This window comes from Pseudomonas sp. DWP3-1-3b3 (genome assembly GCF_049896305.1).
GTDB lineage: Bacteria > Pseudomonadota > Gammaproteobacteria > Pseudomonadales > Pseudomonadaceae > Aquipseudomonas > Aquipseudomonas azotoformans_A.
The window spans coordinates 1-55,823 of sequence record NZ_JAFCUA010000017.1; the positions used below are offsets into that span (position 1 = coordinate 1).

General features: G+C 62.6%; 50 protein-coding genes (1 of these 50 running past the window's edge). 26 read left to right on the plus strand and 24 right to left on the minus strand.

What is annotated here, in order from left to right; genetic code table 11:
• The first annotated feature begins 206 nt into the window (after positions 1-206).
• The 4 genes from ACP7BX_RS29535 to ACP7BX_RS29550 all read left to right on the plus strand — a co-directional run bounded on the left by ACP7BX_RS29535 (position 207) and on the right by ACP7BX_RS29550 (position 4,339).
• The gene (locus ACP7BX_RS29535) at positions 207-797 is read left to right on the plus strand and encodes an antibiotic biosynthesis monooxygenase (protein ID WP_426132136.1); all 591 of its coding nucleotides are present in this window, start codon (positions 207-209) and stop codon (positions 795-797) included.
• Positions 794-2,632 carry an amidohydrolase gene (locus ACP7BX_RS29540; protein WP_033897152.1) on the plus strand — a complete coding sequence of 613 codons (1,839 nt, stop codon included), beginning with the start codon at positions 794-796 and terminating at the stop codon, positions 2,630-2,632. Before ACP7BX_RS29535 ends, ACP7BX_RS29540 begins: the two co-directional genes overlap by 4 nt.
• A gap of 28 nt (positions 2,633-2,660) precedes the next feature.
• Positions 2,661-3,275, plus strand: coding sequence for an isochorismate family cysteine hydrolase YcaC (gene ycaC / locus ACP7BX_RS29545; protein ID WP_016980087.1), 615 nt, complete (start codon positions 2,661-2,663; stop codon positions 3,273-3,275).
• A 182-nt stretch (positions 3,276-3,457) separates the two neighbouring features.
• Positions 3,458-4,339 carry a LysR family transcriptional regulator gene (locus ACP7BX_RS29550; RefSeq protein WP_033897153.1) on the plus strand — a complete coding sequence of 294 codons (882 nt, stop codon included), beginning with the start codon at positions 3,458-3,460 and terminating at the stop codon, positions 4,337-4,339.
• Here the strand turns inward: ACP7BX_RS29550 and ACP7BX_RS29555 are convergent.
• Together ACP7BX_RS29555 and ACP7BX_RS29560 are read right to left on the minus strand one after the other, a co-directional pair.
• A complete protein-coding gene (locus tag ACP7BX_RS29555) occupies positions 4,326-5,363 on the minus strand; it encodes an AraC family transcriptional regulator ligand-binding domain-containing protein (RefSeq protein ID WP_426132137.1) in 1,038 nt (345 codons plus the stop codon). The two genes, ACP7BX_RS29550 and ACP7BX_RS29555, sit on opposite strands and share 14 nt — an antisense overlap.
• A 1-nt stretch (position 5,364) precedes the next feature.
• Positions 5,365-6,279 carry a GGDEF domain-containing protein gene (locus ACP7BX_RS29560; RefSeq protein ID WP_426132138.1) on the minus strand — a complete coding sequence of 305 codons (915 nt, stop codon included), beginning with the start codon at positions 6,277-6,279 and terminating at the stop codon, positions 5,365-5,367.
• Positions 6,280-6,668: 389 nt separating this feature from the next.
• Between ACP7BX_RS29560 and ACP7BX_RS29565 the strand changes: the two genes are divergently transcribed.
• Genes ACP7BX_RS29565 through ACP7BX_RS29585 form a run of 5 tightly spaced genes read left to right on the plus strand, consistent with a single transcriptional unit; the run spans position 6,669 to position 13,038 of the window.
• Positions 6,669-9,182, plus strand: a complete 2,514-nt coding sequence (locus ACP7BX_RS29565) for a TonB-dependent receptor (protein WP_426132139.1) — start codon at positions 6,669-6,671, stop codon at positions 9,180-9,182.
• A 24-nt stretch (positions 9,183-9,206) separates the two neighbouring features.
• Positions 9,207-11,072, plus strand: coding sequence for a phytase (locus ACP7BX_RS29570; protein ID WP_426132140.1), 1,866 nt, complete (start codon positions 9,207-9,209; stop codon positions 11,070-11,072).
• Between the two features lie 47 nt (positions 11,073-11,119).
• On the plus strand, positions 11,120-11,812 hold the full coding sequence (gene tolQ / locus ACP7BX_RS29575) for a protein TolQ (RefSeq protein WP_426132141.1): 693 nt from the start codon (positions 11,120-11,122) through the stop codon (positions 11,810-11,812).
• A gap of 15 nt (positions 11,813-11,827) precedes the next feature.
• On the plus strand, positions 11,828-12,274 hold the full coding sequence (gene tolR, locus ACP7BX_RS29580) for a protein TolR (protein ID WP_016980081.1): 447 nt from the start codon (positions 11,828-11,830) through the stop codon (positions 12,272-12,274).
• Positions 12,271-13,038, plus strand: a complete 768-nt coding sequence (locus ACP7BX_RS29585; RefSeq protein WP_426132142.1) for an energy transducer TonB — start codon at positions 12,271-12,273, stop codon at positions 13,036-13,038. The genes tolR and ACP7BX_RS29585 overlap by 4 nt, the downstream gene beginning before the upstream one ends.
• A gap of 7 nt (positions 13,039-13,045) precedes the next feature.
• Here the strand turns inward: ACP7BX_RS29585 and ACP7BX_RS29590 are convergent, their stop codons facing one another.
• The 11 genes from ACP7BX_RS29590 to ACP7BX_RS29640 all read right to left on the minus strand — a co-directional run bounded on the left by ACP7BX_RS29590 (position 13,046) and on the right by ACP7BX_RS29640 (position 26,018).
• Complete coding sequence (locus ACP7BX_RS29590) at positions 13,046-13,987, minus strand: D-isomer specific 2-hydroxyacid dehydrogenase family protein (protein ID WP_177111438.1); 942 nt, start codon at positions 13,985-13,987, stop codon at positions 13,046-13,048.
• On the minus strand, positions 13,984-15,153 hold the full coding sequence (locus ACP7BX_RS29595) for an acyl-CoA dehydrogenase family protein (RefSeq protein WP_426132143.1): 1,170 nt from the start codon (positions 15,151-15,153) through the stop codon (positions 13,984-13,986). The genes ACP7BX_RS29590 and ACP7BX_RS29595 overlap by 4 nt, the downstream gene beginning before the upstream one ends.
• Positions 15,154-15,278: 125 nt before the next feature.
• A complete protein-coding gene (locus ACP7BX_RS29600) occupies positions 15,279-15,962 on the minus strand; it encodes a peroxiredoxin-like family protein (RefSeq protein ID WP_426131956.1) in 684 nt (227 codons plus the stop codon).
• Positions 15,959-17,308 carry an LLM class flavin-dependent oxidoreductase gene (locus ACP7BX_RS29605; RefSeq protein ID WP_426131954.1) on the minus strand — a complete coding sequence of 450 codons (1,350 nt, stop codon included), beginning with the start codon at positions 17,306-17,308 and terminating at the stop codon, positions 15,959-15,961. Before ACP7BX_RS29605 ends, ACP7BX_RS29600 begins: the two co-directional genes overlap by 4 nt.
• Before the next feature lie 13 nt (positions 17,309-17,321).
• Complete coding sequence (locus ACP7BX_RS29610) at positions 17,322-18,296, minus strand: ABC transporter substrate-binding protein (protein ID WP_033897165.1); 975 nt, start codon at positions 18,294-18,296, stop codon at positions 17,322-17,324.
• 156 nt (positions 18,297-18,452) lie between these two features.
• Entirely contained in the window at positions 18,453-18,818 is a 366-nt protein-coding gene (locus ACP7BX_RS29615) for a ferredoxin family protein (protein WP_314535328.1), read from the minus strand.
• Positions 18,815-20,341, minus strand: coding sequence for an FAD-binding protein (locus ACP7BX_RS29620; protein WP_426131951.1), 1,527 nt, complete (start codon positions 20,339-20,341; stop codon positions 18,815-18,817). The genes ACP7BX_RS29615 and ACP7BX_RS29620 overlap by 4 nt, the downstream gene beginning before the upstream one ends.
• 10 nt (positions 20,342-20,351) lie before the next feature.
• Complete coding sequence (locus ACP7BX_RS29625) at positions 20,352-22,805, minus strand: TonB-dependent receptor plug domain-containing protein (RefSeq protein ID WP_426131949.1); 2,454 nt, start codon at positions 22,803-22,805, stop codon at positions 20,352-20,354.
• 96 nt (positions 22,806-22,901) lie between these two features.
• The gene (locus ACP7BX_RS29630) at positions 22,902-23,732 is read right to left on the minus strand and encodes a TauD/TfdA dioxygenase family protein (RefSeq protein WP_033897169.1); all 831 of its coding nucleotides are present in this window, start codon (positions 23,730-23,732) and stop codon (positions 22,902-22,904) included.
• 94 nt (positions 23,733-23,826) lie between these two features.
• The gene (locus ACP7BX_RS29635) at positions 23,827-25,410 is read right to left on the minus strand and encodes a rhodanese-related sulfurtransferase (RefSeq protein ID WP_426131947.1); all 1,584 of its coding nucleotides are present in this window, start codon (positions 25,408-25,410) and stop codon (positions 23,827-23,829) included.
• Complete coding sequence (locus ACP7BX_RS29640; RefSeq protein ID WP_033897171.1) at positions 25,407-26,018, minus strand: cysteine dioxygenase; 612 nt, start codon at positions 26,016-26,018, stop codon at positions 25,407-25,409. Before ACP7BX_RS29640 ends, ACP7BX_RS29635 begins: the two co-directional genes overlap by 4 nt.
• Before the next feature lie 212 nt (positions 26,019-26,230).
• Between ACP7BX_RS29640 and ACP7BX_RS29645 the strand changes: the two genes are divergently transcribed.
• Both ACP7BX_RS29645 and ACP7BX_RS29650 read left to right on the plus strand, forming a co-directional pair.
• A complete protein-coding gene (locus ACP7BX_RS29645; RefSeq protein ID WP_016980074.1) occupies positions 26,231-27,136 on the plus strand; it encodes a LysR family transcriptional regulator in 906 nt (301 codons plus the stop codon).
• 107 nt (positions 27,137-27,243) lie between these two features.
• Positions 27,244-28,038, plus strand: coding sequence for a class II aldolase/adducin family protein (locus ACP7BX_RS29650; RefSeq protein ID WP_038846144.1), 795 nt, complete (start codon positions 27,244-27,246; stop codon positions 28,036-28,038).
• 40 nt (positions 28,039-28,078) lie between these two features.
• Here the strand turns inward: ACP7BX_RS29650 and ACP7BX_RS29655 are convergent, their stop codons facing one another.
• Positions 28,079-29,161 (minus strand): LLM class flavin-dependent oxidoreductase, encoded by a 1,083-nt coding sequence (locus ACP7BX_RS29655; RefSeq protein WP_426131944.1) that lies wholly within the window; start codon positions 29,159-29,161, stop codon positions 28,079-28,081.
• 274 nt (positions 29,162-29,435) lie between these two features.
• On the opposite strand from ACP7BX_RS29655, the gene ACP7BX_RS29660 reads away from it, so the two are divergent.
• The 3 genes from ACP7BX_RS29660 (at position 29,436) to ACP7BX_RS29670 (ending at position 31,714) form a co-directional block, all read left to right on the plus strand.
• The gene (locus tag ACP7BX_RS29660; protein WP_033897174.1) at positions 29,436-30,257 is read left to right on the plus strand and encodes an ABC transporter permease; all 822 of its coding nucleotides are present in this window, start codon (positions 29,436-29,438) and stop codon (positions 30,255-30,257) included.
• Position 30,258: 1 nt separating this feature from the next.
• The gene (locus ACP7BX_RS29665) at positions 30,259-31,017 is read left to right on the plus strand and encodes an ABC transporter ATP-binding protein (RefSeq protein ID WP_033897175.1); all 759 of its coding nucleotides are present in this window, start codon (positions 30,259-30,261) and stop codon (positions 31,015-31,017) included.
• A 76-nt stretch (positions 31,018-31,093) separates the two neighbouring features.
• Positions 31,094-31,714, plus strand: coding sequence for a hypothetical protein (locus ACP7BX_RS29670; protein WP_426131941.1), 621 nt, complete (start codon positions 31,094-31,096; stop codon positions 31,712-31,714).
• Between the two features lie 45 nt (positions 31,715-31,759).
• Here the strand turns inward: ACP7BX_RS29670 and ACP7BX_RS29675 are convergent, their stop codons facing one another.
• Positions 31,760-32,194 (minus strand): GFA family protein, encoded by a 435-nt coding sequence (locus ACP7BX_RS29675; protein WP_426131939.1) that lies wholly within the window; start codon positions 32,192-32,194, stop codon positions 31,760-31,762.
• 120 nt (positions 32,195-32,314) lie between these two features.
• On the opposite strand from ACP7BX_RS29675, the gene ACP7BX_RS29680 reads away from it, so the two are divergent.
• The gene (locus tag ACP7BX_RS29680) at positions 32,315-33,226 is read left to right on the plus strand and encodes a LysR family transcriptional regulator (RefSeq protein WP_426131937.1); all 912 of its coding nucleotides are present in this window, start codon (positions 32,315-32,317) and stop codon (positions 33,224-33,226) included.
• A 1-nt stretch (position 33,227) separates the two neighbouring features.
• Here the strand turns inward: ACP7BX_RS29680 and ACP7BX_RS29685 are convergent, their stop codons facing one another.
• Entirely contained in the window at positions 33,228-34,091 is an 864-nt protein-coding gene (locus ACP7BX_RS29685; protein ID WP_426131935.1) for a LysR family transcriptional regulator, read from the minus strand.
• A gap of 101 nt (positions 34,092-34,192) precedes the next feature.
• On the opposite strand from ACP7BX_RS29685, the gene ACP7BX_RS29690 reads away from it, so the two are divergent.
• Positions 34,193-35,197, plus strand: coding sequence for a quinone oxidoreductase family protein (locus ACP7BX_RS29690; RefSeq protein WP_426131934.1), 1,005 nt, complete (start codon positions 34,193-34,195; stop codon positions 35,195-35,197).
• Positions 35,198-35,258: 61 nt separating this feature from the next.
• On the opposite strand, the gene ACP7BX_RS29695 is transcribed toward ACP7BX_RS29690, so the two are convergent.
• The gene (locus ACP7BX_RS29695) at positions 35,259-35,567 is read right to left on the minus strand and encodes a hypothetical protein (RefSeq protein WP_426131932.1); all 309 of its coding nucleotides are present in this window, start codon (positions 35,565-35,567) and stop codon (positions 35,259-35,261) included.
• 145 nt (positions 35,568-35,712) lie between these two features.
• Entirely contained in the window at positions 35,713-36,435 is a 723-nt protein-coding gene (locus ACP7BX_RS29700) for a pirin family protein (RefSeq protein ID WP_426131930.1), read from the minus strand.
• Positions 36,436-36,615: 180 nt separating this feature from the next.
• On the opposite strand from ACP7BX_RS29700, the gene ACP7BX_RS29705 reads away from it, so the two are divergent.
• Positions 36,616-37,566, plus strand: coding sequence for a GlxA family transcriptional regulator (locus tag ACP7BX_RS29705; RefSeq protein ID WP_426131928.1), 951 nt, complete (start codon positions 36,616-36,618; stop codon positions 37,564-37,566).
• A 148-nt stretch (positions 37,567-37,714) separates the two neighbouring features.
• Positions 37,715-39,184 carry a winged helix-turn-helix domain-containing protein gene (locus ACP7BX_RS29710; RefSeq protein WP_426131926.1) on the plus strand — a complete coding sequence of 490 codons (1,470 nt, stop codon included), beginning with the start codon at positions 37,715-37,717 and terminating at the stop codon, positions 39,182-39,184.
• Here the strand turns inward: ACP7BX_RS29710 and ACP7BX_RS29715 are convergent.
• Together ACP7BX_RS29715 and ACP7BX_RS29720 are read right to left on the minus strand one after the other, a co-directional pair.
• Positions 39,131-41,893, minus strand: coding sequence for an ATP-binding protein (locus tag ACP7BX_RS29715; protein WP_426131924.1), 2,763 nt, complete (start codon positions 41,891-41,893; stop codon positions 39,131-39,133). The two genes, ACP7BX_RS29710 and ACP7BX_RS29715, sit on opposite strands and share 54 nt — an antisense overlap.
• Before the next feature lie 58 nt (positions 41,894-41,951).
• Positions 41,952-42,350: a helix-turn-helix domain-containing protein gene (locus ACP7BX_RS29720; protein ID WP_426131922.1), complete on the minus strand. Its 399-nt coding sequence runs from the start codon at positions 42,348-42,350 to the stop codon at positions 41,952-41,954.
• Positions 42,351-42,554: 204 nt separating this feature from the next.
• On the opposite strand from ACP7BX_RS29720, the gene ACP7BX_RS29725 reads away from it, so the two are divergent.
• On the plus strand, positions 42,555-43,466 hold the full coding sequence (locus ACP7BX_RS29725) for a LysR family transcriptional regulator (protein ID WP_033898183.1): 912 nt from the start codon (positions 42,555-42,557) through the stop codon (positions 43,464-43,466).
• 468 nt (positions 43,467-43,934) lie between these two features.
• Complete coding sequence (locus ACP7BX_RS29730; RefSeq protein WP_033898184.1) at positions 43,935-44,372, plus strand: carboxymuconolactone decarboxylase family protein; 438 nt, start codon at positions 43,935-43,937, stop codon at positions 44,370-44,372.
• A 3-nt stretch (positions 44,373-44,375) separates the two neighbouring features.
• On the opposite strand, the gene ACP7BX_RS29735 is transcribed toward ACP7BX_RS29730, so the two are convergent.
• Positions 44,376-46,523 carry a TonB-dependent siderophore receptor gene (locus tag ACP7BX_RS29735; RefSeq protein ID WP_426131919.1) on the minus strand — a complete coding sequence of 716 codons (2,148 nt, stop codon included), beginning with the start codon at positions 46,521-46,523 and terminating at the stop codon, positions 44,376-44,378.
• An 88-nt stretch (positions 46,524-46,611) separates the two neighbouring features.
• Positions 46,612-47,499, minus strand: a complete 888-nt coding sequence (locus tag ACP7BX_RS29740; protein ID WP_426131918.1) for a helix-turn-helix domain-containing protein — start codon at positions 47,497-47,499, stop codon at positions 46,612-46,614.
• A gap of 140 nt (positions 47,500-47,639) precedes the next feature.
• Between ACP7BX_RS29740 and ACP7BX_RS29745 the strand changes: the two genes are divergently transcribed.
• The 3 genes from ACP7BX_RS29745 to ACP7BX_RS29755 are packed head-to-tail and all read left to right on the plus strand — an operon-like array spanning position 47,640 to position 51,403.
• On the plus strand, positions 47,640-48,998 hold the full coding sequence (locus ACP7BX_RS29745) for a glutamine synthetase family protein (protein ID WP_038843459.1): 1,359 nt from the start codon (positions 47,640-47,642) through the stop codon (positions 48,996-48,998).
• Between the two features lie 24 nt (positions 48,999-49,022).
• Positions 49,023-50,111 (plus strand): polyamine ABC transporter substrate-binding protein, encoded by a 1,089-nt coding sequence (locus ACP7BX_RS29750; RefSeq protein ID WP_314535378.1) that lies wholly within the window; start codon positions 49,023-49,025, stop codon positions 50,109-50,111.
• Entirely contained in the window at positions 50,108-51,403 is a 1,296-nt protein-coding gene (locus tag ACP7BX_RS29755; protein ID WP_426131916.1) for an NAD(P)/FAD-dependent oxidoreductase, read from the plus strand. The genes ACP7BX_RS29750 and ACP7BX_RS29755 overlap by 4 nt, the downstream gene beginning before the upstream one ends.
• Here the strand turns inward: ACP7BX_RS29755 and ACP7BX_RS29760 are convergent, their stop codons facing one another.
• The gene (locus tag ACP7BX_RS29760) at positions 51,404-52,297 is read right to left on the minus strand and encodes a LysR substrate-binding domain-containing protein (protein ID WP_033898193.1); all 894 of its coding nucleotides are present in this window, start codon (positions 52,295-52,297) and stop codon (positions 51,404-51,406) included.
• Positions 52,298-52,410: 113 nt separating this feature from the next.
• Between ACP7BX_RS29760 and ACP7BX_RS29765 the strand changes: the two genes are divergently transcribed.
• Genes ACP7BX_RS29765 through ACP7BX_RS29775 form a run of 3 tightly spaced genes read left to right on the plus strand, consistent with a single transcriptional unit; the run spans position 52,411 to position 54,676 of the window.
• Positions 52,411-53,415, plus strand: coding sequence for an aldo/keto reductase (locus ACP7BX_RS29765; RefSeq protein ID WP_426131914.1), 1,005 nt, complete (start codon positions 52,411-52,413; stop codon positions 53,413-53,415).
• A gap of 17 nt (positions 53,416-53,432) precedes the next feature.
• Positions 53,433-54,230 carry an SDR family NAD(P)-dependent oxidoreductase gene (locus ACP7BX_RS29770; protein WP_016975578.1) on the plus strand — a complete coding sequence of 266 codons (798 nt, stop codon included), beginning with the start codon at positions 53,433-53,435 and terminating at the stop codon, positions 54,228-54,230.
• 29 nt (positions 54,231-54,259) lie between these two features.
• Complete coding sequence (locus ACP7BX_RS29775; RefSeq protein ID WP_177053784.1) at positions 54,260-54,676, plus strand: SRPBCC family protein; 417 nt, start codon at positions 54,260-54,262, stop codon at positions 54,674-54,676.
• Positions 54,677-54,734: 58 nt separating this feature from the next.
• Here ACP7BX_RS29775 and ACP7BX_RS29780 read toward each other — a convergent pair whose 3' ends face one another.
• On the minus strand, positions 54,735-55,823 hold the 3' portion of the coding sequence (locus tag ACP7BX_RS29780; protein ID WP_038843468.1) for a sensor histidine kinase. 303 nt of this gene lie beyond the right edge of the window; only the last 1,089 of its 1,392 coding nucleotides appear in the window; its start codon lies off the right edge, out of view; it ends in the stop codon at positions 54,735-54,737.

Consider the following 55,823-nt stretch of genomic DNA (forward strand, 5'->3'; position numbering starts at 1 on the left):
AGTGTTGGGGCAAGAGCCTTTTGGTTACTTTTGGGCTCTTTTCAAAAGTGACCCGCCGTAAGGGCGGAACCAATACCAGCCGTTACCCAAATAACGGATATGTACTCAACCCAACCCAACCCCAAACAGCACGTACATCCAATTTTCCCCACCCCAACCCCCGCAAACTCCCTCATCGCTGAAATATCAAGGCAGAGGGACACCCCATGGACCCAGCAACAAAGCCAGCCCCCGACGAAGTCGTCACCCTGGTAGTCAAACACCTCATCAAACCAGGCCGAGAAGCCGACTACGAAGCCTGGCTACGCCGCATCGTACGCATCGCCGGCGACCGCCCAGGCCACCTCGGTGTCGACGTGGTGCGCGGCAAGCAAGGCAACCTTGCGCTGTTCACCTGCGTATTACGCTACCGCTCCACCGACGACCTCGAAACCTGGCTCGACTCCCCCGAACGCAAAACCCTGATCGCCGAAGCCACCCCCATGCTCGCCGACGGCGACAACACCGAAATCGGTGCGGTCAACGAATTCTGGTTCAACCCCATAACCGAAAACGCCGCCAAGCCGCCACGCTGGAAGCAGGCCGTGGTCACCCTGTTCGTGATCCTGCCGCTGACCCTGCTGGTGCCGATCATCTGGGGCCCGGTGCTGCGCCTGCACCCGTTCCTCTCCAATTACGTGGTCGCCACCTTCCTGATCACCCTGACCATCGTTCTGCTGGTGGTCTACCTGCTGATGCCGGCCGCCACCCGCCTGTTCGCCCCCTGGCTTGAAGCCTCTGCAAAGGAAACCCTATGAACGCCGATCTGATTCTGTTCAATGGCCAGTTCCACACCGTGGACCGTGAAAACCCCCGTGCCACCGCCGTTGCCATTCACCAGGGGCGCTTTGTCGCCGTGGGCACCGACGGCGAGGCCATGGCCCTGCGCGGCAGTGGCACCCAGGTTATCGACCTCAAGGGCCGCACCGTCATCCCCGGTCTCAACGACTCGCACTTGCACCTGATCCGTGGTGGGCTGAACTACAACCTCGAACTGCGTTGGGAAGGCGTGCCGTCCCTGGCCGATGCCTTGCGCATGCTCAAGGACCAGGCGGACCGTACGCCGACGCCGCAATGGGTCCGCGTGGTCGGTGGCTGGAACGAATTCCAGTTCGCCGAAAAGCGCATGCCCACCCTGGAAGAGCTCAACCAGGCCGCACCGGACACCCCGGTGTTCGTGCTGCACCTGTACGACCGCGCCTTGCTCAACCGCGCCGCCCTGCGCGTGGCCGGCTACACCAAGGACACGCCGAACCCGCCGGGCGGCGAGATTGTGCGGGACAGCAACGGCAATCCCACCGGCATGCTGGTGGCGCGTCCCAACGCGATGATCCTGTATTCGACCCTGGCCAAAGGCCCCAAACTGCCCCTGGAATATCAGGTCAATTCCACCCGCCAGTTCATGCGTGAACTCAATCGCCTGGGCCTGACCAGCGCCATCGATGCCGGCGGTGGTTTCCAGAATTACCCCGATGACTACGCGGTGATCGAGCAGTTGGCCAAGGACGAACAGTTGACGGTGCGCATCGCCTACAACCTGTTCACCCAGAAGCCCAAGGAAGAACTCAGCGACTTCAAGAACTGGACCGGCAGCGTCACCCTGCACCAGGGCGATGACTACCTGCGCCACAACGGCGCGGGCGAGATGCTGGTGTTCTCGGCGGCGGATTTCGAGGACTTTCTGGAGCCGCGTCCGGACCTGCCGTTGACCATGGAGCAGGAACTCGAGCCGGTGGTGCGCCACCTGGTGGAGCAGCGCTGGCCGTTCCGTTTGCACGCGACCTATGACGAGTCCATCTCGCGCATGCTCGACGTGTTCGAGAAGGTCAACCGCGACATTCCGTTCAATGGCTTGCCGTGGTTCTTCGACCACGCTGAAACCATCACGCCGAAAAATATCGAGCGGGTGCGTGCCCTCGGCGGTGGCATTGCGATCCAGGACCGCATGGCGTTCCAGGGTGAGTACTTCGTCGAGCGTTACGGCGCCAAGGCGGCCGAAGCCACGCCGCCGATCAAGCGCATGCTTGCCGAAGGCGTGCCGGTCGGCGCGGGCACCGATGCGACGCGGGTGTCGAGCTACAACCCGTGGACTTCGCTGTACTGGATGGTCAGCGGTCGCACCGTTGGCGGCCTGGAGCTGCACGCCGAAGGCCTGCCGCGCCTCACTGCGTTGGAACTGTTCACCCATGGCAGCGCCTGGTTTTCGTCCGAGCAGGGCAAGAAGGGCCAGATCAAGGTCGGCCAGCTGGCGGACGTGGCCGCGCTGTCGGCGGACTTCTTCAGTGTCGATGAAGAAGCCATCAAGTGGATCGAATCGGTACTCACCGTGGTCGGCGGCAAGGTGGTCTACGGCGCCGGTGACTTCGAAGATTTCGCACCGCCCCGCGTGCCGGTGCTGCCGGACTGGTCGCCGGTGGTCAAGGTGCCGGGTCATTGGCGCCCGAGTTCGCCGTTGCAGGCTCAAGTTCACCAATGCAGCGGCCCGTGTGGCGTGCATGCCCACGGCCACGAAAAAGCGCGGCTCTCCAGCGTGCCGGTCAGCGACTTCCAGGGATTCTGGGGTGCGTTTGGCTGTTCGTGCTTTGCTTTCTGATTTCCCATCCCCCGTAAGGAGTTGAACCATGGCTAGCCCTCGTTTGAACAAAGATGACGCCGTTGTACTGTTGGTCGACCACCAGACTGGCCTGATCTCCCTGGTACAGGATTTCTCACCCAACGAATTCAAGAACAACGTCCTGGCCCTCGCCGATGTGGCGAAGTTCTTCAACCTGCCGACCATCCTCACCACCAGCTTCGAAAGCGGTCCCAACGGCCCACTGGTGCCCGAGCTCAAAGAGCTGTTCCCGGACGCGCCGTACATCGCCCGCCCTGGCCAGATCAACGCCTGGGACAACGAAGATTTCGTCAAGGCCGTCAAGGCCACCGGCCGCAAGCAGATCATCATCGCCGGTGTGGTGACCGATGTGTGCGTGGCGTTCCCGACGCTCTGCGCGCTGGAAGAGGGCTTTGAAGTGTTCGTGGTCACCGATGCCTCGGGCACCTTCAACGAAACCGTGCAACAAGCGGCCTGGGCACGCATGACCGCTGCCGGTGCGCAACTGGTGAACTGGTTCGCGGTTGCCTGCGAATTGCAGCGCGACTGGCGCAACGACATGGAAGGCCTGGCCAACCTGCTGTCGCCGCGTATTCCCAACTACCGCAACCTGATGAACAGCTACTCGGCGTTTACCAAGTAACCCACCCGAAAAACACCGCAAAACCCTGTGGGAGCCGGGCTTGCCCGCGATGGCGGTGTGTCAGTCGACAGAAATGTTGGCTGGTACACCGCTATCGCAGACAAGCCAGCTCCCACATTTTGCTTTGTGGTGTTGCGACTAACCGGTTATACAACCGCATAAATGTCCACCGAGAAGCGACAATGAACCCCTTCGAAGACATGCGCCTGTTCTGCCAGGTCATGGAGTCCGGCAGTTTCACTGCCGCCGCCGAACAGTTGGGCCTGTCCAAGCAGTTCGTCAGCCGCCGCCTGATCCAGCTGGAAGACCGCCTCGGCGTGCGTCTGCTCAATCGCTCCACACGCCGCCTGGATGTCACCCCACTCGGCCAGAGTTACTACGAGTCCGCCTTGCGCCTGCTCGGTGAAGTCGAGCAAGTGGAGCAGGGCATCGCCGGGCAGAACAGCGAGCCCCGTGGCACCCTCCGCCTCAGCGCGCCGTTGTCGTTTGCCATGGCCCACCTGGGCTGCCTGTTGCCGCTGTTTCTGCAGCGCCATCCCCAGGTGTCGGTGGAGGTCGATTTGAGCGACCGCCCCGTGGACCTGATCGGCGAAGGCTACGACCTGGTGCTGCGCATCGGCACCCTGGAAGATTCCACCTTGATTGCCCGCCGTATCGCCAGCATCCCACGGGTGTATTGCGCGAGCCCCGACTACCTGGCCCTGCGCGGTACGCCGCAGAAACCGGAAGACCTTGCCGACCACGACTGCCTGCCCTACGGCCATGGCCGCCAGGTGCAATGGCGTTTTAAGGGTAAGGTGCAGGCGCTGAATGTGAGCGGGCGTATGCGCGTGAACAACGGCGACTTGCTGCGCGACACCGCCATCGCCGGCTTGGGTGTGACCTACCTGCCGACCTTTATCGTCGGCGATGCCTTGAAGGATGGCCGCCTGGTCACCGTCCTCGACGAGTTCGCCCCCGAAGCGCTGACATTGTCGGCGGTGTACCCGCAACACCGGCAAAGCTCGCGGCCGGTGCAGGCGCTGGTGGAGTTCCTGCGTGAACGCCTGGCTAGCGGCTGTTGAACAGCTGGCGGATCAGGTTGGGCGTGCTGCCGGTCCAGCGCTTGAATGAGCGGCGAAAGTTCGCAGCGTCGTTGAAGTTAAGGTACGCCGCCACTTCGTCATTGCTGTAGCCCTTGACCTGATACAGGCGCAGCGCCACTTGCTTGCGCACACGGTCGACCTGCTGCTGAAAACCGGTGTCGTGCTTGTGCAGCTTGCGCTTGAGGGTCGCGGGGCTCATGGCGAAAGCGTGCGCGGCTTGTTCCAGGCTCGGGGGTTGACGCACCTGCTCGCGCAGATAGTCGTAGAGACAATCCAGAAAACTGCCGGTGAAACCCAGCTGTTCGATCTGCTCGCGCGCTTGTTGGCGCGCCACCTGGCCGGCGGTGGCCGAGGCGCCCGGCCAGGCACGGGTGAGGTATTGGCGGGGGATGCTCAGCATGTCCAGCGGTCGCTCGAAACGCGTGTCTTCCCCCAAGTTCACCCAGTATTGCTCGACATAGCGCGGCTCAGCATGACTGAAGCTGGCCGTCCATGGCAGGCGCTCGCCACTGAGCCATTGGCTCATGGCAACCAGTGAGGTCATGCTGGCTTCCAGCATGAAGCGCCAGTGTTCACCGGCACCGCAACTGTCCAGCCAGTACAGGTAGGCGTGGTGCTCATCCAGTTCCAGTTGCAGGGTGACCAGCGGGCTGAGCAGCACCTGTTGCTGGATCAGGATGTCGAGTGCCTGGTGCAGGTTCTGTGCATGGCCCAACGCGTGACTGGCGGCGCCGTAATAGCCGGGCAACAGGCGTTGGCCAAACAGGAAGCTGCTGTCGTCGGCGTCGAGCAGTTTTCGGCTGTTGCCGATCAAACCGAGGAACTGCTGCGGGCTCAGCCGCGCCGTGCCGGCCAGGATGTCTTCGTGGAACAAGCCGGTGCCGCGCAGCAGGCGGTGGCTGTCGATGTCCCGGGACAGAGCCAGGTCGATCAGCGTGGCCGGTTGGTAGTGCCCAGGAATGAAGCGACTGTCCGCTTCATACCAGCTGGTTTTGACGGCCATCTCAGGCACTTTTCGCCAGGGGATGCTTGGCCCTGGCCAAGGCCAGGTTGAGGCGTTTGAGCAGGTCGTGGGGCGGCTCGTCCAGGGCCATGACCACGGCGGTGGTCGCCGCCAGTTGCAGGCGCTCACCGTGCAGTCGGGTCTTGTGGGCCAGGCCGCGTACGGCCTGCTGCAACTCCAGCGCCAGCTCCTTGGCCTGGCGCTCGCCGGTGTTGGGCAACAGCACCACGAACCGGTCACCGGCCAGGCGGCACAGCAGGTCCTGGCGGCGCAGGTTGAGCAGCAGCAAATGGCTGAGCGCCTGCAACACCGCATCGCCTTCGGCATGCCCGTAGGCCTGGTTGATGGCGGCGAAGTTGTCCAGGTCCAGGGCCAGCAGCGACAGCGGTTGTTGCTGCGCGTGGCTGTCGTGCAGGCTGTCGGCCAACTGGCGCTTGAGGTAGTCGGCACCGGCCAGCGGCGTGAGTTTGTCGAACAGCCGATGTTCGCGGAACAACCGCTCGCGCTTTTCCATCTGCGCGCTGATCGCCAGTTGTTCGCGGTGCCAGTGGTAGATGCCGATGGTCAGCAGGATCATGCCCACCGGCATCGGCCCGGACTCCAGCCAGTGATCCCAGGTGATGCTGTCGGGCAGGCGGATGAACTCATCGAGGCTGTCGATCCACCAGGAGAAAAATATGCACGACAGGCCCAGCGCCAGGTAGTTGGTGACGCGCCCGGCAGGGCGGCTTTTCAGCACCAGGCCCAGCCACACCAACGCCAACAGCGCAGAGCCGCCTTCGCCGAAGATATCCAGCCACACCCATTCGCTGAAGCTCTTAAGCTCGCCACAGGCCAAGTGCAGGATCAGCCCGAGGTTGGCGGCGACCAGCAACAGGGAGAGTTTCCAGCGGTGGGGTTTGAGCACGGAAAACATGGCCGCGAGTCCTTGGGCAAAAAAGCGATGGGCGCCAGCACAGCAGATGGATGTGACGGTTGCGTGACGGTGGGGAGGGGTCGAATCAGCTCATGGCATACACACAATCTCCTGCCAAACACAAAACAAATGTGGGAGCGGGCTTGCTCGCGAATACGGTGGATCAGCCACACATGTGCTAGCTGCAATACCGCATTCGCGAGCAAGCCCGCTCCCACATTTTGATCGAGGTCATTTCAGCTCATTTGTTCACCGGAACAAGCTAAAAACCCCGGTTTACGTGGCTTTGCGCCAACCCCTGTCACAGAACCGTCATCCCCCACCCCTAGCGTGCCCTCCCAGTTGCCGGGCCTCTTGCCTGGCGCCAATGGATTCTTGGGGAGGATTGCATGTACAAGCGCACCGGGCTCGTCGGCTTCACGCTTACTGCCTTGGCCCTGGCGATGGCCAGCGAGCGGCTTTGGGCGACCGACGTGGCCAACACCGAGCACGTCGAAGTGGTCGGCCAGGCGGCAGCCATTGATCAGGCGCTCAAGGAGCAACGCAGCGCCGACAGCATCAAGAGCGTGGTGCATGCCGACGGCGTGGCCCAGTTGCCGGATGAAAACGTCGCGGAAGCGGCGCAGCGCCTGCCGGGTATCAGCGTGGAGCGCGACCAGGGCGAAGGGCGTTTTGTCAGCGTGCGCGGCCTCGGCCCGGACCTCAACAGCGTGACCATCAACGGCACCCTGGTGCCCGCCCCGGAAAGCGCACGCCGCGCGGTGGCCCTCGATGTGTTGCCTTCGGAGCTGGTGCAGTCGCTGTCGGTGATCAAGACCCTCACCCCGGACATGGACGCCAACTCCCTGGGCGGCACCGTCGATGTGCAAAGCCTGTCGGCCTTCGACCACAAGGGCCTGTTCTACACCGGCAGCACCGAGGCCAGCTACGACAAGAACACCAGCCAGACCAGCCCCAAGTTTTCCGGCGCCGCCAGTAACCGTTTCAGCCTCGGCGACGGTATCGACAACTTCGGCGTGGCCGCCGCGCTGAGTTGGCAGAAGCGTGACTTCGGCTCGGACAACGTCGAAACCGGCGGCGCCTGGGATTTCACCAATGGCGCCAAGCTCAATGAATTCGAGCAACGCGACTACGACATCAGCCGCGAACGTGCCGGTGGCGGCCTGAACTTCGACTACAAGCCCGATGACCTCAGCAGCTACTACCTGCGCACCCTCTACAGCCGCTACAAAGACACCGAGACCCGCAACTCCACCAGCCTCGAATTTGCCGACCCGCTGGCCGCCGGCGAACTGGGCGATGCCGAGGCCAAGCGCAAGCTGAAGAACCGCGAAGAAACCCAGGAGATCCAGTCCTACGTATTCGGCGGCGAGCGCATGCTCGGCCTGTGGACCCTGAGCGGTCAGGCCGGCTACAGCCAGTCCAGCGAAGACAGCCCGGCGCACATCGCCGGTGCCACCTTCGACGGCGGCGACTTTGCCAACAGCGGCTTCTATGACAAGGACAAGCCACGCCCGATCATTGGCAGCGGCTTCTACGACGCGCGCAACTTCACCCTCGACAAGGTCGACTGGGAAAAACAGAACACTAAAGACACCGAGAAAAACCTGCGCCTGGACCTGGCCCGCGACTACGACCTGAGCGGCTATGCCTCCCAGGTGAAGTTCGGCGGCAAGGTCAGTCGTCGCAACAAGGACAACGACCTGGAGGCCTGGGTCTACAAAGACTTCGACACCCTCGGTTTTAGCGCCGACCAGCTCAACCTCAGCCAATTCCAGAAGGGCAACGTCGACTATCGCCTGGGCAACTACGGGCCGGGCATCAGCCCCAGCAGCATCAAGCAGCTGATCGGCAGCCTCAACGCTGCGGACTTCTATGACGAGACCGAATCCCGGGTCAACGACTTCACCATCCGTGAAGACATCAACGCCGGCTACCTGATGAACACCGTTGATATCGACGACTGGCGCTTCATCGCCGGCCTGCGTTACGAGGGCACCGAGTTCGAAGCCAAGGGGACTGGCGCCACCGATGGTGTGTTCACGCCCACCGAGACCAAGCGCCGTTATCACCACTGGCTGCCGGGCCTGCATGCGCGCTACCAGATCGATAAGAACACCCAGGTGCGTGCGGCCTGGACCAAATCGGTAGTGCGCCCGACCTTCGGCCAGTTGGCGCCGGGGTTCGTGATCGACGATGACGAAGCCACTTTTGGCAACCCGGACCTCAAGCCCCTGGAATCGAGCAACCTGGACCTGGGCATCGAACATTTCATGGGCCGCGCCGGCACCGTATCGGCATTCGTGTTCTACAAGGACATCAAGAACTTCGTCTACAACACCGACCTGGCCGGCACCGGGGCCTGGACTAACTTTTCCGAAGCGCATACCTACGCCAACGGCGACAGCGCCAAGCTCTATGGCCTGGAACTGGCCTACTCACAGAAATTCGATTGGCTGCCGGCACCGTGGAACGGCCTGCTGGTCGGTGCCAACACCACGTTCAGCCGTTCCAGTGCTGACATTGAAGGCTTCGACAGCGCCAGCGGCGCGAATCGCAAGCGCAACATCAGCCTGCCCAATCAGTCGGACACCGTCGGCAACCTGATGCTCGGTTGGGAAAATGACAAGCTCAGCCTGCGTCTCTCGGCCAACTACAAATCGGCCTACCTCTTTGAGCTGGCCTCGATCAACGACAAGGCCCACGACCTGCACGTCGACGCCCAGACCTTCGTCGATTTCAGCGCGCGCTATTCGCTGACCAAGAACCTGCAAGTCAGCTTCGAGGCCCAGAACCTTACCGATGAGTCCTACTTCGTCTACACCGGCCACCGCAGCTACAACGGCCAGTACGAAGAGTACGGCCCGACCTACAAGCTGGGCCTGACCTTCACCCATTTCTGATTGACCCAAGGATTTTGATTGTTCATGAGAATTTCCAAGCTGTACCTGCTGATCGCGTTGGCCGCTTGCTCGCCGGTCATGGCCGCTGACCTGGCGCTGACGCCTTGGGCGCCGAGCCTGAATGCGCAGGCGGTGGCTTTTGTGCCGGGTCGCACTGAACGCGTGGCCACCAGCACCCGCGACGGCCTGCAACTGCTCGACCATCAAGGTGCTGAACTGGCCCGCTTCAAAGGCAATTTCAGCAGCCTCGACACCCGTTCCACCGGCACCCAGGTGCTGGTGGCCAGCCTCGACAACGATCGCCAGCAAGCGCTGTTGGTGAGCCTTGATGCCGCGACTAAAACCTTTGGCAAACCGCTGTACCTGCCCACCCGCGACTACCCGGTCAATGGCCTGTGCCTGTTCCGCGACGCAGCCGCCAACCTGTTTGTATTCCTGGTGGGGGAAGAGGGCAAGGGCGAGCAATGGCTGGTGGGCAATGGTTCGACGCTGTTAAACAACCCTCAGCGCGTGCGCGGTTTGCCGCTGCCGCCGTCGGCACAGTTCTGCCAGGTGGATGATGCGACCCAGCAGTTGCTGGTCAATGAAGAAAACGTCGGCTGGTGGGCCTACCCGGCGCACCCGGAGGCGGAGGTGAAACGCACGCCGGTGGCACTGTTCGACAACCCCAAACGCGAGGCCGGCGCCATGGCGCTGGTGCCGGGCGGGGTGGTGGCGCTGGACCCGAAGACCGCCCAATTGCATCTGTTCCAGCAAACCGGCGAGCGTTGGGTCGAACAGGGCAGCCTGACGCTGCCAGGCTTGAAAGAGCCGGAGCAACTGAGCGTCAACGGCCAGCAGGTGCTGGTACGGGATGACGACACCGGAAAACTCTACCAGGGCGCGCTCGACTGGAAGCCCAAGCCTGTGGCCGCCGAGCCGGTATTGCCGGAAGTCGCCGCCCTGCGTCAGACCGACCCGGTCGGTCGCCAGGGGGATGCGGCGGATGACCCGGCGATCTGGATTCACCCCGAACAACCGGCCAAAAGCCGCGTGCTCGGCACCAACAAAAAGCAGGGCCTGCTGGCCTATGACCTCGACGGCAAGCTGCTGCAGGAACTGGCGGTCGGCCGCCTGAATAACGTCGATGTGCGCCCCAATTTCAAGCTCGGCGCGCAAACAGTTGACCTGGCCGTGGCGAGCAATCGCGATCACAACAGCCTGAGCCTGTTCAGCATCGACCGCCAGAGCGGCGAACTGCGCGAAGCCGGTGAAGTGCCGACGCCGCTCAAGGAAATCTACGGCATCTGCCTGTTCCAGCCTGCCAGCGGTGAGATCTACGCGATCGCCAATGGCAAGGACGGCACCTTTGTGCAATACCGCCTGAGTGCGCCGGATGGCCGGGTGCAGGGCGAGCTGGTGCGCCAGTTCAAAGTCGACAGCCAACCCGAGGGCTGTGTGGCCGATGACCAGCGCCAGCGCCTGTTCATTGGTGAAGAAGACGTCGGCGTCTGGGCGGTGGATGCGCGTGCTGACCAACCGGCCACGCTCACCAGCGTGATCAAGGTCGGCCCGCAGTTGCATGCGGATGTCGAGGGCCTGGCGCTGTACCAGAGCAATGAACGCGACTACCTGGTGATCTCCAGCCAAGGCAATGACAGCTACCTGGTGTTGGATACCGAGCCACCGTTCGCCACCCACGGCGCCTTTCGTGTCGGCCTGAATGCGGCAGCGGGGATTGATGGTGCTTCGGAAACCGATGGCCTGGAAGTCACCGCCATCAACCTCGGCGGGCCCTGGAGCAAGGGCCTGCTGGTGGTGCAGGACGGCCGCAAACGCATGCCCGAGCAGACCCAGAACTTCAAGTTCGTGCCGTGGGCAGACGTGACCCGCGCACTGAAATTGCCGTGAGTCGTCATCACCCGGTCATCACTTTTTAATCGAATAGGGAACCCACTATGCACGCGACGATGGAACATATGACGATCTGGGGTTTGATCAGTGACGCCAGCCTGTTGGTCAAGGCGGTGATGGTGACGTTGCTGCTGGCCTCCTTGCTCAGCTGGTACCTGATCATCCAGCGCGCCAGCGTGTTGCGCCGCCTGGAGCGCCAGTTGAAGGGCTTTGTGCTGCGCTTTCGTAGCGCTGCGGACTTGCAGCCGCTGTACCGCGAAACCCTGCAGGCGGGCGAGGGCGGCATTGCGCCGATCTTTATCGCTGGGGTGCAGGAATACCAGCACCTGCACGGCAACGATCCGGCCGTGCTGGAGGGGGTCGAGCGCGCGTTGCAGGTGGCGATCACCGAGCAGGAAATCGAGCTGGAAAAGGGCCTGCAATTTCTGGCGACCGTGGGTTCGGTCAGCCCCTACATCGGCCTGTTCGGCACTGTGTGGGGCATCATGAATTCCTTTATCGGCTTGTCCCAAGTGCAGCAGGCCACGCTGTCCACCGTGGCGCCGGGCATCGCTGAAGCACTGATCGCCACCGCCATTGGCTTGTTTGCGGCCATCCCGGCGGTGATTGCCTACAACCGTTTCGCCGCACGTGGCCAGACTCTGCTGACCCGCTACTACGCCTTCGGCAACGAGCTGCAAGTACGCCTGCACCGCAACTTGCGCGGTACGCCGATCAACCTGGCCGTGGCCGCCTGAGCAAGGAGCAAACCGATGTTGACCAGGCCGCAACGCAAGCACGGGCCCAAGGCCGAGATGAACGTGGTGCCTTATATCGACGTGATGCTGGTGCTGCTGGTGATCTTCATGGTCACCGCGCCGATGCTGACCCAAGGCGTAAAAATCGAGCTGCCCAAGGTCGCCGCCGAGGCCTTGGCCACCGACACCCGCCAACAGATCCTCACGCTGTCAGTGAAGGCCGACGGCGGCTACTACTGGAACCTGGGCGGCGAACTCGACACCACCCACCAGACCGACAGCGCCGTGACCCTCGACGAAATGGGCGCCAAGGTCATGCAGGTGGTGGCGGCGCGCAGCGACACCCAGGTGTATATCCGCGCCGACGACAACGCGGGCTACGGCCGGGTCGTGGCGGCCATGGCGGTGTTGCAGAAGGGCGGTGTCAGCAATCTGGGGTTGGTGACCGAGGCCCCGCAATGACGGCGATGATCATGCACAGTCCGATGCTGGCGGTGGCACCTGGGGAGCCTTCCGGGTTCTGGAGAAACGGCGTGGCGGCCAGCCTCGCGGTGGCGCTGCATGTGGGCGTCCTGGCGGCGCTGATGCTGGGCGGGTCGACAGATAGACCGCCGATGGAAACGCCGAGGGTGATGCATACCCAGTTGGTGATGATACCGCCAGCGCCGACGCCAGCTCCCGTGCCTGAGCCTGTGGCCGTCGCAGCGCCTGCGCCGGAGCCTGTGGTGGTTCCCGTGCCGGCGAAACCGGTGATCGATCCACAGATCCAGGCACAAAAACTGGAAAAAGCCGCGTTGGCGCGCAAGCGGGTCGAGGAAAAGAAGCTGGAACAGCAACAGGAACGCCTGGCCACTGAACAGCGCAATCGCGAGCTGGAACAGCAGCGCCTGGCCCAGGAGCGCCTCGCTGCGGAACGCGCGCGCCCCGCAGCACCGGCCGCCGCGCCGGCCTTCGACAGCCGCCAGTACCAACCCTTGAGCAAAGAGGCGCCAGACTATCCGGAGCGTGCCCTGGACAAAAACATCGAAGGCGATTGTTCGGTGGAGTACACCGTCAACACCCAAGGGCGTGTCGAAAACCCCAAGGTGCTGGACGGCTGCCATCCGTTGTTCATGCGGCCTTCACTGGCGGCGGCGAATACCTTTCGCTACCAGCCGAGGATCGTCGATGGAAAGCCCGTGCCGGTGCCGGCAGTGCGCAATACCTTCCACTACCGCATCAAGTAGACGGCGATCAATTGGCGCGGTTGTAGAGCTCAACATTGGCGACATACCGCTCCAGATTGGCCAAAAACGTCTCGGCAATCTCCTCCTTGCTGTTGGTCGAAATGGCCGAGGTATGCGGTGACAACCGCACACGCGGATGGCTGTACAACCGATGCCCATCCGGCAGCGGCTCCGGCTCGGTCACATCCAGCGATGCCAGTCCGATCTGCCCATTGTCCAGTGCTTCCAACAGCGCCTCCTGATCCAGCAAACCACCCCGCGCGATATTGATCAGGTGCAACCCCGGCTTGGCGCTGCCCAGCACGTCACGGTTGATGAGCTGCCGCGTGGACTCGGTCAGCGGTGCCGCGATCACCAGGTGATCGGCGCGGGCGAACAGGTCGTGGATGTCCTGGGCGGCGTCCACGTCCGCGCTGAACGGCGCCTGGCTTTGGCGCAGCGCTACGACCTTGATCCCCAGGGCCAGGGCTTTTTGCGCGAGGCGCTCGCCTATCGCACCAAAGCCCAGGATGCCCAGGGTGGTGCCCTTCAGTGGACGCAACGCGGTGAAATTCCACTGCGAATCCTTTACCCAGATGTCCGGCAAATGCTTGGAGGCGGCAAAGATCGCGGCCAAGGCAAACTCGGCCAGGTTGTCAGCGGCACTGCCACGGGAGGTGGTCACCGGCGGGCCGTTGAACAGCCACTGCGGGTAGAAATCGATGCCCGACGACACCAGGTGCACCCATTGCGCGCCGTACGGCCAACCCGGTGGCGGGGTGTCCGGCGCGGTGTAGCCGCGCACATTGATCGGGCGCAGCAGCAGGATATTTGCCTGGGGCGGCAGGTCGCTCGGTACGCCAACGGGCACGCCGATTACCTGGGCCTCGGGATGGATCTTTGCCAGGCGCTCGCGAATCACTTCATTGAAATCTTCGTCCAGCTGGCTGGCGATAATCACCTGACTCATGTGCGTTCCTTCTGGCGTTGGGCGAAGACGGCTTTGCCGACGCCTTGCAATACGGCGTCGTTCTGCGGGGTATGTACGCGGCTGCACAGCACGTCGCGGTAATGCCGTTGCAACGGGCTATGGCGCGACAGGCCGGGGTTGCCCGAGGCTTCGATGGCCAGCTCCACGGCGCGGATCGCATTGTGGGTCACCAGGTACTTCAACTGCGCCGCATTGGCGGCGGGGGTGTGGCCTTCGGCGGCAGCGTCGAGCAGGCTACGGTTGGCGAACAGCAGGGTGTCGATATGGCCGACGGTTTCCTGGAAGCGCGGCAGGGTCGACAGCGCAGCACCGAGGTTGGACGGCGCGCGTTCTTCCAGCCAGTTCACCAGCCAGTCCCGCGCAGCCTGGGCGACGGCGTCGTATACCGAGGACAACAACACCGACATCCACTGGAAACCTTCGCCATCCAGCTCCGGCGACGGCGCGCTCCAGGGGCTGACGCTGACGGCGTGGTCCAGCGGCACCAGCACGTTGTCGAGCACCACTTCATGGCTACAGGTGGCGCGCATGCCCAGGTGGTCCCAGGTGTCGATGATGGTCACGCCGGAACTGTTTTTGGGCACCAGCCAGGCGCCTACCAGGGGGTCGGCATCGTCACTGCGGCCCCACACGCTGAACCAGCTCAGGCCGTGGCTGCCGGTGGAGTAGATCTTGCGGCCGCTGATGCGCCAACCCTCGGCGGTGCGCACCGCAGTGGTCGCCGGCAGGCCGCCACGGGCCGGGGTGCCAAGGTCGGGTTCGACGCGCAGGGCGTTGATCAGTGCGCCGTTGCGCACGGCGTCTTCGGCCACTTGGGTGCGCAGGTGGGCGGGCCAGGTCTTGCTGTCTTGCAGGCGCGTGTGCTGCAGGTACTGCATCACCAGGATCAGCGCGGTGGACGGCTCGCCCTTGGCAATCGCACTGATGGCCTTGCGCGCCTGTGGCAGGCTGGCACCGCCGCCGCCCAGGGCCTTCGGCACGGTAAGGGCGACCAGGCCATGCTGGTGCAGTAACTGGAAGTTGGCATGGGGGAAGGCGCCGCTTTCGTCATAGACGTGCGCGGTGCTGGCCAGCTCGGTGGTGAGGTGTTCGAGCAGGGCGTCGAAATTGGCGACTTCGACGGAGCGTAGAGACGGTTGGGTCATGGAAATGTACTCGGTCAAAAAATGTGGGAGCTGGCTTGCCTGCGATGGCGGTGTATCAGTTGACACATTTCTCACTGATACACCGCCATCGCAGGCAAGCCAGCTCCCACAGGGATTGGGGTGGGTCAGATGGCTAGGCGTACGGGCTGCTCGGCGAGTAAGCGCTCGACTGCCTGCAACACTGGCTCAGCCTCCGTGCGCACCAACCAATCCGGGCTCACCTGCACAAACGCCACCGTGCCGTCCTTGGCAATCACCACCACCGTCGGTTGCGGCAACTCCCACGTGCCGGTGCCGGTGGTCTCGCCAATGCTGTTGCCTTTGGCCAACGCGGCATTACGCGACGCTTCGTCAAAGCTGTAGAGAATGCCCAGGCGTCGGCCGAGGTTGTTGTCGGGGTCACTGGCCACCAGCAACTGCAGGTTATGACGGGTCTTGATCTCCACCAGGCGCTCCGGCACCTGCGGGCTCACCGCTACCAGCGGCACACCGAGTTCGCGCAAGCGTGGGTAGAGTTTGCGCTCGTAATAGGGCAGGGCGATGTTGCAGGCCGGGCAGCCGGCAAAGCGGAAGAACACCAGCACTGCCGGGCCGTCGGCCAGCAGCAGCTCACGGTTCAACTCGCCGCCTTCTACAGTGAGCAGGGTGAACGGGTCCAGTTCGTCGCCCACCTGTACGTAGTCGTCGGGTCGCGCTTCATCCACCAGGCGCTGGCGCTGGTCGATATTGATCTTCAGCGACTCTGGCGCCCAGGTCGCAACGCGCTCGGCGTGCAGGTCGGCCAACTGACGGTTGAGGGATTCACTCATGCCAGCGCCTCCTGCTGCTCTTCAACCTCGGCGGCGACGCTGTAGCGGTTGACCGGCACCGCCAGGCCCAGGTTGTCACGCAGGGTCTGGCCGCTGTAGTCGGTGCGGAACAGGCCGCGTTGCTGCAACAGCGGCACCACCAGATCGGTGAAGTACTGCAAGCCATCCGGCAGGACCGAATTGATGATGAAACCATCGCTGGCGCCGGTTTCGAACCAGGTCTGGAGCGCATCGGCGACTTGCTCCGGGGTGCCGACAAAATCGCGTTTGGGTCGCGAGAAGCGCAGGGCCACTTCACGCAGGGTCAGGCCTTCGTCCTTGGCCAGTTGCTTGATGCGGTCGGAACCGCCTTTCTGGCTGTTGGAGCCGAGGTCACCGAGTTCCGGGAACGGTGCGTCCAAGGGGTACTTGCTGAAGTCGTGGTCGTTGAATGGGCGGCCGAGGGCGACGATCGCATCCTCTACGGTGACCAGGTCCACGGCCTGCTGATAACGGCTTTCCACTTCGGCCTGGTCGCGGCCGACAATCGGGCGGATACCTGGCAGGATCGACAGGCTGTTGGCGTCGCGCCCAAAGCCTTTGGCGCGGCGCTTCAGGTCTTGGGCATAGGCCAGGCCTTCCTCGATGCTGTCCACATGCACAAAGATCGCGTCGGAGTTTTCTGCGGCGAAGTTGCGGCCATCTTCGGAGGTGCCGGCCTGGAAAATCACCGGCTGGCCCTGACGTGAACGCGCGATATTCAGCGGGCCTTTTACCGAGAAGAACTCGCCCTTGTGGTTCAGCGCATGCAGCTTGCTAGGGGTGAAGAACTCGCCGGATTGCTTGTTGTAGGCAAAGGCGTCGTCTTCCCAGGAATCCCACAGGCCCTTGACCGCGTTCACGTGTTCCTTGGCGATGCGGTAGCGCACGGCATGGGGTGGGTGCTCGGCCTTGCCGAAGTTGTCGGCGGTGCCGCTCAGCCAAGAGGTGACCACGTTCCAGCCAGCGCGGCCGCCGCTGATATGGTCCAGGGACGAGAACTGGCGCGCCACCTGGTAGGGCTCGGTGTAGCTGACGGTCACGGTCGCCACCAGGCCGATGTGCGTGGTGATTGCCGCCAGGGCCGAGAGAATGGTCAGCGGCTCGAAACGGTTGAGGTAATGCGGGCTGGATTTGGCGTGGATATGCAGGCTGTCGGCGATGAACACGAAGTCGAACTTGGCGGCTTCGGCCAGTTCAGTCTGCTGTTTGTAGAAACCAAAGCTGGTGCTGGCGTTGGGTTGGGCGTTCGGGTGGCGCCATTCGCCCCAGCCGTGACCGACACCGTGGACCATTGCACCCAATTTTAAATGGCGTGGCTTGCTCATGTTCTGCTCCTGATTAGCGCGAGGCTTGGGAAAGGGGGACACGCTTGGCGTTGAAGCTCTTGTCGAAGCCCTGTGACACGTCGATATGCTTGAGCAACAGGCCTTCTTTTTGGTAGGTGTCGGCGGTCGCTTGCAGGCCGCTGATGACCGCGTCGTCGATGGCGACTGGGGTCAGGTGGGTGTCCTTGGCGACTTCCACATGCACGGCCAGCGGCAGGCCGGTGATCTTGGCCTGGGCGGCAGCGTATTCATTGGGGTGCACGTTGGCCCAGGCATAGGCGCGATCAAGACGGGCGACAAAGTCATCCAGTTGCGCGCGCTTGTCGGCGATAGCCTGGCTGGTAGCCGCGAGGTACAGGTGATTGCTCAACAGCTTGTTGCCGCTGATCAGCACGCGGGCCTGGCTTTGCGAGGTGACCACGGTGGTATACGGGTCCCAGGTGGCCCAGGCATCGGCGGTGCCGTTATCCAGCACCAGGCGCGACTCGCTCGGCAGCAGGAAAATGAATTGCACATCCTGGGTGGTCAGCCCGGCGGTGGCCAGGGCCTTGATCGCCAGGTAATGGCCGATGGAACCGCGCCCGGTGACGATTTTCTTGCCCTTGAGGTCGGCGACGGTTTTGATCGGCGAGTCCTTGGGCACCAGTACGGCCGTGGTGTTTCGGCCTTCGGCGTGAATGATGCTGACCACCTTGAGCGACGCGCCGGCCCCCAGAGCGAACACGTAGGGCGCGTCACCGAGGGCGCCGATGTCCACGGCGCCGGCGTTCAGGGCTTCGCCCAGCGGCGAGGCAGAAGGGAACTCCGACCATTGGATCTGGTAGGGCACATTCTTGGCTTCGCCGGAGACTTCCAGCAGCGCCTTGATCGTGGATTTCTGATTGGCCACGCGCAGCGGTTGCAGGTCGGCGGCATGGCTGCTGCCGATCAGGCCGAAGGCGAGGGCGGTGCCCAGGAGCAGGCGCTTGAAGGGGGTGGTAAAGACCATGGGATACAGGCTCCAGGCAGATCAAGAAGGGGTTCGTTTACCTCCGCCTGGAGAAGGGGTCGGTGAGTGAGTTAACGTTATTCCCATAAAAACCCACTGTGAAGTTCTTTTTGGTTATATGTTAATTATCAAAATAATTCATTATGAGTAGATTGATTATTCGCTAATTGCATTTGCTGATGAGGTGCGGGCGAGCGCGAAGATGCCATCCATGCGCCAGTGCTCGTTGCGATGGGCAGGATCATCGGCCCATTCGTCCCACCCGGAGTCGCGGCGGTATTGGCCGAGCAAGCCGGCTTCACGCACTGCCACGGGGTCAGGATGACGCAGGTGTTCGACGTCCGGGTCGACGTACAGCGCGTCACTGCTGCAATACAGCTCGCACATGAAGCAGGTCTGGCAGGCGTGTTGGTCAGCAATCAGCGGTTTGCCTGTGGTGTCGGCGGCCAGCACATTGGTGGGGCACACCGCGACGCATTGGCCGCAGCCGTTGCACAGGTCGGAGTAGATCAGTTCGATCATTGGGGTTGGCCTAGATGGATTGAGTCAAAGCGCGCCTGTATCTGCTCCACACCCGACAGCCGCAGATGCGCGTCGTACTGCGAGCGCTGCCCAGGGGTGTCGCTACGCTGATGCATCCCACGGCTCTCCTTGCGCAGCGCCGCCGCGGTGTAGCACCAGCGCGCAGTGGCGGCCATGGCGGCGGTTTCGCGGGCGCGCAGGGGGTTGCCGGTGAGGGGCGTGGATTGCAACTGGTCCCAGACGTTATCGAGTTCACGCAACGAATGCTCCAGTTGATGGCCGCTGCGAAACAGGTTCTTGTCCAATGGATGCACTTCGGCCTGGATACGTTGGACCAGCTCTGCGCTGCCCCCCGAGGCACCCTCGAACCCGCGTAGCGCGCCGTGATACGCGGCCTTCTGCCGTGCCAGTCGCGCGGCTCCACGCCCGGCCCATTGCCCGGTCGACAGGGCCCACGCCGAGTTCTGCGCACCGCCGCCGGAGGTGGCGCCGGCAATCGGTTCACGGCTGGCAGCATCACCGGCAGCGAAGACGCCGGGCACGCTGGTCTGGCAGTCGTCATCCACCAGTCTCAATCCGCCAACGCCGCGAATGGTGCCCTCGGGATGCAGGGTCACGGCAAATCGCTCGCGGTAAGGATCAACCCCGCGTCGGTCAAACGGCAGCATCAAGTTCGGCTGGATACTCGGCAGTTGCGCGCGGATGTCCGCAGGGACCCGATTCAAGCGGCAATACACCGGGCCATTGAGCAGTGCCTTGGCCAGGTCCTCGGTAAAACTCGGGCCGCCATTGATGCCCAACGGACGATCCGCCGCATCGAAGTACTCACCAAAGCTGTACACCATCGAACGGGTCATGCTGCTGCCGGCCGCCGCGATGCAGTAGTAGTTGGAGAACTCCATGCCCGAGAGTTCGGCGCCGGCTTCGGCCGCCATCAGGTAACCGTCGCCGGTGTTGGTGTGGCTGCCCAGCAAGCGGGAGAGGAACGCACACCCTCCGGTGGCGAGCACCACGGCGCCGGAGCGGATCAACCAGTCGCCGCCGGCCTGGCGTCGCCAGCCACGGGCACCGACGACGCTGCCGTGGTCGTCGCGCAGCAGTTCCAGGGCGGGATGGTGATCGAGAATCTTCACGCCGCTGTCCAGCACCCGACGGCGTAGGCCGCGCAGGTATTCCGGGCCGCGCAGGCCACGGTATTGGGTCTGGCCCTGTTCGTTTTGTGGGAAGGCGTAGTAGTCGCTCAAGCCTGGCAGGCTGGTCCAGGTGGTCTCGATGGCGCGGGCCATCCAGCGTGCATCCGCCAGACCGTAGGCGGTGCCCAGGCGTTTGTCGATGGCGGCTTCGCGGGCGCCGGGTGGCACCCACCAATGGCCAGGCCCGGCGGTGGCGGTGACGCCGCTGGTGCCGCAGTAACCTTTGTCTACCAGGATCACGCTCACGCCTTCGCGTGCAGCGGCGATGGCGGCCCAGGTGCCGGCCAATCCACCGCCGACAATCAATACGTCACAGCTCAATTCAGTCATCGCCCAGGCCTCAGAAGTTGTACGCCAGGCGCGTGTAGTAATACGCGCCGCCAAAGCCGAAGGGCGAGAACTGCCCGTATTCGTAACCACCAGCCCAGTCCTTGATGCCTTTTTTGTCGGGGTAGACGTCGAACAGGTTGTTGGCGCCCAGGGCGATGGTGAAGTGCTGGTTGATGTCGTAGGCGGCGTCGATATCGCTGATCCACTTGGCGCTGAACGTGCGGTCGTTGATCGGGTTGTTGTCGCCTTCGGTGTAGCTGCCGAAGCGGGTCAGGGCCAGGTTGAGGGTGTAGGCGGTGACTTTCCAGTTGGCCGCCAGGATCAATTTGGATTGCGGTGTGGCGACGGTCAGGTCCTTTTGCAGGCGGCGGTCGAAAATCTGGTAGTTGGCGCCCAGGCCGGCCAGCGCGGGCGGGGTGTCCTGGAGTTTTTCGATCTTGGTCTGGTTCCAGTTGTACGCAAGGCTCCAGCGCACTTGGCCGTACTGGTCCAGTTGTTGGCGGTATTCGTTGATGATGTCGACGCCACGGGTGCGGGTGTCCACCGCGTTGGTGTAGTACTGCGCGTACAACCCGGGCGACAGGCCGTTGGCGACCAGCACCTGTGACACCGCCGGCCCGCCGAGCAGGCTGGTGGACACTATGCGGTCGCGGATGCCGATCTGGTACAGATCGGTGGTCAACCGGTAGTTCTGCGTGGGTTCGTAGGTGAAGCCGAAGCTGTAGTTCAGCGACTTCTCCGGCTTGAGTTTTTCTGCGCCCAACGCCTGGGCTTCAGGCGTGTCCACCGGCAACACTTTGACCGGCACCGAGACCTGCTGGCCGTTGACCACGCCGCCGGAGGTAAAGGTGGATGACGCGTAAATCGTCTGCGCCAGCGAGGGCGCACGGAAGCCGTTGTTGATCGTGCCGCGCAGGGCAAACTCAGGCGTGAGCTTGAAGCGTGTCGACAACTTGCCGCTCCAGGTGCTGCCGATGTCCTGGGTGTAGCGCTCGTAGCGCGCAGCGGCGCCGACGTACCAGCGGTCGGTCACGTCCAGGCCCAGGTCGACATAGCTGGCGACGTTGCTGCGGCTGATCTCCCCGGCATCCGCTGTGCTGGTGCCGTTGTACGAGGCCAGCCCCGGCAGCGGCGTCTGCCCGGCGAACGGGCCGCTCGGCAGCACGTAGTTGCCGGGCGTATAGGACGCATAGTCACCGGCTTCGATCTGGTACTTCTCCCAGCGATACTCAAAGCCGAACGCGGTTTGCAGCGGGTGGGCAAGGCCGATATCAAAGCGGCGGCTGAGGTCCAGGTTGTTGGTCCACTGGTCGAAGATCTGCGAGGCCAGGTTGAACGAGGTTGGGCTGGTGGGGCCCCAGGACGGGTTCAGCGTGTTGTTGGCATTGAGCGTGGAGTCGTCTTCGCCCCAGGTCGAGCTGATGTCGTAATCCCAACCGCCGACCAGGCCCTTGAAGCCGCCAGCGACCTGGAAGTCCTTGGTGCGGTTGCGTCGTTGCGCGTGTATGCCGTCGGGGTAGGGTGTGTTCGGGTCGCCGGCGAGGGAGGTGATTTCGTTGGGGCGGTAGTTGCCGGTGACCTTGGTGGTTTCCAGGTAGCTGGCGGTGGAGAACGAGTAGAACTTGAGGTCGTCCTGCAGCGGCAGTTCCAGGTTATAGCTGGCGTTGGTGACCTTCTCGCGGCCCAGGCCATAGCTGGGGTTCCAGCCGTGGCGGTTGACGGTCTGGTCGCGGCTGTCGGGTGCGGCGGCGCTGCCGTACAGGCGCCCGGTGGCGCTGCCGGTACGGTCGAAGGGTTCCTGTTCTTTGCTGTCCAGCGCCAGGTTGGCGAAACCGTCGTTGGGCAGCGCCAGGCCGTAGTTGACGGTCTGGTGCACGGTGTCGCCGTCGCCCGCACCGTAGCGGCCGAACGAGGTTTCGGCGCTGCCACCGCTGTCGTTTTCCTTGAGGATGATGTTGATCACCCCGGCGATTGCATCCGAGCCGTACTGGGCGGAGGCGCCGTCGCGCAACACTTCGATATGGTCGATGGCCGACACCGGGATCAGGTCCAGGTTGACCGGCACCGCCGCCGTACCGATGCGCGCGAGGTTGTTGATCAGCGCGGTGTTGTGGCGGCGCTTGCCGTTGACCAGCACCAGTACCTGGTCACCGGAAAGCCCGCGCATGGTCACGCCGCGGACCGACCATGAGGTGCCACCGCCGTTGATCGCCGGCAGGTTGAACGACGGCAACAGACGCGCCAGCAGTTCCTTGAGGCCGACCTTGCCACTGGCTTGCAGCTGCTCGGCGCTGATCACGTCGATGGGCGAGGGGCTGTCGGCGAGGGTGCGGGCCTGGTTGCCTCGGTTGCCGGTGACGACGACCGTGCCGAGGGTTTTGTCGGGGTCTTCGGCTTGGGCCGGGAAGTTGATGGCGAGCAGGCTCAGCGCTGCTGCGCAATAGTGAAAGCGCGATGGAGGCATGGGACTATTTCCGAAGGACGAGAGAGCGCCGCCGACCCTTTGTGGGAGCGGGCAAGCCCGCTCCCACAGGGGATCTTTGTTGTGGTTGAAAGGGCGTCAGGCCGCGTTGGCCGCTCTTACCCGATGCGGAATATCGTCATAGGCAATCAGCACCCGCTCCATGCGACGTGGGTAGTCGCCATAGTTGTAGACCGGGTAGTGCAGGGTGGAGCGGTTGTCCCAGAACGCCACCGAGCCGGGGCGCCATTTGAAACGCACCTGGTGTTCCGGCTTGTTGAATTCCAGCAGCAGACGGTCGATCAGTTGCTTGCTCTGTTGCGGCGTCCAGCCGATCACCGACGGGTTCTGCGAGAAGTTGATGAACAGGCCGTCTTCGCCGGTTTCCGGGTGGGTGCGTACCAGCGGGTGGGCGAGGATCGGGTAATCGTAGCCGACCTTGTCCAGGGACTTCTTGAAGTCGTGCACCACGTGCAGGTCGTCGATTTCGGCGCGCAGTTCATCCGGTAAGGCACGGTACACCGCACCGGCATCAGCCCACAGGGTGTCGCCGCCGACTTCTGGCAAGTCCACCGCACGCAAGACCGCGCCAAGGGTGGGTTGCAGCAACCAGCTGGTGTCGGTGTGCCAACGGCCACTGATGCGCGGGCCGTAGAGCTTGCGTTCGTCCTGGGCTTCGATCAGGTGCGCGTGCGGCAGCGTCGGGTCGTTCTGCTGGGTGGTGGGATGTACGTACAGTTCGCCAAACTCCTTGGCGAAGGCGATCTGCTGTTCGGTGTTGATCGCCTGATCGCGGAAGAACAGCACCTTGTGCTTGAGCAGCAGTTCGCGCAGTTCGTCACGCAGGGCGGTGGTCAGCGGCTGGCGCAGGTCGATGCCGGCGATTTCGGCGCCGATCGTGGGTTCCAGGCGGGTGATGTGCAGGGTCATGCGGGTGTCCTCTCATATGTGGGTTCAGCCTCCGCCTGGAGAGGGGTCGGATGTCGGGCCTGCACCCGGTGTGGGGGCAGGCAGGTTGGGTGAGTCAGATCACGTAGAAACCATGGGTGCCGTCGCGGGCCAGTTGGTCGACCAGGCCGAATTCCCAATCCAGATAGGCCTGCATGGCTTCTTTGGGGTTGTCGGTGCCCTCGTACGGGCGGCGGTAGCGGTCGATGCGCGGTGAGGCCAAGTGCGTTTCACCTTCTTCCAACGGCAGTTGCGCGTTGATCCAGCCAGCGGTGCCGTCCTGTAGCAGGAACACTTGCTTGCCGGTGATGGCTTCGACTTCGGCCACCGCCAGGCGCGCCAACTGGCTGCTGCCGCAAGTCAGCACGTAGCGTTGGGCGGCGGGCACCTTGGCCAGGGCCTGGGGCAGCTGCGCGCGGAGGGCCCACCAGGCACCGGGGATGTGGCGCTTGACGTAGTTGGCGCTGGCGGTGAAGTCCAGCACCACGGTGTCGCCATGGCCGAGCCAGTCGCTGAGGGTGTGCGGGCTGATCAGCTCGGCTTGGGCGGGCGTCGGAACCGGCGCAATCCAGGCGCCTTTCTCGCTGAAGTGCGCCGGTTGCAGGTTATCCAGTACGTAAACCTCCCAACCCAGCTGGGCCAGCCAGGAGGCGGACATATTGGCGCGCACACCGTCGTCATCCGCGAGTACCAGGCGTGCGCCACGCACACTGGCGACGTGGTCGGTTTCCTGCACCAACTGGCCGCCGGGCGTGGAGCGTGCGCCGGGCAGATGCCCGGCTTCAAACTCTTCCGGCGTGCGTACGTCGAACAGGTAAGTAGTACGCGTCGCTTCCTGCTGCCAGGCCTGCAGATCGGCCAGGGTCGCACGACCCACGCGGGCTTTGTCGGCAACGCGACGCGCATCGGCGGCGGCCACCTGGCGATGTTCTTCCGAGGTCGGCGCAAAACGGCGTGACTGACCATGGGCGAGTTTTTGCCCGGCCAGGGTCCAGCCGATGGTGCCGTTGCGCAGCGCCGACACCGGGTTGGCCACGCCGGCATTGATCAGCGATTGGGTGCCGATAATGCTGCGGGTGCGTCCGGCGCAATTGACAATGATGCGGGTGGCCGGGTCCGGTGCTAGTTCTCGGGCGCGCAACACCAGCTCGGCACCGGGCACGCTGATGCCGGTGGGAATGCTCATGGTCTGGTATTCGTCGAAACGCCGCGCATCGAGCACCACCACATCGGCCTGGCTATCGAGCAGGGCCTGTACTTCTTCGGCGGCCAGTGACGGTGTGTGCCGCTCGCTTTCTACCAGTTCACCAAACGCCTTGCTCGGCACGTTCACGTCGATGAACAGCTCGCCACCGGCCTTGCGCCAACCGTCCAATCCGCCTTCAAGCAGGCTGACCTGGGTGTAGCCCAAGGCGACCAGACGCTCGGCAGCCCGGGGCGCGAGGCCTTCGCCGTTGTCGTAGACGGTGACCTGGGTATAGCGCCGTGGAATGCGCGAATACACCTCCAGCTCCAGTTTGGACAGCGGTATGTTCGCGGCGAACAGCGGGTGGGATTCGGCAAACGGCGCCTCTTCGCGCACGTCGATCAGGGCCACTTCTTGATGGTCCAACAGGGCCTGGCGAAGCTGGGCAAAACTGCGGGTGGATACAGTCGTCATAGGGCAGGGCTCTTTTCTTTGGACAAATCCCAGATATTCGGGAGGAAGGCGTTGGAATAACCGGAGATAAACAGTTTCTCGCTGCCGTCGGGCTGGTACACCGCCCGGCGCACCGCACCGATATTGGCGCCGTACACATGGATACTGATGGACACCTGGTCGCTGTGGGCATTGCTCACCTGGTGGATGTCGCCGACCTTGGGCGACACGGCTTCAACCTGGCCCGGCACCAACTGGATCGGTTTGCCTTCAGCCACCAGGCGGCCATCCGGCGCGCGCTCGAAGCCTTGGGAAAATTCCGCACCGCGCAGCATGCCGATCAGGCCCCACACCCGGTGGTCATGGATCGGCGTGCTTTGCCCCGGCCCCCACACAAAACTGACGATGCTGAAGCGCTGGCGCGAGTCGGCATGCAGCAGAAATTGCTGATAGCGCTCGGGATCGGGCTGGGCGAACGCATCGGGCAGCCAGTCATCATGGCTGACCAGTTGCGCCAGTAGCTTGCCGCCACGGTGCAACAGGTCGCCTTCGCGTGGATTGCCGTCGATCAATTCCGCCAGGGCGCCGATGAAGGCTCTGAGTCTTTCGGGGTGCTTGGCCTGGGTCATGACAATTCCATGGTCGGTGGTGATGGGATTATCTAAGCATAATGTTTATAGTTAATATGCTATTTTTTAATGATTAGCTTATAGCTGAAGGTAATTTAGAACCGGTCTGAATAGCGTTAGACGTTATCGATCACAGCGTGGGCTATCCAGACAGCGTTCCTGCAACTATGCTTCGCACACATCTTAATGACTGTTCTCTATGTGCGGCCCAAATGAAAATTGACGATATCGATGCCTTTGTCGAAGTGATTCGTTGCCAGTCCATCAGCCATGCCGCCGAGTCGTTGCAACTGACCCAGCCGGCCATCACCCGCCGCGTGCAGAACTTCGAGCAGGCGCTGGGCGTGGAGCTGTTCGACCGCAACACCAAGCCCCTCAAGCCTACGCTTATCGGCACCCGCGTCTACGAGCAGTGCCGGCTGATCCTGCGCGAGATGGATGCGCTGCGTGAACTGGTGGCCACCGACGCACCGCCCACCGGCGTGCTGCGCCTGGGTGTGCCGCAGACCATCGGTGATGTGGTGCTGCTGGATGCGCTCAAGCACCTGCGTACCGAATACCCGGACCTGCGTGCCCAGGTCGCCACGGGCTGGGGCAGCCAATTGGTCGGCAAGATCGAGCGCGGCGAGCTGGATGCAGCGGCGGCGTTGTTCCCGGCGGGCAAGATCTTCCCGGACAACATCATCGGCGAGTCCATCGGCAAGATGGAACTGGTGGTGGTCTGCGCCAAGGCCCAACTGCCGAAGAAGCCCTGCAAGCTGGCGGATGTGTACCAGAACGGCTGGATCCTCAACCCGGACGGCTGCGGTTTCCGCGCGGGGTTGCAGCGGACCCTGTCCGATCAGGGCCTGGCATTGCGGGTGAACCTGGAGACGTTCGGTACTGAGCTGCAATTGGGCTTGGTGGCGGACGGCCTCGGCCTTGGCCTGGTGCCACGCCCGCTGCTGGAGCGCAGCGCACACCGCGAGCAACTGGCAGTGATGCCGCTCAAGGACTTCAAGCCGGTGATGGACCTGTGGCTGATCTATCCGCACTTCCTCGGTAACCTGCAGGGGCCGGTGGACGCGTTTGGCAAGTGGGTCGCGGCCTCGTTGCATAAGATCAAGGATGCAGCCTGATATGAAAAAAAATAATAATTAGCTTAGATTAAAATGTGCTTTTTATTATTTTTTTGCATCCCCTAGGCTTGCCTGGAAGTCCTTAAGGCCATCCAGGAAGTTTTGCCATGAGCAGCGTCACCTCGATTTCCAGCGTTTCCACCAATGTTCGCCAGCGCGTCACTCCGGAAGAATGGGAAGTGCGCGTCAAACTGGCCGCCGCCTATCGCCTGGCGGCCTTGTACAAGTGGACTGACCATATCTACACCCACTTCTCCGCCCGCGTACCGGGCCCGGACGAGCATTTCCTGATCAACGCCTTTGGCTTGTTGTTCGATGAAATCAGCGCGTCCAACCTGGTCAAGGTCGACCTTGATGGCACCATCGTCGACGACCCTACCGGCCTGGGCATCAACTATGCCGGCTATGTGATCCACAGCGCCATTCACGGCGCACGCCACGACCTGCAAGCGGTGCTGCACACCCACACCCGCGACGGTATTGCGGTGTCGGCACAAAAAGACGGCCTGCTGCCGATTTCCCAGCATTCCATTGGTTTCTCCGGGCGCGTGGCGTACCACGGGTATGAAGGCGTTGCCCTCGACCTTGACGAGCGTGAGCGGCTGGTCGCGGATTTGGGTGACAAGAGCGTGATGATCCTGCGTAACCATGGGTTGTTGACGGCGGGCGTCAGTGTTGAACATGCGTTCCAGCAGCTGCAGCAGTTGGAGCGTGCGTGCAATATCCAGGTCGCGGCGCAGGCGGCGGGGAATGCGGAGTTGATTTTCCCGCCGAGGGAGGTGGTGGAGAAGGTTGAGCAGCAGGCCAAGGTGTTTGCCAGTGGTGATGGGCCGGGTGTGGCGCGGCATTGGAATGCGTTGATCCGGCAGTTGGAGCGCAGTGATACCGACTACAAGAACTGAATCTTCAATGGGGGAGTTGGCTCACCAACTCCCCTGGGGATCAAGCCACTTGCTGGGCCTGCGCGCGTTCAGCGATCAGCTGGCGGGTGAGAGGAATCAGGCGCTTGCCATAGTCAATGGCATCATTCAACGGATCAAACCCACGGATCAGGAACGTGGTGATCCCCAGATCGTAGTAATCCACCAACGCCTCCGCGACTTGCTCAGCGGTGCCTACCAGTGAAGTGGAGTTGCCCTGTGCACCGAGCAACCCCGCAATCCCCGTCCACAAACGCTTATCCAGCCGCGATCCCTGCGCCGCCGCCGCGAGCAGCCGGCGCGAGCCTTCATTCGGCGGTTCACGCCGTACAAAGCCATTTTTCTCGGCCAACTCGGTGGCCTGCTGCAAGATGCGCTCGGCCCGTGCCCATGCCAGTTCTTCGGTCTCGGCAAGGATCGGCCGCAACGACAAACTGAAACGAATCGTACGCCCATGCTTGGCCGCTTCGGCACGCACTTGGGTCACGATCTCACGCACTTGTTCGTAAGTTTCGCCCCACAGCGCGTACACATCGGCGTGCTTGCCCGCCACTTCGATCGCGGCTTTGGACGAACCACCAAAGTACAGCGGGATGTGCGGTTGTTGCGGCGACTTCACCGTGGAATGCGCACCTTCGACCTGATAATAGGTGCCCTTGAAGTCAAAAGGCTGTTCGCGGGTCCATTCCTGGCGCACCACGCTCAGGTATTCGTCGGTACGGGCGTAGCGTTCGTCTTTACCGATGTGGCTGCCGTCGGCGCGCAATTCGCGATCATCGCCGCCGGTGATGATATGCACCGCCGTGCGTCCACCGTTGAACACGTCCAGGGTGGCGAACTGGCGTGCCGCCAAGGTCGGCTGGGCGAAGCCGGGGCGATGTGCGATGAGGAATTGAAGTTTTTCGGTCACGCTGGCGGCGTGGGAGGCGATCAGCGTGCTGTCCGGGCTGTTGGAGTGGAAGGCCACCAGTGCGCGGTCGAACCCGGCCTCTTCGTGGGCGCGGGCCACGGTCTCGACATAGTCGGGTTGCAGGGTCGGGCCGCTGCGCGGGTGGATCTCGGAAGCGTGATGGCCGCCGATGTAGCCGATGAATTCGATGCTCATGGTCTGTCCTTGTCTTGGGTGTGATTGGCACCTCCACCGGGCAGGGGGTCGGTTATTCGCGTCCAAAGTAGGGGCAGGGGGCAGGGCTGTAAAATGCCGATTGGTTCTAACCTAATTATTAAAATGTAGAATCATGATTTGGCTTTTGCATCAGTAATTTGCATTTTGTGCGCATTAGGTTATTCCTACAAAGACTTTCACGACGGTTTTTTATGCGATTAGCATGAACCTGCAACGGCGCGCCTGGCCGTGACTTTTAGGGAATGAAAGCCTGATGAGCGAGACGATCACCGTCAACAAACGCGAGAGCGCAGCGAAAGTGGTGCGCACCTGGCGCCCTCCCGATGCCTTGCTACGGCTGATCAGTCCTATTGTGTTGTTGCTGCTGTGGGAGCTGGCGTCGCAAGTGGGCTGGATTCCTGCACGGGTCATCGCGGCGCCCTCGCAGATTGGCGGGACGTTATGGGCGATGATCGCCTCCGGCGAGCTGGGCAAGCACCTGCTGGTGTCGTTGCAGCGAGCGTTGTTTGGTTTGAGTATCGGCGTAAGCATAGGTGTGGTCGCGGCGCTGATTTGCGGCCTGTCCAAGCGCGGCGAGGTGGTCCTCGATTCGCCAATGCAGATGCTGCGCACCATCCCGTCCCTGGCCCTGGTGCCGCTGTTTATCCTGTGGTTCGGCATCGGCGAGTTCACCAAGATCGCGCTGATCGTGACGGGCACGACCTTCCCGGTTTACCTCAACCTGTTCGCCGGTATCCGCAATATCGATCCCAAATTGATCGAGGCCGCCAACACGCTGGGCCTCAACCGGCGTGAGCTGATCTGGCATGTCATTCTTCCAGGCTCGCTGCCGTCTTTCTTTGTCGGCCTGCGCTACGCCCTGGGCATTTCCTGGCTGGCCCTGGTGTTTGTCGAACAGATCAACACCACTGCCGGTATCGGCTTCCTCGCCAGTGACGCGCGCGACTTCATGCGCACCGACGTCATCGTCATCTGCCTGTTGATCTACAGCGTGCTCGGCCTGTTGATCGACGGCCTGATCCGCACCCTCGAACGCTTCGCCCTGGCCTGGCGGCCATCCTTTGTGAGGAACTGACATGTCGACGCTAGAAGCTCCCGTACAACTGCGCAACGTGGTTCGCCAGTTCGGCCAGCAGCGGGTCATCGATGGCCTGGACCTGGACATCGCCCCCGGCGAATTCGTGGCCTTGCTCGGCGCCAGCGGTTCCGGCAAGACCACGTTGCTGCGCAGCCTGGCCGGCCTCGACAGTATCGACAGCGGCCAACTGCGTGTGCCCAAGGCGCGAGCGGCGGTGTTCCAGGAGCCGCGCCTGATGCCGTGGAAGCGCGCCTGGAAAAACGTGGTGCTCGGCTTGCGCATTCCCGACGCCAAGGCCCGTGCCGTGCAAGCCTTGACCGAAGTCGGCCTGGCCCATCGCCTGGAGGCCTACCCGGCCACCCTGTCCGGCGGCGAAGCCCAGCGCGTGGCCCTGGCCCGTGGCTTGGTGCGCGAGCCCAAGTTGTTGCTGTTGGATGAACCGTTCGCCGCCCTCGACGCCCTGACCCGCATCAAAATGCACCGCCTGATCATCGAGCTATGGCGCAAGCACACCCCGGCGGTGTTGTTGGTGACCCATGATGTGGACGAGGCGATCCTGTTGGCCGACCGGGTGATCGTGCTGGCAGATGGCAAGGTGGCTGAGCAACTGACGATTGATCTTCCCCGCGCACGGGATACCGGCCAGGATGGCTTCCAGGCCATCCGCGCGCGCCTGCTGCACCTGCTCGGCGTGGAAGTGGGCATACCGGCGGCTCGGCCGACCGCGGTCAGCCTGCGACGGGTGGCCCAAGGCTGACCCTCGATAACGTTGTATTTCCCTCGACACTGAGGTCTGATGGGCGCCGAAAACGGCCACGTCAGATTGGGGACATATGCGGGCAGAACTTGCGCAATATGGCGGTATCACCGTCATGATTCCGGCCGCCATCATCATTGCCGTGTGGCTCAGGTATTCCAACCCTCGGGCGCTTCGAGCCTGGATCATTACCGTCGGTGTCACGTATTCGATCGTCGCGTTCAGCAAGTTGCTGTTCAAGGGCTGGGGCTTGTCCTTCCAGCACCTGGACATTGCCGTGCTCAGTGGTCATGCCATGAATACGAGCTTGATGGTCACCGTGGCACTCAGCCTGGTGGCGCGCCAGTTCAACCCGGCGCTGCGCTGGCCGGCGGCGGTAGCAGGGCTATCGGTCAGTGCCTGGTTCAGCGCCTACTGTGTCGCCCCTTACATCCATCCGCTGAATGAAGCGTTGGCCGGTGCAGCGTTGGGCGCTGTAGCGGCGGTGGTTTTTCTGCGGTGGATCGAAACCGCCGATGTGAAAGTGTCTCCCTCGTTTATCGGCGGTGGCCTGGTGTTCTTGCTGGCGTGCGCCCTGGTGCCCAAATATAACGCCGAGTTGCTGCTCAATCGTGTGGCAATCACCCTGTCAGGTTCCGACCAGGCTTACCAGGAACCTTCCTGGCGGTTGGACGCGGCGCCTGGAAAGGCACGATAAGTTACTGGGGGATGTGCGCTCGACTACCCGTGGGCTGGGGCGGAATTAATCCTGCAGCGCCAAGGCGAATGCCTCGGGTGTCGGGCTCTGCGGCCAGCATGGCACGCCGTCCGGTAACAGCAGCCATGGCTGTTTACGACTGACCCAGATATGCGCGGCCGGTGCCAGGGCCGGGCTGTCGTGCAACGTGCCGACCCGCAAAACCCGCAGGCCCGGCGCGGCGCTGGTGGTGTTGCTGATACGCGTATGGCACCGCGCGCACAACTGGTGGGTCGAGTGTTGGCCTTCCATGTCGTAGGCGTATTCGGTCAGCGGCCCCTCGACGGTCAAGGCGTCCGCTGGCAGCAGTGCGTGCAGAGCGAATGCGCTGCCGCTCCAGGTCTGGCAATGGCGGCAGTGACAGGCATAGATGGCAGGTAGCGTCGGCAGCTCTAACTGATAGGTGACAGCGGCGCAGCGGCATTGGCCAGTGAATATCATCGACTTCCAGTCCTTTCCTGTGAGCGTGGGCGCAAGGCCCATCGGGTATGCTCGCCAGCTTGCCCCAATGGCAACCCAAAGAACATTCGCCAAAATGGCCCACCGGCTCACAGGAAATGTATGAACGCCCCTCAACTTCAATGGGAAACCCAGCGCGCTTTCCTGGCTGTGTTGCGCACCGGCAGCCTGTCGGGTGCGGCACGCTTGCTCGGCATCGCCCAGGCCACCGCGCGACGGCGCATCGAGGCGCTGGAACAGAGTGTGGGCGTCAGTCTGTTTATTCGTTCGCCCCAAGGCTTGCTCCCCACAGACATGGCCCGCGAACTGATCGGCCATGTGGAAGCCATGGCCGTTGCCGCCAATGCCTTCAACCGCGCGGCCTCGGCGGACAGCGCGTTGGCCGCTGGTACGGTGCGGCTTACCAGCGGGCAGTTACTCGGCGTTGAGGTTCTACCGCCACTGTTGCGTACCCTGCGCCGCAGCCATCCGCAATTGGCCATGGAGTTGAGCGTGTCCAACCGCCTGCAGGCATTGGCCCTGCAAGAGGCCGACGTCGCGGTGCGCATCCGGCGGCCCACCGAGTCCAGCGTGGTCACCCGCAAAGTCGGTGACTTGCACGTCGGGCTCTATGCCACGCCCGAATTGCTGGCAGAGCAGGGAGTGCCGGACTCGATCGTGCAATTGAAGGATTTCCCGTTGATCGGGCCAGACCGCAACCTGGCAGAAATCGAATTGCTCCAGCAGCAGGGTTTCGACTGCACCAGTGAGCGCACGCAGATTCGTACCGATGACCACCTGGCGCAACTGGCGGCCTTGCGTGCTGGCCTGGGCATTGGCGTATGTTCCGGTCAACTGGCCCGGCGGTATGGCCTGGTGAGGGTGCTGCCGCAGCAGGTGGGTTTCGACGTGGATGTGTGGGTGGCCATGCACCAGGACATGCGCCGGGTGCCGAGGGTGGCGGTGGTATTCGAGGCGGTGGGGGCGGGGTTGGCGGAGTTCCTTACGACGCCGTCCGCCTCTGTTGGGCGCTAGCTCAACGCCGCAACTGCCTTTCACCCTCTATGCAGCCCACCAAAAATTCCATCACCACCTTCACCAGCGGTGACCTGCGCATATCCGGATAAACCGTGAGCCAGATATCCCGCAGCGGGCCGTCGGTCGCGGTGGGCAGCTTGACCAACAACGGGTCGTGATCGCCCACCAAGGTCGGCAACACCACCGCGCCCACCTGGGCGCGCGCGGCCATTTGTTGCGTGATCAGGTCGCTGGCGGCAAAGGCGATTTCTCGGAGGCCGCGCAGCTGATGCATCCAGGCCTGCTGGGGCAGGTGGTCGCGGCTGCTGTCGTAGGCGATAAATGTCCACTGCTCGGCGGGTTTTTGCAGGAAGCCTGGCGGGCCATAGAGCCCGAAGCGCACCACGCCGACCTTCCGGCGCACCAGGGCGTCTTCATCGGGACGCACGGTGCGCAGGGCGATATCCGCCTCGCCTTTGTCCAGCGCGGCCAGTTGCGTGGAGGGCATCAACACCAGATTCAACTGCGGGTATTCGGCACGCAAGCGGGCTACATGGGGTGCGATGCAGTGGTTGGCAATGGACGGCGGGCAACTGACCCGCACAGTGCCGGCCATTTCGATGGACGCCACCCTCGACAGACGCATGACCTGTGTGGCCAGTTCACCCATGCCCGCCGCCAGTTCAGCCAGCGCGATGCCCTGTGCGGTGAGAGGGCGGCTGCGCGGCAGGCGGTCTACCAGTTTGACGCCCAGGGATTTTTCCAGGGCATCCACACGGCGGCCGACCGTGGCATGTTCCACTTGCAACTCACGGGCGGCGGCCGACAGCGACTGAGTCCGCGCCAACACAGTGAAGTAATACAGATCCTGCCAGTCGAACATCGGGTTGTTTCCGCACAGAGGCTGGGATGGTTTGGGGAATTTTCCTACTGATAGCGTCGTTTTACCATGGCGACTTCCCAGTGCAAACGGAGTTGTTCCCGATGAAAGCCATTACCTTGCAAACCTACGGCGGCCCGCAAGTCGCGCAATTACATCTGGATGTGCCGAAACCGCAGCTGTTGGCGGGACACGTGCTGATCAAAGTGGCGTGCGCCGGGATCAACTTCATGGACATTCATACGCGCCAGGGCAAATACGCCCAGTCGACGACCTACCCGGTGCGTCTGCCCTGCACCTTGGGCATGGAGGGCGCGGGCGTGGTGGTGGAAGTGGGCGACGGCGTCAGCCAGTTGGCCGTAGGTGACCGGGTGGCTTGGTGCATCGCTTGGGGCGCCTATGCCGAATATGCGCTGGTACCTGTGGCCAAGGTCGCGCAGATTCCCAATGCCATCGCCTTCGATCAGGCGGCCGCGGCGATGTTCCAGGGCTGCACCGCGCATTATCTGATTGATGATGTGGCCCGCTTGGGCGCAGGCAGCACCTGCCTGGTGCACGCCGCCTCCGGCAGCATCGGTCAGCTGTTGGTGCAGATGGCCCGGCACTTGGGCGCTACGGTGTTCGCCACCGGCAGCACCGCCGAGAAATGCGCGATTGCCCAAGCACGCGGCGCCCATCAAGCCTGGCTGTATGACGACGGCCGCTTTGCCGACCGTGTGTTGCAGGCCACGCACGGGCAGGGTGTGGATGTGGTCTTCGACTCACTGGGCAAAAGCACCTTGCGCGACAGTTTTCGCGCTTGCCGTACACGCGGACTGATCGTCAATTACGGCAATGTCTCGGGTTCGCTGACGGACCTGGATCCGATTGAACTGGGCGAAGCGGGCTCATTGTTTCTGACGCGTCCACGGCTCGCGGACCACATGGCTGAGGGTGCCACCGTGCAGCGACGGGCCAATGCGGTGTTTTCGGCAATGCTTGAAGGGGCTTTGACGGTGGAAATCGAAGGGCATTACACGCTGGAGACCGTGCAGCAGGTGCATGCGCGTATCGAAGCGCGGCAACAGATTGGCAAGGCAGTGCTGTGGGTCGACCGCGACCTGCATTGAACGAGGGCGAAAAAAAACCGGCTGATCAGGCCGGTTTGGGGTTCCCGCCAGCAGCGCGGGGTTAAACGTTGTTGCCTTGCAGGCGATCAGCACCGCCTTCAGCCAAGCCACGTTCTTGCAGGCGATCAGCACCGCCTTCAGCCAGGCCGCGTTCTTGCAGACGATCAGCGCCACCTTCGGCAACACGACGTTCCAGCAGGCGGTCCGAGCCGTTTTCGGCAACGCGGTTACCTTGCAGGCGGTCCGAGCCACCTTCTGCAACACGGCTTTCAATCAGTCGATCCGAGCCGCCTTCAGCGACAACAGGGTGAGCAAATGCGTTGGCAGCAAGTACCGAGAAAGCGAGGCTAAGCAAGATTTGGCGTTTCATGTGGGTGTGCTCCGAGTGTTTTAGTTGGGTTGTTGCGGGTATGGGGTTGATGTTACGCGTTGCATTTTTTAAGAGAACTTCATTGGGCTGATGGTGACTATCGACGCCAGCGATGGCTCCTTTCGGCGAGCCATCGCACGCCCGGTCATGGCATCTGCGGCAGTTCCTGCGGGCGCAGGTCGAACACCAGTACTTCGGCGTCCTCGCCCTGGCTCAAATGAATCTGCCGTTCATCCCGCACGCGGGCGCCGTCGCCTTCCTGCACGCGCTGGCCGTTGACTTCAACGCTGCCACGGGCCACATGGATGTACACGTGGCGATCCGGTGCCAGGTCCAGGGTGGCGGTTTCGTCGCCATTGAACAGCCCGGCATAGACCCGTGCGTCTTGGCGCACGCTGAGGGAACCGTCGTTGCCATCCGGCGAGATGATCAACTGCAAGCGCCCACGTTTCTGCGCCTCGCTGAAGTGCTCCTGCTGATAACGCGGTTCGGCGCCGGCTTCATTCGGCACGATCCAGATTTGCAGGAAGTGCACGCCACGGGTCTGGCTGTGGTTGAACTCGCTGTGGGCCACGCCGCTGCCGGCGCTCATCAGTTGCACATCGCCGGGACGGATCACCGAGCCGGTGCCCAGGGTGTCTTTGTGTTCCAGCGCGCCTTCCAGCACATAGGAGAAGATCTCCATGTCGCGGTGCGGGTGCTGGCCGAAACCTTTGCCGGCCGCAACACGGTCATCGTTGATCACCAGCAGGTCGGAAAAACCCTGTTCTTTCGGGTTCCAGTAGTTGGCAAACGAGAAGGTGTGGAACGACTTCAACCAACCGTGATTGGCGGCGCCGCGTTCGGAAGCTTTGCGAAGGGTCAGCATGGTCTTGTCCTCAAGTGGGAGCGGGCTGCGGCATGCAGGGCTCCGGCGTTGAGAAGAAGGTTAATGGTTATCCTGAGATTCATTAAGAAGCTGAAATCTGAATAACTGTCTCATTCAAGTTGACAGTGGTGAACGTGTAATAATGGCCGCCGCATTCCTTATCGATGGACCTTTCTTGTTATGAAAACCGTGGCCATGGCGCTGTTTCCGGACTTCCTCCTGCTCGACATGGCCGGGCCGCTCGAAGTGTTTTCCATTGCCAATCGCTACCTGCCAGCGGCGGATCACTATCAGATCCTTACCCTCGGCACCGAGCCTGGCCCGTTGCGCGCCTCCAATGGCGTCGCGGTACAGACCGACCTGCTGCTGGACCAGGCCCAGGATGCCTACGACCTGCTGCTGGTGCCCGGTGGTCCAGGTGCCTACAACGAATGCCACCCCGCGTTATTGCCCTGGCTCAGGGCTGCGGCGCCACGGGCACGGCGCTTTGGTTCCATCTGCACCGGCGCCTTTGTACTCGGGCATGCCGGGCTGTTGGACGGTCATCGCGTGACCACCCACTGGCACTACACCGAGCGGCTGATCAAGGCGTTCCCCAAGGCGATTGTCGAAACCGACCGTATCTATTTGCAGGACGGGCGCCTGATTACCTCGGGTGGCGTCACCGCGGGTATCGACCTCGCGCTGTCAGTGGTAGCCCAGGACCACGGCAAGCAGGTCGCCGTCGAAGTGGCCAAGGTGTTGCTGGTGGTGATGAAGCGCCAGGGCGGCCAGGCGCAGTTCAGCCCGATGACGGCGGCGGTGGCGCTCCAGGAAACCGCGATTACCCGCGTGCAGCAGCATGTGCTGGAGCATCTCGACCAAGCCTTCACCATCGAGTCCATGGCTGAGCTGGCCGGCATGAGCGCGCGGCATTTTGCGCGGCTATTTGCCAAGGATGTGCAGATGACGCCGATGGCATTTCTGCAAGGCGCGCGCATCGACCGCGCCCGGCAATTGCTGGAAACCACCGACCTGCCGCTCAAGACCGTGGCTTTTCACGCAGGCTTCGGCAGCGTGCGGCACATGCGTTTTCTGTTCAGTGAAAAACTGGGCCTCAACCCGACCCAATACCGACAGCAGTTCAGTTAACGACAGAATGTCCGTCTCGCGCACCCGAATGTCCGTATCGCTCCCCGCGCCAGCATTGTCCTGTCATCGCCAACTGGCAAGATAGCGGCAAGCCCATGGAAAAGGATGCGCGAACGCCCAAGGCCGGGTGTTTCAGCGCTTTACACAGATGAACAACCCGCAGGCGATTGAGGCTGAAGGCACGGTGCGTTTCGGCGCCTATGTCTTTCACCGGCAACAACGTCTGGTCAGCAAGGCAGGCTGGCCGGTGCCTTTGGGTGGGCGGGCGCTGGATATCCTCACGGTGTTGCTCGAAGCGCCTGGGCAGTACATCAGCAAGGCCACCTTGATCGAGCGCGTGTGGCCGAACAGTGTGGTGGAAGAAAACAACCTGCGGGTGCACATCGCTGCACTGCGTCGCGCCCTTGACGGGCAGCGCTTCATTCTCAACGATCCGCAGCGTGGCTACTGTTTCGCCGCCCCCGTGCACGGCGTTGTGCCGGCCGCGTTACCCCGGCATAACCTCGCCGTACGCCTTAGCCCGGTGATGGGCTGCGATGAACTGTTGGGTGTGCTGGTACGGCGCTTGTCCGGCCAACGCCTGATGACGCTCAGCGGGTGTGCCGGCGTGGGCAAGAGCAGCCTGGCCCTGGCGTTGGCCGAGCGGGTGCTGCCGCGTTATCGGGACGGCGTGTGGTGGGTCGACCTGGCCACGGTGGAAGCGCCGATGAGCATGTTGCGCCACCTGGCTTTGGCGCTGCACCTTGAACCCTGCGCCAGCGCGGCTGAACTGGGCCGGCAATTGGCGACCCGTCAGTTGCTGCTGGTGCTGGACGGTGCCGACTTGCTGCTCGGCGCCTGCCGTCACCTGGTGCGCGTGCTACGCGAAGCGGCGCCCCAGGTCAGTGTACTGGTCAGCAGCCGTGAAGCCCTGCAAGTCCCCGGCGAATGGGTGCAGCGCGTGCCCCGGCTGGCGGTGCCTGCGCCGTCAACGCTGGGCAGTGTCGAGGAGGCGATGGTAAACCCTGCGGTGCAAGTGTTCGTCGCCCGAGTACGTGCGGCTCAGCAAGGCTTTGTGCTGCGGCCTCAGGACCTGGCCCCGCTGCGTGACATCTGCCGGCGCCTGGATGGTATTCCCCTGGCCCTGGAGCTGGCGGCCGCTCAAGTGGACGCCCTGGGTGTGCGGGGATTGCAGCAGCAATTGTGCAAAGGCGTACAGGTACTGAGCCGGGGCCGGCGTACGGCGGTGGAACGTCATCAATCCCTGAGCGCCGCCCTGGACTGGACTTACCAGCGCTTGAGCCTGCCGGAGCGCTGGCTGTTCCTCCAATTGAGCCTGTTCAAGATGGCCGTCACCTTGCCCACCTTGAGCGAACTGGTCACCGGCACCGAGTTGGAACATGCCGACCTGGCCTACCTGCTGGAGCGTCTGGTCAGTACTTCGTTGCTGAGCCTCGAACCGGGCCCTGGCAATGCCCGTTACCGCCTGCTCAACTGCGTGCGCAGCTATGCCCTGACGCAATTGCGCGACCCGATGCAGGTCGCGCGTTTGCAGCAGGGCTATGGGCATTATCTGGGGCCGTTTTCAGGCCGGCCGTTTGTCCTGCAGCTCGTCGAGCAGGCGGCGTACGCGGACTAGGTCCTGGGTGGCAAAGCCTTCAGTGAACCGCGCGTAAATCGAACTCAGCAGATCCCGCGCCGGCTGCACGCGGCCTTGCGCCTGCCACAGCCTTGCCAGTGAGGTGGCACAGCGCAACTCCCAGGCAAGCGCGCCTTGCTGGTGTGCCAGGCCCAAGGCTTCCAGCAGCAGCGTTTCGGCCGCACGGCGATCTGTCAGGCTGTCGGCACGCACCCTTAGAATCTCCGGGGTACACCAACCTGCGAGGCCATTTCTGGCGCGTTCAAATAGCCCGTCACTGACCTCGATGGCGTTGAACGTCACCAGGATGTCCTCGACCAGGCCCAGCCCCTGCACATCGGCCATCGGCAACGTGCCTTCGTAGCAGCGCGCCCAAGTCTGGAACAGCTGCACCGAGTGCTTTTGCGATTGTTGCAACAGTTGGTCCAACTGCTCGCGTGCCACCTTGTTGTCGCCGTTGTAGTAGGCGATGACCACCCCGGCCAGGGCCAAGGTATAGCAGATCGACGTACCATGATTGATGTTCAAGGCCAGCGCCAACGCCTGGCTGGCGATGCGCCACGCGCGCTCCGGGTAACCCCGCAGCCACAGGATGCGCGCGAGGATGGTCAACGAGGCGACGCTCTGGTCGTACTGCACGCCAAAACCGTGGGTAAAACGGTTGAGATGACCGCTGTGGGCCATGCGCTGGATCACCTGTTCGGCATTGTGCTGCGCCAGCGCCTGGTTGCCGGCGAAGTGTTGCGCTAATACCCGCAGGCGTTGGGCGCTGAGGGCCAACAGGGGCTCGGCCTCGGGACCCAGGCGGTCGAAGTGCAGGCTTTGCGCCAAGGCCTCAGGGTAGTCGCCGCAGCACAGGTTCACCGCCATCTGGCCCGACACTGCACGCAGTTGGCCTGCCAGATCCTTGCCGGCTTCCGCCAGGCGCCGGGCACAACGGAAGGCTTCGATGGTCTGCGGCGTGCCGCCCTGGGTGTGATAGGAAAAACTGCCCAGCGCCAACTGCAAGGCCATGTTCAAGCGTTGGCTCGGCCTACTCGACTGACCCAGCCGCGCGAGGGCCTTGCCTACGTATAAACCCTGGTCACGCAGCAGCGACAGCTCCTGCCACAACGGCATCGCACTCACCGTGAGGCGCATGCCCAGCACGTGCACGCCCTGGTCACTCAGGCTCCAGTCGAGGGCGGCCCGGATGTCTTCGCGCAGGGGCGCGTAGCGGTCGATCCAGGGTTGGGTCGCGGTCAGTTCCCAATCGTCCTGGGCCTGGTGCATCAGCGCCAGGCAGCGTTCGGCGTGGCGCTCTCGGGTGGGGTCGAGTTCATCGGCGACGCTGAGTTTCTCCAGGGCGTAGGTGCGGGTGATGTCCAGCAGGCGATAGACCATCTCGTCATCGCCGGCTTCCACATTGAGCAGGGATTTGGCGACCAATTGAGTGATGGAGCCCAACACTTCGGTCGGTGCAATCTTTTCCCCGGCAATCACCGCTGCCGCGCTGGCCAGGCTGAAACCGCCGCGAAACACCGCCAGGCGCCGCAGGCAGATCTGTTCGCAGGCGGTCAGCAGCTCAAAGCTCCAGTCCAGCGTGGCGCGCAGGGTTTGATGGCGGGGCAGAGCGTTGCGCCGGCCACGGGTCAGCAGGCGGAAATTGTCCTCCATCTGCACCAATAGCCCTGGCAAGCCAAAGCGCTCGATCTGCGCCGCCACCAACTCGATCGCCAACGGAATGCCGTCCAGGCGCTGGCAGATATCGATTGCCAGCGGCAGCTCGGCTTCGCTCAGTTCAAAGCTGTCCTGATGGGACATGGCCCGCTCGATCAACAATTGCAGGGCGGGGTAGCCCAGTGCCTGCGCGCGGTTGCCGGTGACGGGCGGGCAGGCCAGTGGTTCCAGGCGCTGCACGGACTCGCCCTCGGCGCGCAATGCCTCCCGGCTGGTGGCCAGGATGTGCAGCCTGGGCGCATGGCGTAGCAGGGTCTCGCTGATCAGGGCGATGTCGTCAAGCAGGTGCTCGCAGTTGTCGATCACCAGCAGCAGTTGGCGCTCCTGCACGTTGCGCGCAAAGGTGGTCAAGGGTTCATGCTCGGCGTGGGGGAGATCGAGCAGGGCTGCCAGGTTGGGCAGGATCATCGATGGCGCGCTCAAAGGCGCCAGGTCGAGCAGGCGAATGCCGTCGCGGTAATGGCCGATCAGCAATTCCGCCACTCTCAGCGCGACGGTGGTCTTGCCGATGCCACCGGCGCCGGTCAGGGTGATAAAGCGTTGTTCCGGCAGTTGCTGCACCAGGCTGTCGATCAAGGCCTGACGGCCGATCATCCGGGTACGCCGCAACGGCAGGTTATGGCAGGGACGTTGTGGGGCACCTTCGGAAGGCGGCGTCATCGGTTCGATGCTCAGTGGCGCAACAAAACTGTAGCCACGCTGGGCCACGGTCACGATATAGCGCTGCCCGGCCTGGCCATCGCCCAGGGCCTTGCGCAACGCCGCCATATGCACCCGCAGGTTGCCGTCTTCCACCACGCTTTTGGGCCAGACGCGGGCGATCAATTCCTGCTTGCTCACCACGTTGCCGGCCTGCTCCAGCAGGATCAGCAGGATCTCCACCGCGCGCCGTCCCAAGCGTAACGGGCGACCCGCCTCCAGCACCAGGCGTTGGCGCGGGTGGATGCGATAGGGGCCGAAATGCACGGCCTGGTCGCCGGGATCGCTCATGGGGGGGCATGCTCGGGAAATGGGGAGCGGCCAGCATATTCCAGGTACGCACCGACCACTAGGCTGCGATCACTTGAGGCTTGTGGCGCGAGTGGTGATTTCGCCAGGTCATCGGGTTGACACCTTCGCTGCGGGTGAACATATGGCAGAAGTGCGCCTGGTCGCAAAAACCGCATTCCAGGCTGATTTGCGTCAGGCTCAGGGATGAGCCGGTGATCAGCTCCTTGGCGCGCTGGATACGTTGTTGACGGATCCACTCCTGTGGCGACAACCCGGTGGTGCACTTGAACGCCCGGGAAAAATGGCTGCGCGACAACGCGCAGGCCTGGGCCAGGTCGGCAATGGCCAGGCTTTCGCCGAGGTTGGCCAGGATCAGTTGCTTGGCGATGTGCTCGCGCCGAGGGCACAGGCCTCCGGTGGCGGACAAGCGAGGGGCATATTGCTCGAGTCGGGCCATGACAAATATCCGCAGTCGATGGGAGCGTTCCCGGTGAATGGATGCAGTGTAGACGCCACTAATCTTGTTGCTGGACCGTCCGGCTGACGAGTTAATCGTTGTTAATTTCGCCAGGTACGCAGGTGGAAAAGACAGCACAGGCATGCAATGCAACTCGGGTTTTGCGTGCTTATCTGTGGGCTTGCCAACCGTTTGGATAGCCCCATGAACCGCAACGACCTGCGCCGCGTCGACATGAACCTGCTGGTGATTTTCGAAGCCCTGATGTTCGAGAAGAACCTGACCCGTGTCGCCGAAAAACTCTTTATGGGCCAACCGGCAGTGAGTGCGGCATTGGGGCGTCTGCGCGATTTGTTCGACGACCCGTTGCTGTTGCGTAACGGGCGGGGCATGGAGCCCACGCCACGCGCCGTGGCGATACTCAAGGAGTTGCAACCGGCCATGGACACCATCTCCGGCGCGGTCAGCCGTGCCAAGGATTTCGACCCTTCCAGCAGTTGTGCAGTGTTTCGCATTGGCCTCTCGGACGACGCTGAGTTTGGCCTGTTTCCGCCGTTGCTCAGTCAACTGCGCGAGGAGGCGCCGGGGATCATCGTGGTGGTGCGCCGGGCCAATTACCTGTTGATGTCGTCGCTGCTGGCCAGTGGTGAGATTTCGGTGGGGGTGAGTTACACCACTGACTTGCCGGCGAATGCCAAGCGCAAGAAACTGCGGGATATTCCGTGCAAGGTCTTGCGTGGGGATGGGGGGACTGAGCCGCTGACCCTGGATGACTACTGTGAACGGCCTCATGCGATGGTGTCGTTTTCGGGGGATTTGAGCGGCAATATCGATCTGGATTTGGCGAGGATCGGCCGGGCGCGGCGGGTGGTGTTGGCGGTGCCGCAGTTCAGTGGGTTACGGGCGTTGTTGGCGGGCACGCAGATTATTGCGACGGTGCCGGATTATGCGGCGTGTGCGTTGACCGAGGGGACGTCGTTACGGGCGGAGGATCCGCCGTTTGCGATTGATGCGGCGGAATTGTCGATGGTGTGGAGCGGGGTGCATGACAATGATCCGGCGGAGCGGTGGTTGAGGGGGAGGATTGGGGAGCATATGGCTCGGGGTTTTGACTGAGTACATATCCGTTGCTGCGGTGATGGCTGATATGGGTTCCGCCCTTACGGCCAGCCCTTTGAAGGTCTTTGAAAACCCAGCGATATCTGGCTGATACCCTCCCATTAAGGGCGAACACTGCAACTGTGGCGAGCGGGCTTGTCCCGCGTTGGGCGGCGAAGCAGCCCCAGAACCAGCGGCCGAAGAGTGCCTGACTCACCGCATTCCTCCTTCTAGGGTCGCTTCGCAACCCAACGCGGGACAAGCCCGCTCGCCACAGGGTACTTATCGCCAGTTCTACCTAAAGACCTTGAAAGGACTGGCCGTAAGGGCGGAACCCATATCAGCCATCACCGCAGCAACGGATATGTACTCAGTCAAAGCCTCCAAAAAAAATTGGTCACCCATTCTTCCCCAAAATTGGATATTCCTCCCCCAAGGCCCGATGACTAACCTAGCCACCAATCCCCACTGCCTTGGAGCACCCTCATGCAAACCCGTACCGATTTCTACACCGCCTCCCCAGACGCCATGAAAGCCATGCTCGCCCTGGAAGCCGCCGTCGGCAAACTGTCCATCGAGCTGCCCCTGCTGGAGCTGGTCCGCCTGCGCGTCTCGCAGATCAACGGCTGCGCCTTCTGCCTCGACATGCACACCGCCGACGCCCGTAAAGGCGGCGAAACCGAACGCCGCCTATACACCGTCTCCGCCTGGCGCGAAACGCCGTTCTTTACCCCGCGTGAACGCGCCGCACTGGCCTGGGCCGAAAGCCTGACACTGATCAGCCACACTCACGCCCCGGACGAAGACTTCAACGCCCTGGCCGCCGAGTTCAGTCCTCAGGAGCAGATCGACCTGAGCGTGGCCATCGCCACCATCAACAGCTGGAATCGCCTGGCCGTGGGTTTCCGCAAGATGCCGAAGTAAGCGTCAGAAGTTGACCGAAGCACTCAGGCGCGCCGTCAACGGCGCGCCCTGGAACAGATAGTCATCGCCCATGTACTCGCCCGCGTCGCGCCAGTAGCGCTTGTCGAACAGGTTGTCGACGCTCAGGCGGAACACCGTTTCATAGCCGCTCACCTTGGTGGTGTAGCGGCTACCCACGTTCACCACGGCGTAATCCCCCACCTCCACATTGCCGCTACGGTTGGCGTACTTCTTGGCGCTGTATTGCACGTCGCCCAGTACCGCCAGGCCGTTCACCCAAGGCAACGCATAATCGGCATACACACTGGCGCGCAGCTTGGGCACGTTGATCGCTTGGTGGTCCTCATAGTCGGCAGTACCGCTGCCGCTCACCCGCGCGCGAATCGCCGCCACGCTGGTTGCAATCTGCAGGCGCTCGGTGGCCCAGCCATTGGCTGACAATTCCAGGCCGGTGTTCTTCTGTTCGCCTTGTTGTACGTAGTCGAAGGCGCCAGTGCCGTCCGGTTTGGCGTATTGGTAGGCCTGACGGGTCTGGAATACGGCGGCGGTGAAACTCATGCGGCGCCAGTCGTATTTCACACCGGCTTCGATTTGACGTGAGGTGGTGGGGGCGAGTGTTTCAAATTTGTTGTTCGCGAACCACGGTGCTGTACCACCCAGGGACAGGCCCTTGCTGTAGCTGGTGTAGAGCGAAACGTTCTCCACCGGTTTGTAGATCAATGAGGCTTGAGGCAGGAACACGTATTGCTGGGTATGGCGTGTCTGATCACCCGTGGTGCCGTCGTAAGCCTTCTCATCCAGACGCACTTCGCGCCCGCCCAAAACGGTTTGCCATTGCTCGTTGAATTTGATGCGGTCGGTGATAAACAGCCCGTATTGGCGGCTGTCGAGGTTGCGATGGCTGTCGTTTAACGGTTGGTCGGTTGGCGTGAAGCTCGGTGCGTCTTCATGGATATTACCGCTGCCGATAGGGACGTTGACCGCTTCACGCTTGTCGACCACCCGGCGAAACGCGCTGGTGCCGAACGTTAGTTCATGGCCCAGGCCGGCAGTGTTGAACAGCCCGGTCATGGCCGCTTGTACTTCATCGTCACGGCGGGTGTCGTCGGGACTGCGGAAGTCGTAGATGTCGTAGTTGCCCTCGGGGGTGAAGTAATTGCCGAGCCCGGTTGTCGCGCCGCCCCAGGCAAACGAGCTGTAATCGTCAATCACCACCTTGCTGTGTGCCGCGCTGACGCTTCCTTTCCACTGATCGCTGAAGCGGTACTCAAACTTGCCGTTGAGGTTCAGTGAATCAATGCCCACTTGCTTCGACCCGCTCTGGTGGCCCAGCAGTTTTTTCGGCGAAGCATCGTGGGGTACTTCAGTGCCACCGAGCAATTGGTAGCCCGGCACCGAACGTTGTTGCTTGTTCTGGTATTCCGCATCCAGTTGCAACACCGCATCGGGGCTGATGTTCCAGTCGAACGCCAGGGACACAAAATCGCGCTGGCCATTGGCGTGTTCCACATAGGAATTGAGGTCTTCATGGGCCACGTTGGCGCGCAGGCCGAATTGCTGCTCGCTGCCAAACCAGCCGCCCACGTCGGTGGCGAGGTAGCCGCTGCCGCGATCATCGGTGGAGACGGTCACCGAGCGCACGTCTTCCGGGCGCTTGGTCACGTAGTTGATCACGCCGCTCGGCTCGGAGATCCCGCTTTGCAGGCCCGCCAGGCCCTTGAGCACTTCCACCTGTTGTTTGTTTTCCAGGGCGACGTTCTGCTCGCCCGTGATGGTGCGCCCGTTGATCTTGTAGCTGCTCGCCGCGTTCAGCGAAAAGCCGCGCACCACGAAGTTTTCGTAGTAGCCGATGGGCGCGTAGCTGTCGCCCACGGATGCATCGTTGCGCAGTACTTCACTGAGCAGACGCGCCTGCTGGTCCTTGATCAGTGCGGCGTTGATCACCGTGATCGAAGCGGGAGTGTCGAGCAGCGGCGCGTTGTCGAAGCCGCCCACCGAGGCAGTTTCACTGCGGTAGCCGGATTCATCCTGGCCCTGGACGTTCACCGCCGGCAGTTCGATTTCAGCCGCGAGGCTGTTGCCGATGCCGCCGCTGAGCAGCAGGCCGAGGGCGAAACGAGAGGTGACGACGGGACGAAAACGCAAAACCATGGGGGCAGGGCCTTAAAGCGCAGGGCGGGAGGGCGCATAAGCTAGGCATATCGGCCAGGTTTTACAAGGTATTGAGAAGGTTTCTCCGTTAGTGACGATGCTTTAGCGTTTCACTCGGCAGTTCCTTGAACAATGCCCGATAACTGTTGGAAAACCGGCCCAGGTGCCAGAACGACCAATTCATCGCCACCTCGGCCACGGTGGCGTTCGGTGAGCCCAACAACTCCCGCCGCGCCCCATTCAACCGGCGCAACCGCAACCACTGCGCCGGGCTCATCCCGGTGTAGGTCTTGAAGCCCTGCTGCAACTGACGCAACGGCACGCCGGCAATCTGTGCCAGTTCCAGCAGGTTCACGGATTCATCCGGCGCATCCGCCGCCCACTCGCCGATGCGCGCCATCAGCCGACGCTCGTCGCTGCGTCGCTGCAATGAGCTGCGGTCCAGACCCACGCAGGCGTTGTCGAGTATGTACAGGCAGTCATCGAGCAGTTGCTGGGTGAGGGCAACGGGGTCGATTTCGGTGGACAAGCGGGTGAGGGTGCCACTCAGCCAGCGACTGAACAGCCCATTCTGCTGGCAGGTCAACGGTGCCATGAACAGACCTTCCAGCTTCGCCACATCCAGCCCATGGCGTTGCACGAACTGCGGCCCGAACACCACCGCCACCTCGCGGTAGTTTTCAGGGGTGATCCAGGTGTTTCGGCTTTCGCCATTGAGCATGTACAGCGCGTTGTCGCTGCCGTCGAAACAGAACGCCAATGAGCCTGGCGGTGCATTGAAATGCTGCTCCACACGGGTGTTCATGCACTCTTCGTACACTTCCACACCCTGCAAATCCAGATAGCGGATCCGCCCGGCAAAATGCCCTGGGGACATCTGCTGGTACTGCTGCACCCAACCGGGTGTCGCATTGCATTGAGCGGCCACATCACCGGTGGTGAAGGCCTGTACGCGCAAAGCTGTTGCCTGTGTCATGGGTAACCTGGGCGCACTCTATTGGTGCGTTGTGGTTCGTGCAAAGTGGATAGATGCCGCAGGGGCGGCGGCATCAAGATAGACCTCAATGCGCCAGGAGTACAAGCCGGCGCATGCACCCAACCCATGACGAGGTCCTTATGAACGCCCCCTTCGATCAGCTGTCCGCCTGGCTGAAAGAACACAAGATTACCGAAGTCGAATGCGTGATCAGTGATTTGACTGGCATCGCACGCGGCAAGATTGCGCCCACCAACAAGTTCCTGCATGAGCGAGGCATGCGCCTGCCGGAAAGTGTGCTGCTGCAAACGGTAACCGGGGACTTTGTCGACGACGACATCTACTACGACCTGCTCGACCCGGCCGATATCGACATGGTCTGCCGCCCGGTGTCCAACGCCACCTATGTGGTGCCTTGGGCCATCGAACCCACTGCGATTGTGATCCACGACACCTTCGACAAGCAGGGCAACCCCATCGAACTGTCGCCGCGCAACGTGCTGAAGAAGGTCCTGCAGTTGTACACCGACCAGGGCTGGCAGCCGATTGTTGCGCCGGAAATGGAGTTCTACCTGACCCAGCGCTGCGAAGACCCGGACCTGCCGCTGAAAACCCCGGTAGGCCGCTCGGGCCGCGCCGAAACCGGTCGCCAGTCGTTTTCCATTGATGCGGCCAACGAATTCGACCCACTGTTCGAAGACGTCTATGACTGGTGCGAAGCCCAGGGCCTGGACCTCGATACGCTGATCCACGAAGACGGCCCGGCGCAGATGGAAATCAACTTCCGCCACGGCGATGCCCTCGACCTCGCTGACCAGATCACTGTGTTCAAGCGCACCCTGCGCGAAGCCGCGCTCAAACACAACGTGGCCGCCACGTTCATGGCCAAGCCGGTGGCCGACGAGCCGGGCAGCGCCATGCACCTGCATCAGAGCGTGGTCGACATCGCCACCGGCAAACCGGTGTTCGTCGACGCTGACGGCAACAAGAGTCAGCTGTTCCTGCACCACATCGGCGGCTTGCAGAAGTACATCCCCAAGCTGCTGCCGATGTTTGCGCCCAATGTGAACTCGTTCCGCCGCTTCCTGCCGGACACCTCGGCACCGGTCAACGTCGAGTGGGGCGAAGAGAACCGCACCGTTGGCCTGCGCGTGCCCACCTCCAGCCCCGACGCCATGCGTGTGGAAAACCGCTTGCCCGGCGCCGATGCCAATCCCTACCTGGCGATTGCGGCTAGTCTGCTGTGTGGCTACCTCGGGATGATCGAGCAGATCGAACCCAGCGCGCCAGTGGAAGGGCGTGCCTATGAGCGCCGCAACCTGCGCCTGCCGTTCACCCTCGAAGATGCGCTGGCACGCATGGAGGATTGCGATACGGTCAAGCAGTACCTGGGCGACAAATTCGTGCGGGGCTACGTCGCGGTCAAGCGCGCCGAGCACGAGAATTTCAAGCGGGTGATCAGTTCCTGGGAACGTGAGTTCCTGCTGTTGAGCGTCTAAAAAAACCAAAAAAGGGGTGTCGATATGCGTCTTGTGAAACAGCTTCTCCCGCTGGCCCTGGTGGCCGCGTTCAGCAGTGCCGGCCAGGCGGCGCCGACGGTCAGCGTCTACAACTGGACCGACTATATCGGCGAGACCACCCTGGCGGACTTCCAGGCCAAGACCGGGATCAAGCCGATCTACGACGTGTTCGACTCCAATGAAACCCTGGAGGGCAAGTTGCTCGCGGGGCGCACCGGCTATGACGTGGTGGTGCCGTCCAACCACTTCCTGGCACGCCAGGTGAAGGCCGGTGCGTTCCTCAAGCTCGACCGCGCGCAACTGCCCAACTTCAAGAACCTCGACCCCAAGCTGCTCAAGCTGTTGGAAAAAAATGACCCGGGCAATGCGCACTCGGTGCCCTACCTGTGGGGCACCAATGGCATCGGCTATAACGTCGACAAGGTCAAGCAGGTGCTGGGCATCGATCATATCGATTCGTGGGCGGTGCTGTTCGAGCCCGAGAACATCAAGAAACTCAACCAATGCGGCGTGGCCTTCCTCGATTCGGCGGACGAGCTGTTCCCGGCGATCCTCAACTACATGGGCAAGGACCCGCGCAGCGAGAACCCCGAGGACTACAAGCAGGCCGAGGCCAAATTGCTGACGTTGCGGCCGTACATCACCTACTTCCATTCTTCCAAGTACATCTCGGATTTGGCCAACGGTGATATCTGCGTGGCCTTCGGTTATTCCGGCGACGTGTTCCAGGCCGCCAACCGCGCCAAGGAAGCCAAGAACGGGGTGAACATCGCCTATTCGATTCCCAAGGAAGGCTCCAACCTGTGGTTCGACCTGCTGGCGATTCCCGCCGACGCCAGCAACCCGAAAGAAGCCCACGCGTTCATCAACTACCTGCTCGACCCTGAAGTGATCGCCAAGGTCAGCGCCTCGGTGGGGTACGCCAACGCCAACCCGGCGGCCAAGGCGTTCATGGACCCGGAACTGGTGAACAACCCTGAGGTGTACCCGTCTCAGGAAGTGCTCGACAAACTCTACATTTCCACCACGCCGACCCCGGCGACCATGCGCCTGATGACCCGCGCCTGGAGCAAAGTGAAGACCAACAAATGATGCTGTCGACTGACCACGCCCGGTCTTACTACCGGGCCACGGCCAACGCCCTGACGGAGCGCCCCGCATTGGGCACCGACCTGACCGCCGATGTGTGTGTGATCGGCGGCGGCTTCACCGGTGTGAATACCGCCATCGAGCTGGCCCAGCGTGGGCTCTCGGTGATCCTGCTGGAAGCCCGGCGCATCGGCTGGGGCGCCAGCGGGCGCAATGGCGGCCAGTTGATTCGCGGTATCGGCCATGACGTATCGGGTTTCGCCAAGTACGTGGGCGAGGAGGGCGTGCGTTACCTGGAGCGTGCCGGCATCGACTCGGTGGCGTTGGTGGGCGAGCGCATTCGCGAACATGGGATTGACTGCGACCTGCGCTGGGGCTTCTGCGAGTTGGCCAATACGCCCGCGCAGTTCGATGCGTTCAAAGGCGAGCAGGCGCACCTGGCGGCGCTGGGCTATGCCCATGAAACCCGCCTGGTGGGGCCGGGGGATATGCAGCAAGTGGTGGGCTCGTCGGTGTATGCCGGCGGCCTGGTGGACATGGGCTCCGGGCACCTGCACCCGTTGAATCTGGTGCTGGGTGAGGCGCAGTTGGCCGAATCCCTCGGGGTGCGGATTTTCGAACACACCGAAGTGCTGGAGCTGATCCACGGCGACAGGGTGCAAGTGCGCTGCGCTGGCGGCAGCGTGCGTGCCGACCACCTGGTGCTGGCCTGCAATGCCCATCTGGAGGAACTGGAACCGCGCCTGAGCGGCAAGGTGCTCCCGGCGGGCAGTTATATCATCGCCACCGAGCCTTTATCTGAGGCGATGGCCAGCCAGTTGATCCCACAGAACCTCGCGTTGTGCGACCAGAAAGTCGGCCTGGATTATTACCGGTTGTCCGCTGACCGCCGCCTGCTGTTTGGCGGCGCCTGCCATTACTCCGGCCGTGATCCGGCGGACATCGCCGCCTATATGCAACCGAAAATGCTTAAGGTGTTCCCGCAACTGGCCCATACCGCCATTGAGTTCCAGTGGGGCGGCAAGATCGGCATTACCGCCAACCGCTTTCCGCAGGTGGGCCGGTTGAAGCAGTACCCGAATGTGTTTTATGCCCAGGGCTATTCCGGGCATGGGCTGAACGTCACCCACTGGTGCGCCAGGCTGCTGGCCGAAGGTATCCACGCCGGCCACAGCACGGGCCTGGATATTTTCAGCCAAGTGCCCCACATGACGTTTCCGGGTGGCAAGGCGTTGCGTTCGCCGCTGTTGGCGTTGGGGATGTTGTGGTATCGGTTGAAGGAGCTGATGGGTTGATCAACCGACGGGTTCGGTCAGTACTTTCCTGAAGGTTTCCACCAGCGGCCGAAGGTTGATCCGATGCCACGCCGCCCACAGCGGCGTGGTGTAGCTCAACCACGGCAACTCCCGCAACACCACGCCCGGCGGGGCATTGCGGCTCAGGCCCTTTTGCACCATCGCCACGCCCAGGCCTGAAGCGACCAGACCCAAGGCGGTAAACGGTTCACCGGCTTCCATGGGGATCTGCGGGGTGAAACCGGCGCGGATGCAGGCGGCGATAAAGTCGTCAGTTGGATGCGCGCCGGGTTTGCGCTGCACGCCGATCCATTCCTGATCGGCCAGGTGCTCGGGCAGCAGCTCGCTTTGGCGTGCCAATGGGTGGTGTTCAGGCAGGGCCAGCAGCATCGGGTCATCCAATACTTGCAGTGCGATCAGGTCGGGATCATCGTCGGCCGGCGGCTCGTTCACCAGCGCGATATCCAGGCTGCGCTGACGCAGGCCTTCCAGTTGTTCGAGAGAGGGCAGGTTGTACAGCTTGATATGCACGGTGGGGCGGTCGTCGCGCAGGATGCGCAGGGCATTGGGCAACACACCGGCATGCATGGCGTTTTCGATGTAGCCGATGCACAGCCCACCTTCTTCGCCACGGCCCAGGCGCTTGCCCAGGGACTCCAGGCGATTGGCATGGGTCAGCAGCGCTTTGGTTTCAGCCAGGAAGGTCTGGCCGTCACGGGTCAGGCGGATGCGTTGCTGGCTGCGTTCGAACAGGGTCAGGCCCAGGCGCTCTTCCAACTGGGCTATCTGTCGGCTCAGCGGCGACTGGGAAATGTGCAGGCGTTCGGCAGCGCGGCCGACGTGTTCTTCTTCGGCGACCACTTCGAAGTAGCGCAGTTGGCGGAGATCGATCATGTTAGACCTACGAGGACTCAAGTTGGTCGCAGTATGTCTTGGACGGTCCGATCTCTGCAATCTAGGATCTGCTCAACGGTCACAGCGACCCCTGAACCCATTGAGGATCCATCATGAGCTTGAAAGACAAACTCCCAGGCCAGCTCGGCTTTGGCACCGCACCGCTGGGCAACATGTTCCGCGCCATTCCTGAAGACGAGGCCCAGGCCACCGTGGAGGCCGCCTGGAACGCCGGCGTGCGTTACTTCGACACCGCGCCGTTCTACGGCTCGGGCCTCTCGGAAATCCGCCTGGGCCAGGCCCTGTCGCAGTACAACCGCGACGACTTCGTGCTCAGCACCAAGGTCGGCCGGGTGATCCTCGACGAAGTCGAAGACAGCGCCCGAGACCTCGGCGAAAAAAACGGCGTGTTCGAACACGGCCGCCCGAACAAGATGCTCAACGACTACAGCGCCGACGCCACCTTGCGCTCCATCGAAGACAGCCTGATCCGCCTGAACACCGATCGCCTGGACATCGTGTGGATTCACGACATCGCCCAGGACTTCTATGGCGACCAGTGGCTGGAGTACTTCAACCAGGCCCGCACCGGCGCTTTCAAAGTGCTGACCCGCCTGCGCGAAGAGGGTGTGATCAAGGCCTGGGGCCTGGGCGTGAACCGCGTCGAGCCGTGCGAATTGACCTTGGACTTGACGGAAGCGCAACCCGACGGCTTTTTGCTGGCCGGCCGCTACACTCTGCTGGACCACGATCGCGCCCTGCAACGACTGATGGACTCGGCTGTGGCGCAGAACGTCGAAATCGTCGTCGGTGGCCCCTACAGCTCCGGCATCCTTGCCGGTGGCGCGCACTTCGAATACCAGAAAGCCAGCCCGGCGATCATCAGCAAGGTCGAGCAGATCAAGGCGATTGCCCAGGCATTCGGCGTGAGTGTGAAAGCCGCCGCGCTGCAATTCTCCCTGGCCCATCCGGCCGTGGCGGCGGTAATTCCGGGTGCCAGCCGTCCGGGCAGGATTGCCGAAGACGTTGCAGCGTTGTCAGAAAAGATCCCGGCAGCCTTCTGGCAGGCCTTGCGCGACGCCCGATTGATCTCGGATCGCGCACCACTGCCGCTTTAACTTCAGGAGTTTCAACCATGAAAATTGATGTAAGCGGCAAAGTAGCGATTGTCAGCGGCAGCACGGCCGGTATTGGCCTGGGCATCAGCCAGGCGCTGGCGCAGTCCGGCGCCACGGTGGTGGTGATCGGGCGCGACGCGGGCAAGGTGGATGACGCCTTGGCGAGCATCCGCCAGGCCGTTCCCGGCGCGGACCTGCGTGGTTTGGTGGCGGATCTCGGCACGGCCGAAGGCGCAGAAAAACTCTTCGCCGCCGAACCGCGTGCCGACATCCTGGTCAACAACCTGGGCATCTTCAACGATGTGGATTTCTTTGAGGCCCCGGACAGCGAATGGACACGCTTTTATGAGGTCAATGTGATCTCCGGCGTGCGCCTGGCGCGGCATTACACACCGGGCATGGTCGAGCAGGGCTGGGGGCGGGTGATTTTCCTGTCGTCGGAGTCCGGCGTGGCGACCCCGGCGGACATGATCAACTACGGCGTGACCAAGAGCGCCAACCTGGCGGTGTCCCATGGTTTGGCCAAGCGCTTGGCGGGCACCGGCGTGACGGTAAACGCGGTGTTGCCTGGGCCGACCTTTACCGACGGCCTGGAGCAGATGCTCAAGGACGCCACCGCACAATCCGGGCGCAGTGCGCGGGACGAGGCGGACGTATTTGTACGAAACGCACGCCCAACCTCGATCATCCAGCGCGCGGCAAATGTGGATGAAGTCGCCAACCTGGTGGCGTACATTGCTTCACCCCTGTCATCTGCCACCACCGGTGCCGCGCTGCGGGTCGACGGTGGTGTGGTCGACAGCATGGCCATCTGAATTGTTTTTCATTTTCTGGAGTAATTAACGTGGCAACAGCGTCTTCTGTGATTGAAATCCCGGTTTCGGCCGATCAGGTCTGGCAATTGGTCGGCGGCTTCAACAGCCTGCCGGACTGGCTGCCGTTCATTGTCAAAAGCGAGCCAAGCGACGGCGGCCGCGTGCGTCACCTGCAAACTGCCGACGGCGGTGTGGTGGTGGAGCGGTTGCAGAGTTTTGACAACGTCGGGCGTACCTACAGCTACACCATCGAGCAGTCACCGTTTCCGGTGAGTGCGTACCTGGCGACCTTGCAGGTTGAGGCCTTGACCGAATCGTCGGCGAAAGTGACCTGGTCGGGTGTGTTCACACCGGCGGCGGGGACCACGGATGCGGCGGTGGAGGAGTTGTTTGCCGGTGTCTACAGCGGTGGGTTGGAGGCGTTGCGCGCCAATTTCCCAGGCTGATCCGCGTCCCCTGTAGGAGCCGGCTTGCCGGCTATTACAGGGTTTTGTGGTGCTTGTGTTATTCAGGCATGAGCTGCTGGCGGCATTCCAGGACTAATCTGGCACCGCCTTGCTCGCTGGTTCCCACTTCCAACTTGAACCCATGCAAGTTGATGATCGCCGCCACGATCGACAAGCCCAACCCGAACCCGCCTTGCTGGTCGCTTTCATCCACACGATAGAAACGCTGGAACACCGCGTCACGTTCCGCCGCGGGTATGCCGGGGCCGGAGTCGTGCACTTCAATGCGCGTGCTGCCCGCATCATTGACCCCGCGCAAGATCACTTCGCCGCCCGGCGGGGAGAACTTGATCGAGTTACTCAACAGGTTGGCCAGGGCCTCGAACAGCAAGGCGCGGTCGCCGGTGATCCACGGCAGGGATTCCGGGGTTTCGAGGCGCAATTGCAGCTCGCCTTCTTCGGCCAGGGGCAGGTAGAAGTCGTGCAACTCGCGCAACAGCGGCAACGGGTCCATGACCAAGAAGCCTGAGCGACGCTGGTGGTCTTCCAGCTCGGAAATTCGCAACAGCCCGCGAAAGCGCGCCATCAGGGTGTCGGTTTCGGCAATCGCGTCATCCAGTTTCACCGCGTAGTCCGATTCCGCCTCGGCCTCCTGCTTGATCCGGTACAGCTGCGCGCGCAGGCGCGTCAGCGGGGTGCGCAGGTCGTGGGCGATGTTGTCGCACACGCCCTTGACCTCGTTCATCAGCTTCTCGATGCGATCCAGCATGGCGTTGACGATGGCTGCGAGCATGTCCAGTTCGTCGCGTCGGTTCGACAGCGGCAGGCGGTGGGTCAAGTCGCCGGCGACGATGGCTTCGGCACTGGCCTGGATCCCGCGAATTCGCCGCAACGGGCGTCGACGCAATAAGTGCCAGCCGGCAGCGCCGGGGATAATCGTCAACGAAAGCGCCCATAGCAGGGCATGCCAGATGATGCGGGTCACGCCGAACAGCGAACCGTTGGCGCGCACCAGCACCAGCCAGCGGCCGTCTTCGGTATGGGTGGCGACGGCGTCGCAGCTGTCCTTGGGCAACTTGGGGTCGTCGGAGTCGACACAATTGGCCAGGGCGTGGATCTTGCCGTCCAGCGGCAGGTCGGGCGGCAC

Excerpts from the sequence above, each read along its gene's own strand:
- ACP7BX_RS29605 (WP_426131954.1), bottom strand. The coding sequence starts at position 17,308 with ATGAGCAAGCCACGCCATTTAAAATTGGGTGCAATGGTCCACGGTGTC.
- ACP7BX_RS29725 (WP_033898183.1), top strand. The coding sequence starts at position 42,555 with ATGAACCGCAACGACCTGCGCCGCGTCGACATGAACCTGCTGGTGATT.
- ACP7BX_RS29770 (WP_016975578.1), top strand. The coding sequence starts at position 53,433 with ATGAAAATTGATGTAAGCGGCAAAGTAGCGATTGTCAGCGGCAGCACG.
- ACP7BX_RS29680 (WP_426131937.1), top strand. The coding sequence starts at position 32,315 with ATGAACGCCCCTCAACTTCAATGGGAAACCCAGCGCGCTTTCCTGGCT.
- ACP7BX_RS29645 (WP_016980074.1), top strand. The coding sequence starts at position 26,231 with ATGAAAATTGACGATATCGATGCCTTTGTCGAAGTGATTCGTTGCCAG.
- ACP7BX_RS29665 (WP_033897175.1), top strand. The coding sequence starts at position 30,259 with ATGTCGACGCTAGAAGCTCCCGTACAACTGCGCAACGTGGTTCGCCAG.
- ACP7BX_RS29610 (WP_033897165.1), bottom strand. The coding sequence starts at position 18,296 with ATGGTCTTTACCACCCCCTTCAAGCGCCTGCTCCTGGGCACCGCCCTC.
- ACP7BX_RS29570 (WP_426132140.1), top strand. The coding sequence starts at position 9,207 with ATGAGAATTTCCAAGCTGTACCTGCTGATCGCGTTGGCCGCTTGCTCG.
- ACP7BX_RS29750 (WP_314535378.1), top strand. The coding sequence starts at position 49,023 with ATGCGTCTTGTGAAACAGCTTCTCCCGCTGGCCCTGGTGGCCGCGTTC.
- ACP7BX_RS29700 (WP_426131930.1), bottom strand. The coding sequence starts at position 36,435 with ATGCTGACCCTTCGCAAAGCTTCCGAACGCGGCGCCGCCAATCACGGT.
- ACP7BX_RS29670 (WP_426131941.1), top strand. The coding sequence starts at position 31,094 with ATGCGGGCAGAACTTGCGCAATATGGCGGTATCACCGTCATGATTCCG.
- ACP7BX_RS29615 (WP_314535328.1), bottom strand. The coding sequence starts at position 18,818 with ATGATCGAACTGATCTACTCCGACCTGTGCAACGGCTGCGGCCAATGC.
- ACP7BX_RS29765 (WP_426131914.1), top strand. The coding sequence starts at position 52,411 with ATGAGCTTGAAAGACAAACTCCCAGGCCAGCTCGGCTTTGGCACCGCA.
- ACP7BX_RS29595 (WP_426132143.1), bottom strand. The coding sequence starts at position 15,153 with ATGACCCAACCGTCTCTACGCTCCGTCGAAGTCGCCAATTTCGACGCC.
- ACP7BX_RS29650 (WP_038846144.1), top strand. The coding sequence starts at position 27,244 with ATGAGCAGCGTCACCTCGATTTCCAGCGTTTCCACCAATGTTCGCCAG.
- ACP7BX_RS29585 (WP_426132142.1), top strand. The coding sequence starts at position 12,271 with ATGACGGCGATGATCATGCACAGTCCGATGCTGGCGGTGGCACCTGGG.
- ACP7BX_RS29675 (WP_426131939.1), bottom strand. The coding sequence starts at position 32,194 with ATGATATTCACTGGCCAATGCCGCTGCGCCGCTGTCACCTATCAGTTA.
- ACP7BX_RS29720 (WP_426131922.1), bottom strand. The coding sequence starts at position 42,350 with ATGGCCCGACTCGAGCAATATGCCCCTCGCTTGTCCGCCACCGGAGGC.
- ACP7BX_RS29740 (WP_426131918.1), bottom strand. The coding sequence starts at position 47,499 with ATGACACAGGCAACAGCTTTGCGCGTACAGGCCTTCACCACCGGTGAT.
- ACP7BX_RS29685 (WP_426131935.1), bottom strand. The coding sequence starts at position 34,091 with ATGTTCGACTGGCAGGATCTGTATTACTTCACTGTGTTGGCGCGGACT.
- ACP7BX_RS29560 (WP_426132138.1), bottom strand. The coding sequence starts at position 6,279 with ATGTTTTCCGTGCTCAAACCCCACCGCTGGAAACTCTCCCTGTTGCTG.
- ACP7BX_RS29640 (WP_033897171.1), bottom strand. The coding sequence starts at position 26,018 with ATGACCCAGGCCAAGCACCCCGAAAGACTCAGAGCCTTCATCGGCGCC.
- ACP7BX_RS29630 (WP_033897169.1), bottom strand. The coding sequence starts at position 23,732 with ATGACCCTGCACATCACCCGCCTGGAACCCACGATCGGCGCCGAAATC.
- tolQ (WP_426132141.1), top strand. The coding sequence starts at position 11,120 with ATGCACGCGACGATGGAACATATGACGATCTGGGGTTTGATCAGTGAC.
- ACP7BX_RS29715 (WP_426131924.1), bottom strand. The coding sequence starts at position 41,893 with ATGAGCGATCCCGGCGACCAGGCCGTGCATTTCGGCCCCTATCGCATC.
- ACP7BX_RS29730 (WP_033898184.1), top strand. The coding sequence starts at position 43,935 with ATGCAAACCCGTACCGATTTCTACACCGCCTCCCCAGACGCCATGAAA.
- ACP7BX_RS29660 (WP_033897174.1), top strand. The coding sequence starts at position 29,436 with ATGAGCGAGACGATCACCGTCAACAAACGCGAGAGCGCAGCGAAAGTG.
- ycaC (WP_016980087.1), top strand. The coding sequence starts at position 2,661 with ATGGCTAGCCCTCGTTTGAACAAAGATGACGCCGTTGTACTGTTGGTC.
- ACP7BX_RS29755 (WP_426131916.1), top strand. The coding sequence starts at position 50,108 with ATGATGCTGTCGACTGACCACGCCCGGTCTTACTACCGGGCCACGGCC.
- ACP7BX_RS29745 (WP_038843459.1), top strand. The coding sequence starts at position 47,640 with ATGAACGCCCCCTTCGATCAGCTGTCCGCCTGGCTGAAAGAACACAAG.
- ACP7BX_RS29620 (WP_426131951.1), bottom strand. The coding sequence starts at position 20,341 with ATGACTGAATTGAGCTGTGACGTATTGATTGTCGGCGGTGGATTGGCC.
- ACP7BX_RS29555 (WP_426132137.1), bottom strand. The coding sequence starts at position 5,363 with ATGGCCGTCAAAACCAGCTGGTATGAAGCGGACAGTCGCTTCATTCCT.
- ACP7BX_RS29550 (WP_033897153.1), top strand. The coding sequence starts at position 3,458 with ATGAACCCCTTCGAAGACATGCGCCTGTTCTGCCAGGTCATGGAGTCC.
- ACP7BX_RS29540 (WP_033897152.1), top strand. The coding sequence starts at position 794 with ATGAACGCCGATCTGATTCTGTTCAATGGCCAGTTCCACACCGTGGAC.
- ACP7BX_RS29565 (WP_426132139.1), top strand. The coding sequence starts at position 6,669 with ATGTACAAGCGCACCGGGCTCGTCGGCTTCACGCTTACTGCCTTGGCC.
- ACP7BX_RS29655 (WP_426131944.1), bottom strand. The coding sequence starts at position 29,161 with ATGAGCATCGAATTCATCGGCTACATCGGCGGCCATCACGCTTCCGAG.
- ACP7BX_RS29690 (WP_426131934.1), top strand. The coding sequence starts at position 34,193 with ATGAAAGCCATTACCTTGCAAACCTACGGCGGCCCGCAAGTCGCGCAA.
- ACP7BX_RS29695 (WP_426131932.1), bottom strand. The coding sequence starts at position 35,567 with ATGAAACGCCAAATCTTGCTTAGCCTCGCTTTCTCGGTACTTGCTGCC.
- ACP7BX_RS29535 (WP_426132136.1), top strand. The coding sequence starts at position 207 with ATGGACCCAGCAACAAAGCCAGCCCCCGACGAAGTCGTCACCCTGGTA.
- ACP7BX_RS29705 (WP_426131928.1), top strand. The coding sequence starts at position 36,616 with ATGAAAACCGTGGCCATGGCGCTGTTTCCGGACTTCCTCCTGCTCGAC.
- ACP7BX_RS29600 (WP_426131956.1), bottom strand. The coding sequence starts at position 15,962 with ATGAGTGAATCCCTCAACCGTCAGTTGGCCGACCTGCACGCCGAGCGC.
- ACP7BX_RS29710 (WP_426131926.1), top strand. The coding sequence starts at position 37,715 with ATGAACAACCCGCAGGCGATTGAGGCTGAAGGCACGGTGCGTTTCGGC.
- ACP7BX_RS29735 (WP_426131919.1), bottom strand. The coding sequence starts at position 46,523 with ATGGTTTTGCGTTTTCGTCCCGTCGTCACCTCTCGTTTCGCCCTCGGC.
- tolR (WP_016980081.1), top strand. The coding sequence starts at position 11,828 with ATGTTGACCAGGCCGCAACGCAAGCACGGGCCCAAGGCCGAGATGAAC.
- ACP7BX_RS29625 (WP_426131949.1), bottom strand. The coding sequence starts at position 22,805 with ATGCCTCCATCGCGCTTTCACTATTGCGCAGCAGCGCTGAGCCTGCTC.
- ACP7BX_RS29760 (WP_033898193.1), bottom strand. The coding sequence starts at position 52,297 with ATGATCGATCTCCGCCAACTGCGCTACTTCGAAGTGGTCGCCGAAGAA.
- ACP7BX_RS29635 (WP_426131947.1), bottom strand. The coding sequence starts at position 25,410 with ATGACGACTGTATCCACCCGCAGTTTTGCCCAGCTTCGCCAGGCCCTG.
- ACP7BX_RS29590 (WP_177111438.1), bottom strand. The coding sequence starts at position 13,987 with ATGAGTCAGGTGATTATCGCCAGCCAGCTGGACGAAGATTTCAATGAA.